Origin of the sequence: Streptomyces sp. NPDC048277 (genome assembly GCF_040652235.1) — a bacterium.
Taxonomy (GTDB): domain Bacteria; phylum Actinomycetota; class Actinomycetes; order Streptomycetales; family Streptomycetaceae; genus Streptomyces.
Map to the genome: position 1 here is coordinate 1 of NZ_JBEZLQ010000007.1, position 56709 is coordinate 56709.

Consider the following 56709-nt stretch of genomic DNA (forward strand, 5'->3'; position numbering starts at 1 on the left):
GTCTGCTCGCGGTCGTCCGCGCGGACGACCGCGAGCAGACGACGCAGGACCCGCTCGCCCCGCAGCCCGGCCTGGCCGACCTCGACGCCCTGCTGGAGCGGGTCCGGGCGGCCGGTCCCACCGTCACCCTGCACACCGAGGGCGACCTGGGCGGCCTCGGCCAGGGCGTCCAGCTCGCCGTCTACCGCATCGTCCAGGAAGCCCTGACCAACACCCTCAAGTACGCGGCCGCCGACACCGCCGTCAGCGTCCTCGTCGCCGTCGAGCCGGGCGCCGTACCCGCCGTACGCATCGGCGTCGAGGACAGCGGACCGGCCCTCGCCCCGCCGCCCGGCGCCGACCGGGAGGGCGGCGGTCACGGCCTGGTCGGCATGCGCGAACGAGCCGCCCTGTACGGCGGACAGGTCAGCTCCGGTCCCAACTCCCGGGGCGGCTGGACCGTCCGCGCCCGGCTCCTGCCACCCCCGACCCATCCCCCCGCTCACACGGAGAACCCACCGGCATGACCACCGTTCTCATCGTCGACGACCAGGCCCTGCAGCGCCTCGGCTTCAGCATGCTCCTGGAACAGCAGCCCGACCTCAGCGTGGTCGGCGAGGCCGGCCACGGCGCCGAAGCGGTCCGCAAGGCCGCCGAACTCCGCCCCGACGTCGTCCTCATGGACATCCGCATGCCCGGCATGGACGGCATCGAGGCCACCCGCCGCATCGTCCAGTCCGGCGGCCGCTCCCACGTCCTGGTCCTGACCACCTTCGACCTCGACGAGCACGCGTACGCCGCCCTGCGCGCCGGTGCCAGCGGGTTCCTCCTCAAGGACGCGCTGCCCGACGAACTCGTCGCCGGCATCCGCGCGGTGGCCGCCGGAGACGCGGTCATCGCGCCCGGCCTGACCCGCAAGCTCATCGACGCGTTCTCCGACCGTCTCCCCGGCCGCAGCCCCGAACAGGAGAAGACGCTCTCCGCGCTCACCGAGCGCGAGCGCGAGGTGCTCACCGGCATCGCCACCGGCTGGAGCAACGCCGAGATCGGCGAACGCCTCAGCCTCGCCGAATCCACCGTCAAGACCCACGTCAGCCGCATCCTCGCCAAGATCGGCGCCCGCGACCGCGTCCAGGCCGTGATCTTCGCCTACGACACCGGACTGGTCAGGCCGGCATGACCGGCACCGGAACCCGCCGGTCTCGCAGGTTTCTCTCAGAACCCCTCAGAGGAACCTCGGAAGTGACGGCCAGGCTCCCCGCCCATGAGCCATCACACCGCGCCGACGTCGGGCACCGCCCGACCAGACACCCTGCCACCGCGTCCCACCCGTCCGTCACGGGGCTCCCGTACCCCGGCGGCCCCCGGTCCGGCCGTCACAGGTCTGCAGAACCTGATCGCCGGGTCCGGTGCGGCCGTCGCCGCGTTCGCCGCGATGCTCGCGGTGGCCCTGCTGGGCCTGACCCTCGCGGGCGCGTCCTCGGCCACCTCGGTCCTGCCCGCCGCCGTGACGCTGGTCTGCCTGGCCGTCGGCGGCTCGGCGGACTTCTCGGGCGGCTCCGGCGGCGGCCTGCTGTCGATGGGCATGGACGGCGGACTGCGCGGCATGCCGCTGGGGGTGACCCTGGCCGGTGCCGTCGCCCTGCTGCCGGTGTTCTTCCGTGGGCTGCGCGGCCGCAAGGTCACGGCCGAGACGGTGTTCGCCAGAGTGGTCACCGCGCTGGTGACCTGGCTGGTGCTCCTTATGGTCTTCTCGCCCCTCGCCAAGGGCAGCCTGGAACTGCCCAAGTCCATGACGGCGAAGCTGAAGCCCGGCTCGGGCGGGGGCCTGGGCGGCCGCCTCGGCGGTCTGCTCGGTGGGTCCGGCGGGTCGTCGAGTCTGTCCACCGTGGACTTCAAGGCGGGCGTGGCGATGACCGTGTTCGCCGGGCTGGCCTGGCTGCTCGTCGTCCTGCTGCTGGGCATGGTGGCGACCCGGCGGCCCCGCTTCCCGATCCCCTTCGCCACGGGCAGGCTGCGTACGATCGTGGGCCCGGCGCTCTCCGCGACCGGCACCGTCGTGCTGACGGTGACGCTCACCCTCACCGCGGTCGGTGCCCTCGCCGCCTGTTTCCTGGCGGGCGACAACGGCGGCAGGGCGGCCGGGGCCATCCTCCTCGCGGCGCCGAACGCGGTGTTCGCCGTCCTGTCGACCGGCATCGGCGCCTCGTGGACGATGTCCTTCCAGGGCGTGCTGGACACGAGCAGCCCGCTCGGCAGCCTGCTCGGCGGACTGTCGGGCGGCGGCCTGCTCAGCGGCCTCACCGGCAGTTCGGGCGGCGGCGGCTTCACCCCGCCGCACCGCACCATGAGCCTCGCGGACGCCATGGACAGCCCCGTCGTACGCCTCGGGCTGCTGCTGGCCGTCATGGCGGTGCTGTTCGCCTGCGGGATCCTGACCGCCGCCCGTACGCCCCTGCCCCTGGGGCGCGACGGCCGGCCGCAGCAGACCCGGGCGACGCGCGCCGCGCTGACCGCCGTACAGACCGGCCTGGTGTGGGCGGTCCTGTTCCTGGTGGCCGACCTGGTCGGCGGACCCGCCATGACCGCCACCATGTCGGTCATGGACAGCCCGCTGATGAACCTGACGGCCGGGGGCGGGGCGGACAGCGTGCTCACCTCCGTCCTGCTCGGCCTGTTCGCAGCCGGTGCGGCGGGGTTCGCCGGGGGCCTGGTCCAGGACGCGTACCGGGTGCGCCGCGCGCAGCGCACCGGATGACCACCCCTCTCATGACCCGAACGCAGGCCCGGAGGAGGCCGGAATGAAGCAGCCCGATCCCACCACGGTCACCCGGGAACCGTCCCGTGCGGCCGGATCGCTCCTGGTGGTCGACGACGAACCCATCGTCCTCGAACTGCTGCCCACGGCCCTGCGCCACGCGGGGTTCACCGTGACGACCGCTGCCACCGGCGAACAGGCCCTCGCCGCCGCCTACGAGAACCCCCCCGGACCTCGTCGTGCTCGACGTCATGCTGCCCGACACGAACGGCTTCTCGGTGATCCGCCGGCTGCGCGAGATACCGGACAACGCCACCGGCGAGACCGGCCGCCGCCGGATGCCGGTGCTGTTCCTGACCGCCATGGACACCACCGAGGACATCCTCAACGGCCTGCGCCTGGGCGGCGACGACTACGTCACCAAACCCTTCGACCTCCAGGTGCTCATCGCCCGTATCCAGGCCATCCTGCGCCGCACCGCGGGTCCGGCCAGCCCCCTGATGGCCGTCGGGGACCTGGCGCTGGATCCCGACGGCCGCCAGGTCACACGGGCCGGGCAGCCGGTGCGGCTGTCGCCGACCGAGTTCCGGCTGCTGCACTTCCTGATGCTCAACACCGGCCGGGTGGTCTCCAAGGCGCAGATCCTCGACAACGTCTGGCACTACGACTTCGCCGGCGAGACCGGCATCGTCGACACCTACGTCAGCTACCTGCGCCGCAAGCTCGACCCGGGCGGCGACGCGCCCCGGCTCCTGCACACCGTCTACGGCCAGGGGTACGTGCTGCGCGGGCCCACGCCGTGAGACCGGTCCCGTCCCGGCTGCGCGGGGGCGCCCACCGGCTCTCCCTGCGCAGCCGGCTGCTGCTCCTGACCGTCGGCCTGCTGACGGTGGGCCTGCTGGCCTCGACGGTCTTCGTCAACCATCTGCTGCGCGGCTATCTGCAGGGCCGCGCGGACGGCCAACTGCGGCCCGCGGCAACCCTGTTCGCCCACATCCCGCCGGTACTCGCCCCGGACTCGACGACCTCGCTGCGCCCCCTCCCGCGGGCCGCCGCCACCCGCCTGTCCGCCCTGAACCTCTTCGACATGCCCGTCGTCGTCTACCTGGACGCCGAGGGCCGTACCGTCGGCGAGCTGGACCTGGGGTCGAGCGCCGGCACCGGTCCCGAACTGACCGCCCTCGACCGGACCGCGGTCGCCGCGCACGGCAGCCGCCCCTTCACCGTGACCGGCCGGCACGACGGACCGCGCTGGCGGGTGACGGTCCGCCCGCTCGCCGACCGGTCCTCCCCGCTCGCCCGGACCACCGACAGGCGGGCCGTGTCGGTGGTCGTGGCCACCTCCATGGGCAGGGCGGACGCGACCGCCGACCGGCTGTGGACCATCTCGCTCGGCGTCGCCGCCGCCCTGCTGGCAGCGCTCGCCGTGGTCGGCTGGTTCGCCGTGCGCTCGGGCTTCCGGCCCCTGACCCGGATCGAGGAGACCGCGACCGCGATCGCCGCCGGGGATCTGTCCCACCGCGTCCCCGAGCTGGCCGGCCCCCGCACCGAGGTCGGCCGGCTGGCCGGTGTCATCAACGACATGCTCGGCCAGATCGAGACCGCCTTCGCCGCCCGTTCCCGTTCCGAGGCGAGGATGCGGCGCTTCGTCGCCGACGCCAGCCACGAACTGCGCACCCCGCTGGTGGGCATCAAGGGCTCCACCGACCTGTACCGGATGGGCGCCCTCTCGGGGCCCGGGGACATCGACCGCACGATGACCCGTATCGCCGGGGAGGCGGAGCGGCTGGCCCGCCTGGTCGAGGACCTGCTGAGACTCGCCCGGCTCGACGAGTCGCAGGCCGGCCACCCCACCGGCACCGTGCTGCGGCTCGCCCCGACCGACCTGCGCACCCTCGCCGTCGACGCCCTGCACGACGTACGGGCCCTGGACCCCACCCGCCCGGTCGACCTCACCGGCCCCGGCGGCGGCCCCCCCGGCCTCGGCCGCGGCCCTGGCCGACGAGGCCGCCCTGCGGCAGGTCGTCTCCAACCTGGTCGGCAACGCCGTCACCCACACCCCCGAGGGCAGCCCCATCCGTATCGGCGTCGGCACGGCCGACGGCCACGCCGTCCTGGAAGTCGCCGACCGGGGGCCCGGAATGACCGAGGAACAGGCCGAGCGGGCCTTCGAACGCTTCTACCGCGCCGACGGCTCCCGCTCCCGCTCCTCCGGCGCCGGCGCCGGACTCGGTCTGTCCATAGTCCGGTCCCTGGTCACCGCCCACCACGGCCGCGTGGAACTGACGACCAGCCCGGGACAGGGCGCGACATTCCGCGTCCTACTGCCGACACAGAGGCGGGCGCCTTACACTTAAGCCTCGTGACTTAGATGGCGGGAGCCGCCGGCCGAGAAGTCCTGGACCCGGCCCCGCCCGAGGCCCCCACGGCCTGAGTACCTCAGGCCTCGGCCAGCGTTGCGGCGAGTCCTCCGTCGACCAGGAGGTCCGTGCCCGAGATGAACGACGCCCGCTCCGAGGCCAGGAACTCCACCGCGTCCGCGATCTCCAGCATCGTGCCCTGGCGGGCGAGCGGGGTCCGCGTGAGAAGACCCCGCTTGGTCGGGCTGTGCTCGAACTCGACGGCACCCATGGGCGTGGCGATCAGCCCCGGGGAGAGCGAGACGATACGAGCCCCTCGCTCACCCCACGCGCGGGCCTCGCGCCGCACGAGGGACAACAGCCCGCACTTGGAGATCTGGTAGGCCAGAGCGCCCGAACGGTTCTCCTCGGGCGTCTCCGCCGCGACCCGCTCCGCCATGCGGGGGTCGTGCGGTTCCCGCAGCAGCGCCTCGACCCCCGGCGCCGGAGTGAAACCGTGGCCCGCCAGCGAGGAGACCAGAACCGCCGCGGCACCCGGGCCCGCGAGCGGCAGCAGCGCCCGCGCCACGAGCGCGGGGCCGGTGAGATTGACCCGGAGGATCAGGCCGAAGTCCTCGGCGACGGGGGACAGCCCGGCCACATGCGCGAGGACCCGGAAGCCGCCCCTCTCCCGCACCACGCCGGCGAGAGCATCCACCGAATCGGGCCGTGTCACATCACACGCCACCGACTCGACATCACCGCCCTCCTCGGTCAGTTGCCCGGCGAGGGACTCCGCCCGCTTCGCGTCGATGTCCGCGACGAGCACCCGGTGACCATGACTCAGCCGCCGGGCCACGGCCGCACCCATACCCCCCGCGCCGATCACCACGGCGAGCTGCCGGTCCGGCCGCTTGCTCCCGTACGTTCCGTCCACGGCGTTCCTCATTTCTCCTGGGTCGTGCGCCGCTGCCGATGTCAACATGGATCACCGGATAAGTCAACTGTCTTAGAAGTGAGACGGCGGCAGTTCAATCGCGGCTCAGGTGGTGGGTACGGCGTCCGCGCGGGCGGTCCGCAGCAATGCGCGTGCCGCGTCCTTGGCGTGGCGGGCGGGCTCCGCGGACCCGGAGACCGCCGCCGTGGTCATCGCGCCCTCGGCGAGGAGGGCGAGCTGGTCGGCCAGCCGGGCGGGCGCGTCCGCCGCGGCCACGAGATCGGCCAGATAGCTCCGGAACGTGTTCTTGTGGGCCTTCGCGATGCCGGCCACGGCCGGGGAGGTCGCGCCCAGCTCCCCGAAGGAGTTGACGAAACCGCAGCCGCGGAAGCCGGGCTCCTCGAACCAGCGGAACAGCCAGTCGAAGACCGCCAGGATCCGCTGCTCGGGTGTGCCCTGGGTCTCCACGTACTGGGCCAGATCACGGTTCCAGCGCGCGTCCCGCCGCCGCAGATAGGCCTCTACCAGGGAGTTCTTGGAGGGGAAGATCTGGTACAGGCGCTTGAGGGGGACCCCGGAGGCGGCGCGGATCGCGTCCATCCCGACCGACTGGATGCCCTGGCCGTAGAACAGCTCCTCGGCGGCGTCGAGAATCCGCTCCTCGGCCGCTTGCTCGGCCGTCCGTCCGGTCGCCGGGCCGGCCATTTCGCGTTCCACGGTCAGAGCCCCAGGTCGCTCAGGCCGGGGTGGTCGTCGGGGCGGCGGCCGAGCGGCCAGTGGTACTTGCGCTCCGACTCCTTGATGGGGAGGTCGTTGATGGAGGCGTGGCGCCGTCGCATCAGGCCGTTGTCGTCGAACTCCCAGTTCTCGTTGCCGTAGGAGCGGAACCAGTTGCGCGAGTCGTCGTGCCACTCGTAGGCGAAGCGCACGGCGATGCGGTTGCCGTCGAAGGCCCACAGCTCCTTGATGAGCCGGTAGTCGAGCTCCCGGTCCCACTTGCGGGTCAGGAACGCGACGATCTCGTCGCGGCCGGTGGCGAACTCCGCGCGGTTCCTCCAGCGCGAGTCCACGGTGTACGCCAGGGCGACCTTCCGCGGGTCACGGGTGTTCCAGCCGTCCTCCGCCAGGCGGACCTTCTCGACGGCGGTCTCCCGGGTGAACGGCGGGAGCGGAGGGCGTGGTTGCTCGTCGGTCATGTCGGTTCCTCGGTCGGCCGTCAGTGAGAACGGTCGTTCTCACCGTCTCTCCGACTCTAGGAGAACGTTGGTTCTCGCGCAACGGGGCGCCGGCAGCGGCCACCGGGGGAGAGGGCATGAGCGAGGGCCGCCACCCGTCAGGACACGGGAACGGCGGTGAACCGGGACGCGAGCCGCAGGTCGTTCTGGACGTGGTCGGCGGTGGTGCGCAGTTCGGGGAGGACGTCCGTCACCAGCTCCGTCAGGCTGCGGCGGGCCGCGTGGGCGGCCACGTTCAGCGCGGCGACCGGGCGGCCCGTGCGGTCGCGCACCGGCACCGCGATCGAGCGCAGGCCGGACTCCAGTTCCTCGTCGGCCAGGGTGTACCCCCGGTCCGTGCCGAGTGCCAGCAGCACCCGGCCCAGGGCGGTGCGGCGGGCCGGCAGCCGGGTGCCCACGGTGATGTCCACCGTCAGGACCCGGCTCGCCGCGGCCACCGCCAGGTACTGGATCTCCGCCGGGTCGGTCCCCGGCACGAGCACCGCCAGCGCCGTCGGCTCGTGCACCCGGTCCGCGAGGGCGCGGAGGTGGGGTGCCGCCAGGCGGGCGAGGGTGGTGCGGGACAGCGGCGGGTAGCCCAGGGACAGGACCCGGGGGGTGAGCGTGAAGTCGCGGCCGTGTGCCGTCACCAGGCCCAGGTGCTCGTAGGTGATCAGGGCCCGGCGGGCCGTCGCCCTCGCCAGGCCCGTCGCCTTCGCCACGTCCGTCAGGGTCAGCGCCGGGCGGCCCTCGCCGAAGGCCGTGAGGACGGTCAGCCCCCGGGCCAGCGACTCCACGAAGTCACGGCCCAGTTCGTGCTTGGAGGCCGTGGTCCAGCCGGCCAGGTCCGAGGGGTGCGGGGCGGGGTGCGGGGGGCGCGCCTCGCGCAGTTCCCGCTCCATCGCCGCCACGGCCGTACGCAGCCGGGGGAGGAGCGTGTCGCGCAGGTCGGCCGCCGTGTGGCGGCTGGTGTGGCTCACGACGTTCGCCACGCACGCCAGCCGCCCGGTGGACGGGTCGCGTACCGGGACGGACACCGCGACCAGGCCCGGTTCGATCAGCTGGTCGTCCAGGGCCCAGCCGTCCCGCCGGGCCCGGTCCGCCCGCGCCGCGAAGTCGTCGTGGCCGTCGGAACCCCTCGGCGGTACGGCAGGGAAGCCCGCGTCCGTCGGGTCCGCCGCGCGCCGCGCCCGCCAGGCCGCCCACTCCGCCTCCGTCCACTCGGCGGCGAACAGCGGGCCGGGGGCGGTGCGTTCGGCCGGCAGCAGGTCGCCGATGCGGAAGCTGACGGACATCGCGCGGCGGCGGGTCGCCTGGTGGATGAACCGGATGCCGTCCCGGTCGGCGACCGCGAGGGAGACCGACTCGTCCAGCTCGTCGGCGAGGGCGTCCGCCTGCCCGTCCAGCAGCGTGGGCAGGCGCAGGGCGGCCAGATAGGCGTTGCCCAGCTCCATCACCCGGGGGGCGAGCACCGCGTCCCGGCCGTCCATACGGACGTATCCCATCCGGGCGAGGGTCGCGGTGATCCGGTCGACGGTGGAACGGGCCAGGCCCGTACGCCGTTCCAGCGCGCTCGCGCTCAGCGTCCCGCCCGCCTCGGTCAGCGCCGTCAGCACCGCCACCCCCCGCACCAGCGGCGCGACCGCCTCGGCGGGCGGCTCGCCCAGGGCGGCGGCGGTGGCGGAGGAGGAGGGGGACAGGGGGGCGGTCATCGGCTCTCCGGTAGGGCGATCGGGGCACGCTTACCGTAAACCGTGGCCGACCTGGTCAGCGCCGGGTCCGGCAACCCGCGCCACCCGCTACCCCCGCGTCACCCGCACCCGGTAGTCCCCCTCCGCGTCCACCGACACCACCTGTACGTCGATCCCGTGCTTCGGGTCCTTGAAGCTCTCGCCCGGGCCGAACGGGGCGTCGGAGAGCTCCGCCTGGACGTTGGGGCTGCGGGTGCAGCCGCCGCTGTTGCGGTGGGCGTCGTACACCTTGATCGGTCCCCGGCCGGTGTCGACGTTCGCGTCGACCTTGTAGATGAGGACGCCGGGACGGCAGACCTCCTCGTCGTTGCCGCCCTTGGTCCGCACCTCCAGGGCGTAGCCGGTGCGGCCGTCGACGGGGACGAAGACCAGTTTGCGGCCGCCCGCGCGGGACAGCGGGGTCAGCGTGTACTCGGCGGTGCCGTGGCCCGCCGCGCAGCTGACCTGGTCCGCGTCCAGCCAGCCCAGCTTCCACTTGTGCCAGGCGAGGAGGTCGTTGTCGGCCCCCCAGTCCTCGCTCATGATGTCCCAGTGCCCGACCGCGCCCCCGCCCTCCTGGGTGTAGAGGTCGGGCAGGCCGAAGACATGGCCGTTCTCGTGGGGGAGGACCCGGTAGCCGGTGCGGGCGTAGGAGCCGGAGCCGTCGTCCTGGCGGGAGTAGACGAAGGAGGCGTTGGCGACCGGGACGCCGTCGGCGACCGGGGCGTCGCCGTTGCCCGCGAAGGTCACGGACAGCACGGTGTCCAGGGCGGAGGGGCCGGCGTTCGGGGTGACCAGCACGTTCAGCAGGTCGTACGAGCGGAAGTCCAGGTCCGGGTCGGCGGCGGCCACGATGTCCTGGACCAGCTGCCGGTAGCCGGGGTCGAAGGGGGCGCCGCGCTCTATGCCGTACTCCTGGAACGGCTTGGGCATCCGCAGCCAGTGGTCGATCGGGGCGGCGGGCTGGTAGTCGAGCTTGCCGTAGGAGGCGGTGCGGAACCATTCCTGGGTCTGCGGGAAGAACTCGTGGTAGCGGTCGAGGGCGCTGCCCTGGCCGGGCGCGTCGGGGAAGTCGACCATCAGGGTCAGGGCGTGCACGGTGCCGGTGGAGCGGGAGTACCCGCCCGGGGTGGGGACGCCCTCGGTCATCTGGATCTCGTGGCCGCCGCTGATCAGACAGGGGCCGTAGACGGAGGAGCGGGCCAGCGCGATCGGGCCCGCGCCGGCCGGCGCGGGGGCCGCCGTGAGCCGCCCGGTGCCCGCCGAGGTGCCGACCGCGAGGACCAGCGCGGCCACGGCGGCGAGGCAGACCGCACGGCGGGGGCGTATCCGCCGGCGGTCGCCACGTATACGGGCCGGTGGCGTACGGCGGCCCAGGGTCCTGCGGGGGCTGCGGCGGCTCGCGGGCGGTCGGCGGCTGGGCTGCGGCTGCATGCATGGACCTTTCGCTCCACGGCAGCCGCCGGTGTCCGGCTGCACCCTTTTGATCACCCTGTGTCGGCGGGGCGGCGGGCGCGCGCTGGAGCGGCCGATCGTGGGACAACCCTCTTGAAAGAAGATGTGACTCAGGTCACATGAAAACCCGGGAGGGGGCGGAAATAACCGGGGAGCCCTTCCCCGTTTAGACCCGTGTACGAGCGAAACGGGGAGCAGATCCCCGGATCGTGGAAGCCCAGACCGTCAGACCGTCCGACAGACCAGGAGTGCGCCGTGCAGACCGCGACCGCCACCCCCACCGTGCGCAAGGCACCCCGGCCCCGCGCCGACGCCCTGCGCAACCGGGAGCGGATCGTCGGCGCCGCCCGCGAGATGTTCACCGAGTACGGCCCCGACGTGCCGCTCGACGAGATCGCCCGCCGGGCCGGCGTCGGCAATGCCACGGTGTACCGCAACTTCCCCGACCGCGACGCACTCGTCCGCGAGGTCGTCTGCTCCGTCATGGACCGGACGTCGGAAGCGGCCGAGCTGGCGCTCGCGGAGACCGGGGACGCCTTCGAGGCGCTGGAGCGCTTCGTGCACGCCTCCGCCGACGAGCGGGTCAGCGCGCTGTGCCCGATGGCCTCCAACGCCTTCGACAAGAACCACCCCGACCTGGAAGCGGCGCGCAAGCGGTGCGAGCAGCTCATCGAGCAGCTCATGGACCGCGCCAAGGTGGCCGGACAGCTCCGTCCGGACGTGGGCGTCGGCGATGTGATGATCGCCGTGGCCCAGCTCAGCCGGCCCCCGGCCGGCACCGGCTGCCTGATCAGCGACCGCTTCGTCCACCGTTATCTGCAGCTGTTCCTGGACGGACTGCGGGCCCCGGCCCGCTCCGCCCTGCAGGGCACGGCCGTGACCATGGAGGACCTGCGCCAGGCCTGAACCAGCCTCGAACCGCCGATCAGTTCGGGACCGCCGACCGGTCCTACCTCTCACGTACGACATCACCCGTACGGCGCTGACACCGCACGTCATCGCCTCTACGGCACCGACCCGTTTCCGCACCTCACCCATCACTTTTTCCGTCACGAACTCCCGACTTTCCGTCACGAAGTCACGAAGTGGGTACCCCCATGTCTGAAACAGCCGTCAAGGCTCCCGGCGCACCGGCACCGTCCGGTGACGCCAACCGCTGGAAAGCGCTGGTCTTCATCGCGCTCGCCCAGCTGATGGTCGTCCTCGACGCCACCATCGTGAACATCGCGCTGCCCTCCGCCCAGACCGACCTGGGCATCTCCGACGGCAACCGGCAGTGGGTCGTCACGGCCTACGCCCTCGCCTTCGGCGGTCTCCTGCTCTTCGGCGGCCGGATCGCCGACCTGTGGGGCCGCAAGCGCGCCTTCGTCATAGGCCTGACCGGCTTCGCCGCCGCCTCCGCCCTCGGCGGTGCGGCGACCAGCGGCGCGATGATGTTCGGCGCCCGCGCCCTCCAGGGCGTCTTCGGCGCCATGCTCGCCCCGGCCGCGCTCTCCCTGCTCGCCGTGATGTTCACGGACGCCAAGGAGCGTGCCAAGGCGTTCGGCATCTACGGCGCGATCGCCGGTGGCGGCGGCGCCGTCGGCTTCATCCTCGGCGGTGTGCTCACCGAGTACCTGGACTGGCGCTGGACGTTCTTCGTGAACATCCCGTTCGCCGTCGTCGCCGCGCTCGGCGCGTACTTCGTCATCCGTGAGCCGGAGGGCGGCCGCAACCGCAACGCGCTCGACATCCCCGGCGTGCTGCTGTCCACCCTCGGCCTGGTCTCGCTGGTCTACGGCTTCACCCGCGCCGAGTCCGACGGCTGGGGCGACGCCACCACCGTCGGCCTGTTCGTCGCCTCCGCGGTCCTGCTGATCGCCTTCGTCGTCACCGAGATGCGGGTCAAGGCCCCGCTGCTGCCGCTGCGCGTGGTCCTCGACCGCAACCGCGGCGGTATCTACCTCTCCCTCGGCATCGCGATCATCGCGATGTTCGGCACCTTCCTCTTCCTGACCTACTACCTCCAGGTCATCAAGGGCTTCTCGCCGATCAAGACCGGCTTCGCCTTCCTGCCCATGATCGCGGGCATGATGATCGGCTCCACCCAGATCGGCACCCGGCTGATGACCCGGGTCCCGGCCCGGGCGCTGATGGGCCCCGGCTTCCTGGTCGCCGCGGCCGGCATGCTGGTCATGACCCAGATCGAGATCGGCTCCTCGTACGCCTCGACGATCCTGCCGGCGATGGTGCTGCTCGGTCTCGGCATGGGTACGGCGTTCATGCCGGCCATGTCCCTGGCCACGTACGGCGTCGAGCCCCGGGACGCCGGTGTCGCCTCCGCGATGGTCAACACCTCGCAGCAGGTGGGCGGCGCCATCGGTACGGCCCTGCTGAACACGATCGCCGCGTCCGCCACGACGTCGTACATCAAGGACCACATCGCGACCGCGACCTCCAAGTCCCGGCAGCAGCTGGTCCAGATGGAGGGCGCGGTGCACGGTTACGCCAGCGCGATCTGGGTCGCCGTCGGCATGCTGGTGCTGGCCGCGGTCGTCGTGGTGGCCCTCGTCAACGCCGGCAAGCCGGAAGCCACCGCCGTGTCCTCCGGGGACGGCGTGGAGGACGAGGTGGCGGTCCCGGTGGTCGCCCACTGAGCCTCTGAGCGACCGACCACAGGGGTACCCGCACGCGGGCCTGTCCCCGGCTCCTCAGCGGAGCCAGGGCAGGTCCGCGCCCGCATCGCTCGGCTGCAGGCCCTCGGCGACGATCTGCATGATCTCGCCGAGGGCCTGCTGCTGTTCCGGGGTCAGCCGTTCGAACAGCGCCTGCCGTACGGCGGCCACATGGCCCGGCGCGGTGCGCCGCAGCACCTCGGCGCCCTCGTCGGTCAGCACGGCGAACTGGCCCCGCTTGTCGGAGGGGCAGTCCTCCCGGCGCACCCAGCCGTTCTTCTCCAGGCGGGCGATGGCGTGCGAGAGCCGGGACCGGGTGATCTTCGCGTTCATGGCCAGCTCGGTCATCCGCAGCCGCCGCTCCGGCTCCTCGGCGAGCTTGACGAGCAGTCCGTAGTAGATGTGCGGCATGCCCGCGTCCCGCTGGAGCTGACGGTCCAGATGATCCTCCAGCAGGGTCGTGGCGTGCAGATACGAGCGCCAGACGTGCTGTTCGTCCTCGGTGAGCCAGCGGTTCTGCGTGGGAGCGGATTCGGATGCCGTATTCATGTATCCCACTGTACGAGGCCTCTCCTTGAAGGTTAAACAAGTAAGGCGTAAGGTATTGACAGGAAAGCTTGAGATTTAAAACAACGGGTCGAGCAGAGGCCCGGAGGGAGTCGCCGCCATGTCCGCCGCCACCAAGGAGCGCATGCCCGCCCTCTACCTGAGTCATGGCGCGCCGCCGCTCGCCGACGACCCGGTCTGGCCCGGCGAACTCGCCGCCTGGAGCGCCGGACTGCCCCGCCCCAAGGCGATCCTGATGGTCTCCGCCCACTGGGAGGAGGCCCCCCTCGCGCTCGGTGCCGTACAGCCCGTCCCCCTCGTCTACGACTTCTGGGGCTTCCCCGAGCACTACTACAAGGTCCGGTACGCGGCCCCCGGCGCCCCCGAGCTCGCCGAGTCCGTGCGCAAGCTGCTGCGCGCCCCCGGCATCCCCGTGCAGGACATCCCGGACCGCGGTCTCGACCACGGCGCCTATGTGCCCCTCGTGGAGATGTTCCCGGCCGCCGACATCCCCGTGCTGCAGATCTCCATGCCCACCCTCGATCCGGTCCGCCTGATGGAGACAGGCCGCAAGCTGGCCCCGCTGCGCGACGAGGGCGTGCTGATCGTCGGCTCCGGCTTCTTCACCCACAACCTGGCCGCCCTGCGGTACGCGGGCAACGGTGTGCCGACCTGGTCCTCCGAGTTCGACGACTGGGGCCACCGGGCGCTGGAGAACCGCGACTGGGACGCCCTGCTCGACTTCCTCGACAAGGCCCCGGCCGGCCGCTACGCCCACCCGCGCACCGAGCACTTCGCCCCGCTCTTCGTCACCATGGGCGCGGCGGAGGCCGGCGGCGAGCTGGACGCGCAGCGGTCGGTGATCGACGGGTTCTGGATGGGGATGGCGAAGCGGTCGGTGCAGTTCGGCTGAGCCTTTCGCTTCGCTAGAGCGGGCGCTCGTACCAGGCCACGTCCCAGTAGCGGCCGAACTTGCGGCCCACCTCGTGGTACGTGCCGACGTGCCGGAACCCGAAGCGCTCGTGCAGCCGGGCGGACGCCTCGTTCGGCTGCGCGATGCCCGCGTAGGCGCGGTGCAGGTCCTCGCCCGCGAGCGCCTCGAAGAGCGCCTTGTACAGGAGCGTGCCGACACCGCGCCGGCCGGCGCCCGCGGCGACGTACACCGTCGTCTCGACCGAGGTCTCGTAGGCCGGTTTCGATCGGTAGGGGCTGGATGTGGCGTACCCGAGAATCTGCTGTGAGTCCGCCGATACGGCAACCTTCAGGCGGTACGGGCCGTCTTCCGGGTGGGAGAGCAGCCAAGGACGACGCTCTTCCGGCGTGAAGACCACCGTGTCGAATGTGATGGGCGTCTCACGAACGTAGTGGTTGTAGAGCTCCGTGAGGGCTTCGAGGTCCGCCTCGACTCCCGGCCTGACCTGCACCTCTGTACGTTCCGTCGACACCCGGCCTCCTCGCGTGGTCGCACAGGGTACTGCATGATCAGAAAATTCGGGGGGCGGCATGGGAATTCTGTCCGGATTCCAGTCGTTGTTTCCATCGGATGCAGGGAGCTCGGTGAGAGTCCCGGGGAGTTCCACGAGTGGAGTTCCGTAGGGCGTCGAGCAGAGAACCCGGCAGCTGAAGCACTGACAGGACCACCCGCCCGCCCACCATCGCAAGGGAGCACGCATGGCAACCCGTGCCGTCGCCCGTCGTAGGACCGCCACTGGCGAGGCGGTCGACTCGGCAAGCAGTGTTCGCGCCCGAGCCGTTCGCAGCCATGGCGGCGAGATCGCCGACCGCGATCTGGTCGGTATGTACCTCGACGAGATCGCGCGCACACCGCTGCTCGACGCCGCCAAGGAAGTCGAGCTGTCCCAGACCATAGAGGCGGGTGTGTTCGCGCGGCAGGTCCTCGACGGCGAGGAGGAGTCCGCGTCGGACGCCAGCCGCGAGGAGCTGGAGGCGCTCGTCGCCGCCGGCGAGCGGGCGAAGGACGTCTTCATCCGCTCCAACCTCCGCCTGGTCGTGGCCGTCGCGCGGCGCTACCCGCGCAGCGGTCTGCCCCTCCTCGACCTGATCCAGGAGGGCAACGCCGGTCTGGTGCGTGCCGTCGAGAAGTTCGACTACCGCAAGGGCTTCAAGTTCTCCACGTACGCCACCTGGTGGATCCGGCAGGCGATCACCCGTTCCATCGCCGACCAGTCCCGGACCATCCGGCTCCCCGTCCACCTGGTGGAGGAGCTCGGCCGGATCCGGCGCGTGCAGCGCGAGTTCAACCGCGAGCACGGCCGCGAGCCGGAGCCCGCCGAGATCGCGACCGAGCTCGGCTCCACGCCGGAGCGCGTCGTCGACGTCCTCGACTGGGCCCGCGACCCGGTCTCGCTGAACATGTCGGTGGACGACGACGGCGACACCCAGTTCGGCGACCTCCTGGAGGACACCTCGGCGGTCAGCCCCGAGCAGTCCGTCCTCACCCTGCTGCGCAGCGAGGAACTGGACGACCTGATCGGCCGCCTGGACCAGCGCACGGCCTCCATCATCAAGATGCGGTACGGCATCGAGGACGGCCGCGAGCGCACGCTGACCGAGGTCGGCAAGGAGCACGGGCTGACCCGTGAGCGCATCCGCCAGATCGAGAAGCACGCGCTGCTGGAGCTGAAGAAGCTCGCCCGCTCCACCGGGTTCGAGCCGGCGGCATAAGGGGGTTGTGAGGGGATCGCGAGGGGGCTTCGCACGGATGGGGCTCGCGCGTCGGAGGGCGCGCGAGGCTCTGTCCACGCCGACCGCGTGCGCGGGGTGGCGGAAGACGGCGCAAACATGGCGCGGTACCGCCGCTTCAGTGCTGCGCGTGTAGGGAACAACCATGCAGGGCCGGGGAGTTGAGGGCCTCGGCCGTGACGGCCGGTTTCCGTGATCCGTGATCCTCTTGACGATCCCTCAGTGAGCCACGTCCCGACGCACCATCCCCCCGGCGCCGGGACTTTCCCAGAGCCGGGCTTCGGCGCCCAACCCCCCCCGGGTGCCGAAGCCCGGCTCCACACTCCGCGCTCCGGTGGTTCACCCCGTACCTGAACCACGGGGTGAACCACCGGAGGGCAGATTCTGTCACAGCGGCACGGCGTCTCCGCCCGGCCCAGCGGTCCGGGCGCCGGCCCGGCTCAACCGGCCCCCCAACTCCCGCACGCACTCCACCAGTTCCGCGGGCTCACGCACCACGAACTCGCAGCGCACCATCACCAACCGCACCGCCAGCCACTCCATCGGATCCCCGGTGGCCCCCCGGACGACACACCGGCCACCGTCCCCCTCCGCCACCGGCGTCCCCAGCCACTCCGGCAGCCGGGCCCCCACCTCCTCGACCGTCCCGGCGAAGGCGACCTCGAACTCGTATGTCTCCTGCTGCCGTTGAATCGACCGCCGCAGATATTCCGCCGCGCTCCCCGTCGGCAGCTCCCGCGGAGCGAACCGCGCCCCGGTGGCGAACGGCTCGCTCACCCGGTCCACCCGGAACGTCCGCCAGTCCTCGCGGTCGAGGTCGTACGCCACGAGGTACCACCGCCGCCCGGTCGACACCAGCCGGTACGGCTCGGCCTGCCGCCGTGTCCCGCTCCCGTCCGCCGCCCGGTAGGCGAACCGCAACCGCTCCCGCCCCGCGACCGCCGACGCCATCACGGTCAGCGTCTCGGGCGCGATACTCGCCCCGTCCCCACTGGTCAGCGGTGTGGTCGCGGCCTGCAGCGTGGTCACCCGGTGCCGCAGCCGGGCCGGCAGCACCTGCTCCAGCTTCGCCAGCGCCCGCACGGACGCCTCGTCCACGCCCTCCAGGGCATGTCCCGCTCCCGCCCGCAGCCCGACCGCGATGGCGACGGCCTCCTCGTCGTCGAGGAGCAGCGGCGGCATCGCCTTCCCGGCGACCAGCCGGTACCCCCCGTCGGCCCCCTTGCTGGCCTCCACGGGATACCCCAGCTCCCGCAACCGGTCGACATCGCGCCGCACCGTACGCCGCGACACCCCGAGCCGATCGGCAAGCTCACCACCGGGCCACTCACGGGGCGTCTGGAGAAGAGACAGCAGCTGAAGAAGTCGAGCCGGAGTGTCTGTCGTCATACACACGAGCATGCCGCACGACTAGGACGGGATCTGTCCTAATGGGTTCCTAGAGTGGCGTCATGACCTCCAGCAAGATGAGCGCCCCAAAGGGGCGCGGGGCGGAATCGATCAGCGGCTCCGCCGCGGGGCGCGACCAGCCACAGGCGACCGACACCCGGCACACCACATCCACCCCCACAACGCTCTCCGAGTCCCCACCCGACCGAACCCGCTGGCTGGCTCTCGCGATCGTCATGACCGCCGCCTTCATGGACCTCGTCGACGTCACGATCGTCAACATCGCGATCCCCTCCATCCAGCGGGACGCCGGCGCCTCCTTCAGTCAGATCCAGTGGATAACCGCCGGCTACGCCCTCGCCTTCGCCGCCGGGCTCATCACCGGTGGCCGCCTGGGCGACATTCACGGCCGCAAGCGGCTGTTCCTGATCGGCGTCGCCGGCTTCACCCTCGCCTCCGCCCTGTGCGGCTTCGCCGCGAACCCGGAGATGCTGGTCGCCTCCCGCATCCTGCAGGGTGGCATGGCCGCGATGATGGTCCCGCAGGTCCTCTCGATCGTGCACGCCACCTTCCCGGCGCACGAGCGCGGCAAGGTCTTCGGCCTGTTCGGCGCGATCGTCGGCCTGGGCGCGGTCTCCGGCCCGCTGCTCGGCGCCCTCCTCACCGAGTGGAACCTCTTCGGCCTCGAATGGCGCCCGATCTTCCTGATCAACCTCCCGGTGGGGATCGCGGCCCTCCTCCTCGGCCGCCGTTACATCAGCGAATCCAAGGCCCCGCGCGCGCTGAAACTGGACCTGGTCGGCGTCGCCCTGGTGACCCTCGGCCTGCTGATGCTGCTCTACCCGCTGACCCGCGGCCGCGAGCTGGGCTGGCCGCTGTGGGGGTACCTGTCGATGGCCGGCGCGCTCGTGGTCTTCGCCGTACTCGTCGCATACGAACGCCGCAAGGCCGCCCGCGACGGCTCCCCCCTCATCGAACCCTCCCTCTTCAAGGTGAAGAGCTTCGCCGCCGGCATCGCCGTCCAGACCGTCTTCGGTGTCGGGCTCGGCGTGTTCTTCCTGGTCTGGACGCTCTACATGCAGATCGGCCTCGGCTGGACCCCGCTGCACGCCGGCCTCACCGGGGTGCCGTTCTCCATCGCCGTCTCCGTCGCGGCCGGCATGTCCGTGCAGAAACTGGTCCCGCGCTTCGGCCGCAAGGTGCTCCAGGCCGGCGCCCTGGTGATGGGCCTCGGCGTCCTGCTCTACATCTGGGAGTCCGATCGCTACGGCCTCGCCATCGCCTCCTGGCAGATGGCCCTGCCGCTGGTCGTGATGGGTGCGGGCATGGGCCTGATCGTCGCCCCGCTGACGGACGCGGTGCTCTCGGAGGTGCCGCGCGAGCACGCCGGGTCCGCGTCCGGCCTGATCAACACCGTGCAGCAGATGGGCAACGCGCTTGGCCTCGGCCTGGTCTCGGTCGTCTTCTTCGGCGTCATCGGCGACCGGCTCACCCCCGCCCAGGTCGGCCCGGCCTTCGCGCACGCCTTCCGGCACGCGCTGCTCTGGGTCGCCGTCGTCATGGCCGTGATGTTCCTGCTGATGTCCGCCCTGCCGAAGCGCCCGGCGCAGCACCTGGAAGGCGGCGGTGAGGACGAGCCGCTCCCGGCGTCCGGGGCGGCACGCGAACTCGTCCACTGACCGCCTGACCAGCGGCGAAGAGCCCGGTACCGGAAGGTGCCGGGCCCTTTCGTGTGCGCCTCCCTATGTGCCGGGAAGTCCGATCATGCCCGGTTGAGGTCCGAACCTGTTTACTTTCTGGAAATCCGGGCGTAGCCTCCCAGCGAAACCACAAGTTCGGGCATGAGTCGGGCGCAGTCGGACATCGGCCGGACATCAGTCGGACGTATCGTGAAGCGGAGGCGCAGGGGCATGTACGCACCGGAGCGGCAGCAGGAGATCCTCCGGCTCGCCCGTGACGGCGGCCGGGTGGACGTCGTGTCGCTCGCCGAGGAGTTCCAGGTCACGCAGGAGACGATCCGCCGCGACCTGAAGGCCCTCGACCGTGCCGGCCTCGTCCGCCGGGTGCACGGCGGTGCCATCCCGGCCGGACGCCTCGACTTCGAGCCGGACCTCGCCGAACGCGAGTCCACCTCGGCCGACGAGAAGGACCGCATCGCCAAGGCCGCCGTCCCGGAACTGCCGACCGAGGGCACCCTGATCCTCGACGCCGGTTCGACGGTCGCCCGCCTCGCCGCGGCGATCCCGCTGGAGGCGGAGCTCACCGTCGTCACCCACAGCCTGCCCATCGCGGCCCGTCTCGCCGACCACCCGGGCATCCAGCTCCACCTGGTCGGAGGGCGCGTACGGCACCGTACGCGCGCCGCCGTGGACGCCTGGGCGCTCCGCGCCTACGGCGAGATCCGCGCGGACGTCCTGTTCGTCGCCGCCAACGGCTTCTCCGCCGAGCAGGGCCTCACCACCCCCGACCTCGCCGAGGCCGCGGTCAAGCGGGCGGCCGTCGCCGCGGCCCGCCGGGTGGTCCTGCTCGCGGACTCGGCCAAGCACGGCCAGGAGCACTTCGCCCGCTTCGGCGACATGGGCGACGTGGACCTGCTGATCACCGACAGCGGACTGAGCCCCGAGGACGCCGCCGCCATCGAGCGCGGCGGCACGGAAGTAGTACGAGCATGAGCACCACGAACAGCGCGAGCACCACGAGCGGTACGGCCATGATCCTCACCGTCACCCCCAACCCCTCCCTCGACCGCACCTACGAGGTCCCCGCCCTGGAGCGCGGCGAGGTCATCCGCGCCACCGGCGAACGCATGGACCCCGGCGGCAAGGGCGTGAACGTCTCCCGTGCCGTCGCCGCCGCCGGCCGGCGCACGGTCGCCGTGCTGCCCCTGGGCGGTGCGCCGGGCGCGCTCATCGCCGACCTGCTCGACGCGCAGGGCATCGAGGTCGCGCCGGTCCCGGTCGCCGGTGCCACCCGCTCCAACATCGCGCTCGCGGAGTCCGACGGGGTGCTCACCAAGATCAACGCGCCGGGTCCGGAGCTGTCCGCGGCGGAGCAGGAGCTCCTTCTCGACACGGTCCGCGAGCAGTCGCGCGACGCCGACTGGATCGCGTGCTGCGGCAGCCTGCCGCGCGGACTCGCACCCTCCTGGTACGCCGATGTCGTCGCACGGGCGCACGCCGGTGGCGCGCGCATCGCGCTGGACACCTCGGGGCGTGCGCTGCTCGAAGCGCTGCGCGAGTGCCCGGACGTGGTGAAGCCGAACGCCGAGGAGCTCGCGGAAGCCGTGGGCCGCCCCCTGGCGACGGTGGGCGACGCGCTGAAGGCCGCCGAGGAACTGCGCGGCATGGGCGCACGCGCCGTGCTCGCCAGCCTGGGCGCCGACGGCCAGCTCCTCGTCGAGGACACGGGCGCCTGGTTCGCGAGCGCCCGCGTGGACGCCGTCCGCAGCAACGTCGGCGCCGGCGACTCCTCCCTCGCCGGCTTCCTCATCGCCGGCGGCAGCGGCCCGGGGGCCCTCGCCTCCGCCGTCGCCCACGGCGCGGCCGCCGTCCAGCTGCCCGGCAGCGTGATGCCCACCCCGGCCGACCTGGACCCGGCGGCGGTCACCGTCACCGACGTCGTCCCCGTCGACCGCGAACTGACGGAGCCGGTGTCATGAACGCCCAGACCGTGGATACGACCACCCGCGCGGCCGCGCTCCTCCCCGGCGCCGCCCGCCGACAACCGGCCCAGGAGCGGCGAGGCGTCTCGTTACTCGCCGCACCGACGGGCCGGCGGGGCACCCTGAGCCGTCCCGCCGTCCCCGGGGGGCGGGGCTTCCCCGGCCCCGCCTCCCACCCCGCCCCCACAGCACCTCCGTCCCCTCCCGCCCACCCCACACCCCGGGCGATACGCGTGCATAGGAGCCCGCGATGAGCGACATGATCACCGCGGACCTGGTCGATCTCGACCTGTCCGCCGATACCAAGGAAGCGGCGGCGCGCGCCCTCGCCGAGCGCATGGTCGCCCTGGGCCGGGTGACCGACCTGGAGGGCTTCCTCGCCGACGTGGCCGCCCGCGAGGCCCAGATGCCGACCGGCCTCGACGGCGGCATCGGCATCCCGCACTGCCGCAGCGCCCATGTCACCGAGCCGACGCTCGGCTTCGGGCGCAGCGCCGCCGGCATCGACTTCGGTGCGGCGGACGGCCCCGCCGACCTCATCTTCCTGATCGCGGCCCCCGCCGGCGCCGACGACGCCCACCTCACGATCCTCTCCTCACTGGCCCGGCAGCTGATGAACACCGAGTTCACGGACGCGCTGCGGTCGGCGGGCGACGCGGAGACGGCGGCTGCGCTGATCCGCGGCGACGAGACGCCGGCTGCGGTCGGCGCCGAGGACGCGAGCCCTGCGACCGGCGCGGCCGGTGCCGCGGGTGCCGCCGACGCGGGCGCCTCCCGGAACACCGCTGCGGCGCCGGCGGCGGCCTCCGCCGGCACCGCGGCGGCCAACTCGACCACGGCCGCGGGCTCGGCCGAGGGCGGGCGTCCCTTCCGGATCGTCGCCGTCACCTCCTGCCCCACCGGTATCGCCCACACCTACATGGCGGCCGAGTCGCTGGAGAACGCGGGCCGCGAGGCGGGTGTGGAACTCGTCGTCGAGACGCAGGGCTCGGCCGGCTTCACCCGGCTCGACCCCGAGGTCATCGCGGCGGCGGACGGCGTGATCTTCGCCCATGACGTCCCCGTGCGCGACAAGGACCGCTTCGCCGGCAAGCCCACCGTCGACGTCGGCGTGAAGGCGGGCATCAACCGCCCCGCCGAGCTGATCGGCGAGGTCCGCGAGCGGGCGGCCCGCGGCGAGGTCACCTCCGGCTCCGCGCCGGCCACGCCGGTCGAACGCGCCGGTGACGCAGGCGAGGGCTACGGCACCAAGCTGCGCAAGTGGCTGATGTCCGGCGTGAGCTACATGGTCCCGTTCGTCGCGGCCGGCGGTCTGCTGATCGCCCTCGGCTTCGCGATCGGCGGCTACGAGATCAAGTCGGCGCCGTCGGTGCTCAACCACTTCGTGTGGACGCAGTCCGACAGCTGGGCCGCCCTGATGTTCCAGATCGGCGCCGTGGCCTTCGGCTTCCTGGTCCCGGTCCTGGCGGGCTACATCGCCTACGGCATGGCCGACCGGCCCGGTCTGGTCCCCGGCTTCGTGGGCGGCATGATCGCGTCCACCATCAACGCGGGCTTCCTCGGCGGCCTGGTCGCCGGTCTGCTGGCCGGTGGCGTGGTGATGGCGATCCAGAAGATCAACATCCCGGCGGTGCTGCGCGGCATCATGCCGGTGGTGGTGATCCCGCTGATCTCCTCGGCGATCGTCGGATTCCTGATGTTCGTCGTGGTCGGCAAGCCCATCGCCTCCGCCCAGAAGGGCATGACCGACTGGCTGAACGGCCTCTCCGGCTCCAACGCCATCCTGCTCGGCGCCCTGCTCGGCCTGATGATGTGCTTCGACCTCGGCGGCCCGGTCAACAAGGTCGCGTACACCTTCGCCACCGCCGGTATCGCGGTCTCCAACCCCAGTGACTCCGCGATGAAGATCATGGCGGCGGTCATGGCGGCCGGCATGGTCCCGCCGCTGGCGATGGCCCTGGCCACCACCGTGCGCGGCAAGCTCTTCACCGAGACCGAGCGCGAGAACGGCAAGGCCGCCTGGGTGCTGGGCGCCTCCTTCATCTCCGAGGGCGCGATCCCGTTCGCGGCCGCCGACCCGCTGCGCGTCATTCCGTCCTCGATGGTCGGCGGCGCGATCACCGGCGCCCTGTCGATGGCCTTCGGCGCCACCCTGCGCGCCCCGCACGGCGGCATCTTCGTGGTCCCGCTGATCGGCAACCCGTTCCTCTACCTGATCGCCATCGCCGTCGGCGTCTGCGTCAGCACGGCCCTGGTCGTCATCCTGAAGGGCATGCGCAAGCCGGCCCCGCAGACCTCGGCGGGCGGCTCCGCGTCCGGCGCGGCCGCCACCGCGAAGGAGGACAGGCAGCCGGTCGCGGCCTGACGCCGGCGCCCCTCTTGTCCCTTTGATTCGCTGTGAGTTGTTCACGGCACCTGCGAGATACGTCACGGTCCGGGACCAAAGTCCCGGACCGTGGTGTGTACTGGGGCGTATGTCTGAGCACGCCTCGACCCTCCAGCTGATCGGCATGGTCGCACTCACTCTGGCGACCGTCGCCTGGGCGGTCGTCGTGACGCGCCTGCTGCGCCGCAACCGCAACGCGGCCGTCGCCTGGCACGCCGCGCGCGCTCTGCCCGCCTTCCCGCACCCGCACCAGGCGGGCCCCGCGCGGGAGTCCGTGGAGCTGACCCCGGCCGAACAGGATGCCTTCGCGGGCCTGGTGCGCCGTCTCGGCGGCCGCTGAGGACCCTCGCGCCGCCCGCGCCGCCCGGGGGTCAGGCCCGCCGCGCCGCCCGCCGCTCCATCGCGTCCCTGGCCGCGTCCTCCGTCGGATACACCTCGCACATGTGCCGGCCGTCCGGGGTCGCCGTGTGCTCGACCTCCCACAGGGACAGCTCCCGGCCGTCACGCAGCAGGAACGCGTGCTCGTAGAGCGAGAACCCCGGGCCCGCCCGGCCCGCCCGGGCCGGCCGCCCGAACGCCTGCGTGATCTGGTGCGCGAACGCCGCCGTCAGCACCTCCGCCGTGTCCGCCCCCGGCCGGTCCGTGTTCTCCGCGCGGCGCAGCAGCCGGCGCGCGTGGTCCGCCGAGTCGTCCGGCACATACACGTGCCGGGGTTCGGGGACCGGCGCCGTCGTCACCAGCACCGGCAGCTCGAAGTCCGGGGTGTCCGGGGGTAATGGCAGCCGCGCGGTCGCGGCCCGCAGCTCCTCCTCGTCGACGTACACCTCGTGCTGCGGCTCGCTGCCCGGCGCCGTGTTGTGCACGAGCTCCCACAGGGTGACCGCCGAGCCGTCGGCGAGCAGCCAGGTGTGCCGGTACGTCTCCCGGTGCAGCCCCGCGCTGTGGTGCGCGGAGTGCAGCGAACTGTCCTGCGCCAGCGCGCAGTCCAGCTGCCTTATGGCCTCGTCCGGCAGCTCGAAGGAGTTCAGGGCACGACCGAGGAGCCGCGCGAGATGCTCCTCCGGAGACTCGGGCGACTCGGCTGGTTCGTACGCTGCCGTCTCGTACGGAACGCTCAAGGTTTCTCCCGGCGTTGCTGCATGTCACCTTGTGGGTGCATACCGTAGCCTCTCGGTCGGACATCATGTCCGGGAACCGAGAAAACATACGCCGGGATAACTCACGGGCCGCGCGAAAAGTTCCCGCGCGGCCCGACGATCCGTCAGAACCCGTCGGTCAGACCGCGCTTCCGGCGGTCCACGCGCTCCACGACAGGTTCCAGCCGTTGAGCCCGTTGTCCGGCTGCACCGTCTTGTCGGGCGAGTTCTTCACGATCACGACGTCCCCGACGAGCGAGTTGTCGTAGAACCACTTGGCCGTGGTGTCGCCCTGCGCGCCCTGCACGTCCGCGAGCCCCACACAGCCGTGGCTGGTGCCCTGGCGCCCGAACGGCGGGTTGGACCTGCTGTACCAGTAGTTGCCGTGGATGAACGTCCCCGACGTCGTCAGCCGCATCGCGTGCGGCACGTCCGGGATGTCGTACTCCCCGCCCAGACCCACCGTCTGGCTGTTCATCCGGGTCTGGGTGAACTTCTCGGAGATCACCATCTGCCCGTTGTACGTCGTGTGCTCCGGGCTGCCCGTCGACACCGGCACCGACTTGAGGAGCTTGCCGTCCCGCATCACGGTCATGGTCTGCGTGTTCGCGTCCACCGTGGACACCTGCGAACGTCCGACGGTGAACGTCACCGTCTTCTTCTGCACCCCGTAGACGCCGTTCGCGCCCTCGACCCCGTCCAGGTCGATCTTCATGGTGACCTTGGAGCCGGCCTTCCAGTAGTCCTGCGGCCGGAAGTCCAGCCGCTGCGACCCGAACCAGTGCCCCACCACCTGCTGGCCGCTGCTCGACGTGACCGTGATGTGCGACTGCACGGCCTTCTGGTCGGCGATGGCCTTGTCGAAGGTGAACGACACCGGCATCCCCACACCGACCGTCGTCCCGTTGTCCGGCGTGTACGTGCCTATGTAGCTGTTCGCCGAGTTGACGGTGGTGAAGATCGAGTTGGCCGCCGCCGTGAGCCCCTTGGAGTCCTTCGCGGTCGCCGATATCTCGTACTTCGTGCCGCGCTCCAGCTGGTCCTTCGGCTTCCAGGTGCTGCCGTCCGCGGAGACGGTGCCGGTCACGGTCTGCCCCGACCCCGCCACGGTCATCTTCACGTCCGTCAGCCTGCCGTCGCTGACCTGCACGCCGGTCGTGTTGATGGACGCGCCGGTCGAACCGTCCTTCGCCGAGATCACGATCTTCGCCGTGGACGTCCTGGCGGCGCTGTCCTGCCCGCCCGTGCTGCTCTTGCCGTCGTTCGTCCTGGCGTCGGCGTTGCCGCCGCAGGCGGTGAGGGTGAGGGCGCCGACCATCAGGGCGGCACAGGCCCCCAGTGCGCGCCGCGCTGCAATGTCCGGCGTTGTCACGGGCTGCTCCAGGTTCTTGTGATGTTCGTGATCCGTTCCAGTGCGTGGAGAAGGAGGCCTCGGGCCCCCGCCGGGGTTCCCTCCGGCGCCCTCGAACGCCATCACGTGACAGAACCAGGACAATCGACAGGTACTCGCAAGGTTCCGGGCGCGCCCCCCCGGCGCCGTCATCGCGTCCCGTACAACTCCCCGTACGACGGCCACACTCCGCCCGGCCCGTCCACCGGCTCGGCGGCCCGTACGGCCCGCACGATCGCGCGCGTCACCAGGTCCGCGCCGGCCGCGAGGATCTCGTTGAGCGCGAGGGGGCTCGCATCGAGCGGCCGCGCGCCCGTCGCCAGCGTGAACACCGTGTCCCCGTCGTGCAGCAGATGCACCGGCCGGACGGCGCGGGCGATCCCGTCGTGCGCGGTCCCGGCCAGCTTCTGCGCCTGCGCCTTGGACAGTTCGGCGTCGGTCGCGACCACCGCGAGCGTGGTGTTGAGCGGAGGGAGACCGTTCCTGGAGGCGGCCTCGGCGAGCCGCCGGCGCGCGGCCTCGTGCACACGCTCCTCGGGGTACTCCACCCGCCCCTGGAACAACTCCCCGTACAGCACCCCCGTTTCCGGATCCAGCACCTCGCCGGCGGCGTTGGCCACCACCAGCGCGGCCACCGTGATCCCCGAGCCCAGCACGGCGCTCGCGCTGCCCACCCCGCCCTTCAGCCCCCCGGCCACGGCGCCCGTACCGGCCCCCACGCACCCCTCCGGCACCGGCGCCCCCGACGCGCTCGCCGCGGCCTCCTCGACCGCGGCACGCCCCGTGGCCGCGTCCGGCCGGGCCCGGAAGTTCCCGCCCCGCCCCAGGTCGAAGACGCAGGCGGCGGGCACCACCGGCACGACATGCGACGGATCCGGCCCCACCCGCACCCCGCGCCGCTGCTCCTCCAGCCAGGCCATGACCCCGGACGCCGCGTCGAGTCCGTACGCGCTGCCGCCCGTGAGCACGATCGCCTCCGCCCGCTGCACCAGGTTGCGCGGATCGAGCGCGTCCGTCTCCTTGGTGCCCGGACCGCCGCCGCGCACGTCCACGGCGGCGACCGCGCCGCCCTCGGGAGCGAGGACGACCGTGGTGCCGGTGAGCCAGCCGTCGCCGCCGCGGGTGGCGTGTCCCACCCGCAGCCCGGCCACGTCCGTCAATGCGTCAACTGTCATGACGGCCAGTCTGGCCCAGCCCGGCACGGTTCCGAAGCGGTCAGGAGGAGGCCGCGGCGGCGTTCGCCGGGCGCCCGCGGGCGGCCGCGCGCGCCGTCAGGGTCGTCCCGGTCGTCACCGCCAGCGCCGACACGACGCCCGCCGCCGGCACCGCCCAGTCGCCCAGGAAGGTGCAGCAGATCACCAGCAGCGCCGTGACCGGCAGCACCAGCTGCTGGGCGAGGCCGACCTTGAAGTGCCGCGAGTGCAGCACCCACACGGTCAGCAGATACAGCGCGGTCGGCAGCGTCACGGCCGCCGAGGCGGCCTGCGTCGAGAGGTGCGCCTTGCCGACCGCCTCCTCGACGGCCACCTCCAGGCCCGCGCCGATCGAGGCCGCCGACGCGAAGATGAAGTAGTGGCCGTAACCCCACAGGAACGACTGCCTGTTGGAGCGCAGATGGCCGTGGATCGGCACCACGAAGTAGATCCACCACGCCGAGAAGACGATCAGCAGGCCGCCCGCCGCGATCGGCAGCAGCTCGCCCACGGCGTCGTGCTCGGCCACCGCCGACTTCACGGCGACCGTCGCCGCCGCGATCGTCTCGCCCAGCACGATGATCGTGAACAGCCCGAAACGCTCGGCGATGTGGTGCGGGTGCCAGGAGGTGCTGTGGTCCTTCTCCGCGTACACGGGCACGCACAACTCGGCGATCGCCATCACCAGGAACACCCAGGGGCGCGCGTGCTCCGGCAGCACCACCAGCCCGACCCAGCCGACCTGGCACAGCAGCACACCGCCCGCGTACCGGAGCGCCATGGTCCGCTCCGGGCCCCCGGCCCCCCGCGCGGCTCTCAGCCACTGCGAGGCCAGCGCCATCCGCATGATCACGTAGCCGATCAGGACCAGCGCGTAGTCGTGGTTCGCGAAGGCCCGCGAGACTCCGGCCGCCAGCACCAGCACCCCGGCGATCTGGACCAGGGTGACGACCCGGTAGAGCACGTCGTCGTTGTCGTACGCCGAGGCGAACCAGGTGAAGTTCATCCACGCCCACCAGATGGCGAAGAAGATCATCGCGTAGTTCAGGACGCCCTCGCCCGCGTGGCCCGCCGCGACGGCGTGCACCAGCTCCGCGCCCGCCTGGGCGATGGCCACCACGAAACACAGGTCGAAGAAGAGCTCCAGCGGCGAGGACACCCGGTGGCCCTCGTCGCGCCCGCGCGCGGTCAGCCTGCGCAGGGGCCGCAGGGGCTGGGGTGTGTGCTGAGGGGCGGGAGCCGGGGGAGAACTCGACGTCATGCGTCCAGCACAGCAGAAAAGGGCACCGGCTCGCGAACGGAGCCGAAGGCGGGCAGCCGGCCCGGCGGGCGGCGGGACCGCGGCCGGGACTCCGGCCGGGGCCGCCGGGCGGCCCGGGTGGACCGCACGGCCCGGGTGGCCCGGGCGGACCCGAGCCGTGCGCGCCGTAGTCTTGGGACATGACCACCGCCCCCGAGCCCGCGCCGCGCGACCCGAAGCCCGCGCTGATCTTCGACGACCCGCTGGACCGGCAGTCCTCGGACGACACGGACCGCGGCTGGGGCGACCGCCCGGAGGGCGACTCCGTGGCCGACCTCAAGCGCTTCCTCGACGAGAAGCCGCCCCACCACCTCTGAATCCGCCCCGGCGAGGCCCTGGTCAGCGCCCGTCGCGGCCCGGCGCACTCCGCTGCGCGACCAGCTCGTCGCGGATCTGCTTGAGCACCTCCAGCTCGGTCACCTCGATGACCTCGTGCGTACCCTCGCGCGCCCTGCGGCGGGCCTCCATCCGCGACAGGTACTTGGCCATCGGCAGGACCATCAGGAAGTACACGACCGCCGCGGTGATCACGAAGGAGAGCGTGGCGCCCAGGACCTCGCCCCACATGATCGGAATGCCGGACTTCACCGTGCCGTCCGCGTTCAGCGTGCACGGGGCCTTCAGGCACGAGCTGTAGCTGTCCAGGTTCTTGGTGCCGATCGCCCCGACGACGGGGTTGATGATCCCCTTCACCACCGAGTTGACGATGTTGGTGAAGGCGGCGCCGATGACCACCGCGACCGCCAGATCGACGACGTTGCCGCGCATCAGGAAGGTCTTGAAGCCCTGCCAGATACTCGGGTCCTTCTTCGCGCTCACCTCGGGGACTCTCCTTGTGTGCACAGGGTGTGGAACAAAGTGCTCCGCAACCTACGTCACCGTGCCGCCATTGCGCCCAATCCCGTGGCACGAATGAGGGACTTGACAGGAAACGTCCGAGAAATCGCCCCAGGTTGTTCAGCACAAGGTCACCGCCAGCCGTGTCGTGGCGCTCGCGCCGACCAGCCGTGCCGCCGTGGCCCGCGGCACCGAGAGCACGACCAGCGCCCCGCTCTCGGACGCCCCGTCGACCGGCTCCGGCAGCTGTGTCACGCGGACCCCGCGCGCGATCACCCGGGCGTCCCCGTCCGACGCGGGGCCCCCGGCGGCGATGACGTCCACCCGGTCACCGGGGCGCAGCAGCCGGACGGTGGCCGCGTCGGCGATCCGCACCGGAGCCGTCACCATGTCCACGGGCGGGGCGTGCCGTCGTACCGGCTGGGTGGCCGGATGCCCCCGGGGCCGCTCGGCGTGGAGGGGATCCGTGGCGGCACCCGGCCCGGCCGCCACGAGCGCCGCCGCCGTCACCGCCAGACCGGCCGCGAGGGCCCGCCGGCGGTGGCGCAGCAGCCGTTGCAGCTGATACCGCGCGCCGCGTACGCGCACCGGGTCGAAGTACGGGACTTCGCAGGTGGCGGGGGCGTCCGTGGCCGGCGGACACGGGGCGCGCAGGGCGGGCGGAAGGGTCGGGGACGGGGACAGGGCGGGGGACGGAGAGGGGGACGGGGGAACGGGCATGTGGATCACCACCGGCGACGAGGAATCGGCTTGCAAGGCCACGATGCGGCCTTGCGCCGAATCCCGTCGGAGCCGGTGGGCTACCGACCGGTTGTGGACAACTCGGCCACCCGAAGGGGGAGTTCCGCCGGAGTCCCGCCCGTTGTCCACAGGAGTTGGGAGGGGGCGGGGAAACGTCCCGCCCTCCGCGTCACGGCAGCTCGAAGCCCGGATCCATGCCGCCGAGCGCGTTCGTGCACAGGCAGTCCCGTGCCGTGTTCTCCGGCAGTGCCGCCACCGCGTCGAACAGCACGCCCCGCAGCCGGTCCACGTTCGCCGCGAACACCTGGAGCACCTCGTCGTGCGAGACGCCCTCGCCGGTCTCGGCGCCCGCGTCCAGATCGGTGACCAGCGTCAGCGACGCGTAGCAGAGTTCCAGTTCACGGGCGAGCGCCGCCTCGGGATGGCCGGTCATGCCCACCACGGACCAGCCCTGCGCCTGGTGCCACAGCGATTCGGCGCGGGTCGAGAAGCGCGGCCCCTCGATCACGACCAGCGTGCCGCCGTCCACCGGCTCCCAGTCCCGGCCGCGGGCCGCCTTCAGCGCCGCCGCCCGCCCGGTGGGGCAGTAGGGGTCGGCCAGGGACACGTGCACCACGTTCGGCACGGTGCCGTCGGGCAACGGGAGTCCGTCGAAGTACGACTGCGCCCGGGACTTCGTACGGTCCACCAGCTGGTCCGGCACGAGCAGCGTGCCCGGACCGTACTCGGGGCGCAGACCGCCCACCGCGCACGGGCCGAGCACCTGGCGGACGCCCACGGAGCGCAGCGCCCAGAGGTTGGCCCGGTAGTTGATGCGGTGCGGCGGCAGATGGTGGCCGCGACCGTGGCGGGGCAGGAACGCCACCCGGCGGCCGGCGATCTCGCCGAGGAAGAGGGAGTCGCTGGGCGGCCCGTAAGGGGTGTCGACCTGGATCTCGCTCACGTCGTCGAGGAAGGAGTAGAAACCCGAGCCGCCGATTACGCCGATCTCTGCGTTCACCATGCCCCGCACACTAGCGGCCCGCCGGAGCGGGCAGGGACCGGTGCCCGGGAACGCCTCGGACCCCGCCGTCGTGCGTCGGCAGGGTCCGGGAGGAGGAGTCTCAGGCGGCGGAGCTGCTGGCGGAGCCAGACGACGAGGACGACGAGGACGACGACGTCGACGACTTGGAGTCGGACGACGTGGAGCTCGACGACTTCGAGTCGGACGAGGCGGAGCCGGACGGCTTCGACGCGGGGCTGCTGCTCGACGAGGAGCCGCGGCTGTCGTTGCGGTAGAAGCCAGAGCCCTTGAAGACGATGCCGACCGCGGAGAACACCTTCTTCAGGCGGCCACCGCAGTTGGGGCACTCGGTCAGGGCGTCGTCGGTGAACTTCTGCACCGCCTCGAGGCCCTCGCCGCACTCGGTGCACTGGTACTGGTAGGTCGGCACTGTCTTCCTCCTGGCACTCTCACTCGATGAGTGCTAACGATCGTCCATACTAACCCGTGCAGCCAGCGAATGGAGTAACGTACGTCACCTGCTCACGGGCAGCGGTCAGGGCTTGGCCGTCATGAGGGCCTCGTGCCCGAGTGAGAAGCCGCTTGTCGGCGGAGTCACAGTGACGTATTCCCGGGTTGTCGACACGTCACATCTCACCGATCGCGACAGGTTCGCGATGGGCCGCGCCGCGCGTGACCACCTTGGTCACGCGTGGCGGCACCAGCCGCGAACGCAGCGCCAGCAGGGTCACCAGGGCGAGCAGCGTGCCGGCCATCGGCACCAGGAACCCGGCGCCGCCCCACAGCCGGTCCTCCAGCTGTCCGGCGACCGTCACCGCGGCCGCCTGGCCGAGTGCCACCGCGCCGGTCAGCCAGGTGAACGCCTCCGTGCGGGCGCCGGCCGGGACCAGGTCCTCGACCAGCGTGTAGCCGGTGATCAGCGCGGGCGCGATGCACATGCCGACCAGCAGGCCGAGGCCGGCCAGGGCGAGCACCGAGTGGGACGTCCACAGCGCGGACGCGGTGAGCGCGAGCGCCGCGTAGCCGGTGACCAGGCGCCGGTGCGGGGCGGCCTTCCAGGCGATCGCGCCGCAGACGATGCCCGAGAGCATGTTGCCCGCGGCGAAGGTGCCGTACAGGACGCCGTTCAGGCCGGGCTCGCCGATCGACTCGGTGAACGCCGCGAGGGAGACCTGCATGCCGCCGAAGACGGACCCGATGCCCAGGAAGGCCGCGACCAGCACGCGCACGCCGGGGACGCGGAGTGCGGAGGCGTGCCGCACGCGCGCGTGGCCGGTGCCGGACACCTGCGGCTGGGTGCTCTTCCGCGCGGCGAACAGGAGGCCGCCGAGCAGTGTCAGCGCGGCCTCCGCGACCAGGCCGGCGGCCGGTGTCACGGTGGTGCACAGGGCGGTCGCGAGCAGCGGGCCGAACACGAAGGTGAGCTCGTCCGTGACGGACTCGAAGGCGGCCGCGGTGGACATCAGGGGCGAGTCCTGGAGCTTCGCGCCCCAGCGGGCGCGCACCATGGGGCCGATCTGCGGCACCGAGGCACCGGTCGGCACGGCCGCCGCGAACAGCGCCCACAGGGGTGCGTGCGCCAGTGCGAGCGCCGTCAGGCCGAGCCCCGACAGCGTGTGCACGAGGACTCCGGGAATCAGCACCGCGCGCTGTCCGTAGCGGTCGGCGAGGCGGCCGCCGTAGGGGGCGCACAGGGCCATGGAGACGCCGGTGACCGCCGCGGCGGCGCCCGCGGCGCCGTACGAGCCGGTGGTGTGCTGGACGAGCAGCACGATGGAGATGGTGAGCATGGCGAACGGCTGGCGCGCCGCGAAACCGGGGAGCAGGAACGTCCAGGCGCCGCGGGTGCGCAGCAGCTGTCCGTATCCCGGGCGGGGCGGCGCCGCCGGGTTCTCCGACGGCTCGGTGGTGACCGTGGATGCCACGGCCCGTGCCTTTCTGCCGCCTGGTAGCGCGCCCGTGCGGGGGCGCCGAGAGCTGTCCTCTTGCGCGGAACTGCGGTAGATACCGGTGCCCGCTGGGAAAAGCGTTCCGGCCGCCATACGGTCGCGCCAGCTCTGCGTCAGGCAGAGTTGGTCCGATCAGGGTGGCTTCATCGTACAGGGGGCGACGTCTCGTAGACCTGTGAAAACGAGCACCACAGGGGTCGTTCACCTGGGATTGGCGGGGGTGTGAACCGTCCGAAACACGCCCTTAACGCATGCCGCCCGTGCCCGCCGTGCCGTTCGCGCCCAGCCAGCCCGCCAGCTTGCCCCCGTGCCCGACCGCGCGCAGCCGTCGCTCCGCGGCGTCCCGCACCGGGTCGGTGGCGACCACGAGGAGTTCGTCGCCGCGCCGCAGCACCGTCGAGGGCAACGGAACAAACGATTTTCCTTCGCGGACGATCAGGGTGACGGCGGCTCCGGCGGGCAGCCGCAGCTCGTTGACCTCGACGCCGTGCATCCGCGAGCCCTCGGGGATCGCGACGGACAGCAGATGCCCGCGCAGCCGCTCCAGGGGTGCGGACTCGATGCCGAGGTCGGCGGCCTCCGGGCCCTCGCCGAGCCGCAGCTTGTGCGCCAGCCAGGGCAGCGTCGGTCCCTGGACGAGGGTGTAGACGCAGACCAGGACGAAGACGACGTTGAAGATGCGGTGGCTGGCGTCGACGCCGTTCACCATGGGGATCGTCGCCAGGATGATGGGGACGGCGCCGCGCAGCCCCGCCCAGGACATCAGGGTCTGCTCCCGCCAGGGCACCCGGAACGGCACGAGGCTGACGATCACGCTCAGCGGCCGCGCCACCATGGTGAGCACCAGCCCGATGACCAGGGCGGGCCAGACGTCGTCGCCGAGCTCGTGCGGGGTGACCAGCAGGCCGAGCAGGACGAACATGCCGATCTGGGCGATCCAGCCGAGTCCCTCGGCGAAGCCGCGCGTGGCGGGCCAGTGCGGCAGCTTGGCGTTGCCCAGCATCATGGAGGCGAGGTAGACGGCGAGGAAGCCGCTGCCGTGAGCCAGCGCGCCGGCGGCGTACGCCGTGACCGCGATGGCCATCACCGCGATCGGATAGAGGCCGGAGGCGGGCAGGGCCACGTGCCGCAGGCCCCAGGCGCCGAGCCAGCCGACCGCGAGGCCTATGGCCGCGCCGATGGCCAGCTCCGTGGCTATCTCGCCCAGCAGGACGTACCAGTGCGCGACCGGTCCCGCGGTGGAGAAGGCGACGACCAGGATGACCACCGGGGCGTCGTTGAAGCCGGACTCCGCCTCCAGCGTGCCCGTCACGCGCGCGGGCAGCGGGATGCGCCGGAGCACCGAGAACACCGCCGCCGCGTCCGTCGAGGACACCACCGCCCCGATGATGAGCGCCTGCCGCCATTCCAGCCCGACCAGATAGTGCGCGCCCGCCGCGGTGACGCCGACGCTCACCCCGACCCCGACGAGGGCCAGCATGGAGGCGGACGCCAGGACGGGTTCGACCTCCTTCCACTTCGTGCCGAGACCGCCCTCGGCCAGGATCACGACCAGGGCCGCGTATCCGATGACCTGGGTCAGTTCGGCATTGCTGAAGTGGATGTTCCCGATGCCGTCCTGGCCCATGAGGACGCCGATCCCCAGGTACACGAGCAGGCTGGGGAGCCCGCTGCGCGAGGAGATCCGGACGGCCGCGACGGCGACGAGCAGGACCAGGGAGCAGACGAGCAGGAGCTGGTTGAGGTGGTGGACAGTCAGCGGCGCTTCCCTTCCTTGGCCCCGCGCGGGCGACGCGGAAGCTCACGTACACAAGACCCGAGGACGCGGCACTCCGCACCCCAGTTACTTCGTTACCTTACCTAACTCTTGACGCTTTCTTGACGCTTCCCCCGGCAAGATCGAACGTCCGTGCGCGCCGGTACCCGACTCCGCGTCAAGTGGCTCGGGGCCCTGCGCCTATGGTTGCTCCAGCGCTCAGTCAAATGCACAAGCCCGCCTGCCGCTCGCGTTAGGACAGCAAGGACAGCGATGCCCCCCAACACCACCGCCACAACGGGTGACAAGCCTGGCAAGTCCGGCAGGAAGAAGGGGCGCAAAGCCCGAATCGTCGTGCTGGTGCTCGTCCTGGCCGTCATCGGAGGCATCGCCTTTGGGGCCTACTGGTCGATCAGCACGGTCCGCGCGTCCTTCCCGCAGACCAAGGGCTCGATCACGCTCCAGGGACTCTCCGGGCCCGTGACCGTGAAGCGCGACGGCTACGGGATCCCGCAGATCTACGCCTCGACCGACGCGGACCTGTTCATGGCGCAGGGTTACGTCCAGGCGCAGGACCGGTTCTACGAGATGGACGTGCGCCGCCACATGACCTCCGGGCGCCTGTCCGAGATGTTCGGCAAGGGCCAGGTGAAGAACGACGAGTTCCTGCGCACCCTGGGCTGGGACCGGGTGGCGAAGGAGGAGTACGACACCAAGCTGTCGGACTCCACCAAGAAGTACCTCCAGGCATACGCCAAGGGAGTCAACGCCTACCTGGCCGGCAAGGACGGCAAGGACATCTCCCTGGAGTACGCGGCCCTCGGGTTCACCAACGACTACAAGCCCGAGCAGTGGACCCCCGTCGACTCGGTGTCCTGGCTGAAGGCGATGGCCTGGGACCTGCGCGGCAACATGCAGGACGAGATCGACCGCGCCCTGATGACCAGCCGCCTCGGCCCGCAGCAGATCAAGGACCTCTACCCGGACTACCCGTACAGCCGCAACAAGGCGATCGTCCAGGAGGGCCAGTACGACGAGCTCACCAAGACGTTCGAACAGAGCGGCTCCACGAGCGGCTCCGGGACCTCCACGGCCACGAGCGGCACCACGACCTCGTCGTCCACCGGTTCGGCGCTCACAAGCCAGCTGGCGGGCCTCTACAACGTCCTCGACAACGTCCCCACGGCCGTCGGCGTGAACGGCCAGGGCATCGGCTCCAACTCCTGGGTCGTCGGGGGCGCGCACACCATCACCGGCAAGCCGCTGCTCGCCAACGACCCGCACCTGTCGGCCTCGCTGCCGTCCGTCTGGTACCAGATGGGCCTGCACTGCACCACGGTCTCCAGCAAGTGCCAGTACGACGTCACCGGCTACACCTTCGCGGGCATGCCCGGCGTGATAATCGGCCACAACGCGGACATCGCCTGGGGCATGACCAACTCCGGCGTCGACGTCACCGACCTCTACCTGGAGAAGCTCTCCGGCGACGGCTACCTGTACGACGGCAAGGTCAAGCCCTTCACGACCCGTGAGGAGACCATCAAGGTCGCCGGCGGCGCGTCCAAGAAGATCGTCGTGCGCCAGACCGCCGACGGGATGCCCCTGCTGTCCGACCGCGACGACGAACTCGTCCAGGTCGGCAAGAAGGCCACCGTCGACACCGCCGCACCCGACCGCGGCGACGGCTACGGGATCGCCCTGCGCTGGACCGCCCTCGACCCCGGCACCACCATGGACGCCGTCTTCGCCATCGACAAGGCGGCCGACTGGAGCGAATTCCGCGACGCGGCCGCCCAGTTCGACGTGCCCTCGCAGAATTTGATCTACGCCGACACCAAGAACCACATCGGCTACACCCTGCCGGGCAAGATCCCCACGCGCTCCTCGGGCGACGACGGTTCCATCCCGGCACCGGGCTGGGACTCCAAGTACAAGTGGACCGGCTACATCAAGCAGGCCGAACTGCCCTACGAGTACGACCCCAAGCGCGGCTACATCGTCACCGCCAACCAGGCCGTGGTCGACAAGGACAAGTACCCCTACACGCTCACCACGGACTGGGGCTACGGCACCCGCAGCCAGCGCATCACCGACCTGATCGAGTCGAAGATCAAGGACGGCGGCAAGATCTCCACCGACGACATGCGCCAGATGCAGATGGACAACAGCAGCGAGATCGCCAAGCTGCTCGTGCCCAAGCTGCTGAAGATCAACCTGGACGACAAGAACGTCCGCGAGGCGCAGAAACTCCTGGAGGGCTGGGACTACACCCAGGACTCCGACTCCGCGGCGGCCGCCTACTTCAACGCGGTCTGGCGCAACATCCTCAAGCTCGCCTTCGGCAACAAGCTGCCCAAGGAGCTGCGGGTCAAGGGCCAGTGCCTGTGGGTCGACAAGATCGACAGCACCGGCCCGGTCGACGACGACACCAAGGTGCGCGAGTGCGGCGAGCGCGACGCCGACCAGGCACAGCCGGACGGCGGCGACCGCTGGTTCGAGGTGGTCCGCACCCTCATGAACCAGCCGAACAGCGACTGGTGGAAGACGCCGGCCGGAGTGGGCGACCGCATCAAGGCCACCAACATGAACCAGCTGTTCGAGCGCGCCATGATCGACGCCCGCTGGGAGCTGACCGCCAAGCTCGGCAAGGACATCGACACCTGGAGCTGGGGCCGGCTGCACCGCCTGTTCCTGAAGAACCAGACCCTCGGCACCGACGGCCCGAGCATCCTGCAGTACGTCCTCAACCGCGGCCCCTGGAAGCTCAGCGGCGGCGAGGCCACGGTCAACGCGACCGGCTGGAACGCGGCCGGCGGCTACGGCGTCGTCTGGGTCCCCTCCATGCGGATGGTCGTCAACCTCGACGACCTCGACAAGTCCAAGTGGATCAACCTCACCGGAGCCTCCGGCCACGCCTTCAACGCCCACTACACCGACCAGACGGGCAAGTGGGCCGACGGCGAACTGCTCCCGTGGTCGTTCACGGACAAGGCGGTCGACAAGAGCACCAGCGACACGCTCGTCCTCAAGCCCTGACCCCGCCGACCGCACACCGTTGAAACGGCCCTCCACGCACGCACGCGTGGAGGGCCGTTTCGCACAGGTCCGCGTGAGGCACCGGCCCGCACGAGAGCGGCTCAGGGGCTTGCGAACCGGCGCGTGCCCGACGGCGTCACCACCGCGTGGACCGGCCGGTCGTGCGCCTCGGCGGGCACCCGCTCGACGACCTCCGTGTCGTACAGCAGCACCACGAGCGCGGGGCGTGCGCCCGCGCGCTCCAGACGGGCCAGCACGCGGTCGTACGACCCCCCGCCGCGCCCCAGGCGCATCCCGCGCGCGTCCACCGCGAGCCCCGGCAGCAGCACGACGTCGGCCGAGAGCACGGCGTCCGTCCCCAGCCGTTCACCGGAGGGCTCGAACAGCGCCATCCTCCCGCCGTGTTGGACGCGCGCGAGGGATCCCTCCCCGGCGTACGCGCCCCAGTCCAGGTCGTTGTCCGGCAGCAGCGCGGGCAGCAGGACCCGCACACCCCGTACGAGCAGCGCATCCAGCAGCGTGAGCGTGCCGGGCTCGCTGCCGACGGAGACGTACGCCGCCACCGTGCGCGCACGCGCCAGCTCGGGAAGCTCCAGCGCGTGCCCCGCCAGCGCGTCGGCCGCCTCCCTGACGACATCCGTCGTCAACCTGTTCCTCACTCCGGCGAATTCTCGCCGCAACGTTCGCTTGTCACTCTCGGCCTCGGATCCACCGTGCTGCACAGGTCGTTCCCGCACCCTTCTCAATCCGCTCATATGAGTGCCTATTAACCGGAGCCTCAGATTCTTCACAAAGGCACCGGATAAGGTTGCGGACATGACTCAGTCGCACCCCAGGATCAGCAAGGCTGTCATTCCCGCGGCCGGCCTCGGCACCCGGTTCCTGCCGGCCACCAAGGCCACTCCCAAGGAGATGCTGCCGGTCGTCGACAAGCCGGCGATCCAGTACGTGGTCGAGGAGGCCGTGTCGGCGGGGCTCGACGACGTCCTCATGATCACCGGACGCAACAAGCGTCCCCTCGAAGACCACTTCGACCGCAACTACGAGCTGGAATCGGCGCTCCAGAAGAAGGGCGACGCCGGCCGGCTCGCCAAGGTCCAGGAGTCCAGCGACCTGGCCACGATGCACTACGTGCGCCAGGGCGACCCCAAGGGCCTCGGCCACGCCGTGCTGTGCGCGGCCCCGCACGTGGGCCACGAGCCCTTCGCCGTCCTGCTCGGCGACGACCTGATCGACCCGCGCGACCCGCTGCTCCAGCGCATGATCGAGGTCCAGGAGCAGTACGGCGGCAGTGTGATCGCGCTCATGGAGGTCGCCCCCGAGCAGATCCACCTCTACGGCTGCGCGGCCGTGGAGACCACCCCCGACGGCGATGTCGTCAAGGTGACCGGCCTGGTCGAGAAGCCGGACGCGGTGGACGCCCCGTCCCACTACGCGGTCATCGGCCGCTATGTCCTCGACCCGCACGTCTTCGACATACTGCGGCGCACCGAGCCCGGCCGCGGCGGCGAGATCCAGCTCACCGACGCGCTCCAGCAGCTCGCTCAGGACGAGAAAGTCGGCGGCCCCGTGCACGGCGTCGTCTTCAAGGGCCGCCGCTATGACACCGGCGACCGCGGCGACTATCTGCGTGCCATTGTCAGGCTCGCGTGCGAACGTGAAGACCTGGGCCCGGACTTCCGGACCTGGCTTCGCAGTTACGTAGCCGAGGAGATGCAGCAGAGTTGAGCAACGCCGTGACCCGCCCCGTCGGCCCGGACCACCTGTGGTCGGTCGACGAGCACCTGCAGGACATCCTCACCACCGTCCGCCCCCTGGACCCCATCGAGCTGCAACTCCTCGACGCCCAGGGCTGCGTCCTGGTCGACGACGTCACGGTGCCGGTCTCACTGCCGCCGTTCGACAACAGCTCCATGGACGGGTACGCGGTGCGGGTCACGGATGTCGCGGGCGCGAGCGAGGAGTTCCCGGCCGTCCTGGAGGTCGTCGGGGACGTCGCGGCGGGCGCGGCGGAGCTCACCACGGTCGGCCCCGGCCAGGCCGCCCGGATCATGACCGGCGCCCCGCTGCCGCCCGGCGCCGAGGCCGTCGTCCCCGTGGAGTGGACCGACGGCGGACTCGGCGGGGGACCGGTCGGCGGGATGCGGGCGCGCAGCCTCGCGCCCGAGGGCGCCGAGGGGCACGTGCGCGTGCACCGGCCGGCCGAGGAACGCGCGCACGTGCGCGCGAGGGGCAGCGACGTGAAGGCGGGCGACCTCGCGCTGGAGGCCGGCACCGTCCTCGGGCCGCCGCAGATCGCGCTGCTCGCCGCGATCGGCCGCGGCACGGTGCGCGTACGGCCGCGCCCGCGCGTGGTCGTCCTGTCCACCGGCAGCGAACTCGTCCAGCCCGACGAGCAGCTGGGCGACGGCCAGATCTACGACTCCAACAGCTTCGCCCTCACCGCCGCCGCCCGGGACGCGGGCGCCATCGCCTACCGGGTGGGCGCGGTCGTCGACGACGCCGACACCCTCCGTTCCACCATCGAGGACCAGCTCGTCCGCGCCGACCTGCTGGTCACCACCGGCGGGGTGAGCGTGGGGGCGTACGACGTCGTCAAGGAGGCGCTGTCGCACGTCGGCGACGAGGACGAGGCGGGCGGCGGCATCGACTTCCGCACGCTCGCCATGCAGCCCGGCAAGCCCCAGGGCTTCGGCTCCATCGGCCCCGACCACACACCGCTGCTGGCCCTGCCCGGCAACCCCGTGTCGTCGTACGTCTCCTTCGAACTGTTCGTCCGCCCGGTCATCCGCGCCCTGATGGGCCTCGACGACGTCCACCGGCCCCGCACCACGGCCACCCTCAGGGCGGCATCGGCGCTGAGCTCCCCGAAGGGGCGCAGGCAGTTCCTGCGCGGGGCGTACGCCGACGGCGAGGTGACCGCCGTGGGCGGCGCCGGTTCCCATCTGATCGCGGCCCTGGCACGCGCCGACGCCCTGATCGTCGTACCCGAGGACGTGGAGTCCGTCGACCCCGGCACCGAGGTCGAGGTCGTCCTGCTGGCCTGACCGGCACGGGCGTACCCGTCTGCCGGGCGGTCCTGCCCGGTGGTGCGCGCCGGCTTGCCGGTACCGTGTCGCGCACAGCAGGCCCGAGCGCCGCACCGCCACGGGCCCGGACCGGGAGCGCCACACAGCATGACTGAGCCCTTCCGGGGGGAGACCCCCGGACCCTCTGTGCCAGACCGACTGACGCACATCGACGACGCGGGCGCCGCCCGCATGGTCGACGTGTCCGGCAAGGACGTGACCGCGCGCACCGCCCGCGCCAGCGGACGCGTCCTCGTCTCGCCGCGGGTGGTCGAACTGCTCCGCGGCGAGGGTGTCCCCAAGGGCGACGCCCTCGCCACCGCACGTATCGCGGGCATCATGGGTGCCAAACGCACCCCGGATCTGATCCCGCTGTGTCACCCCTTGGCGATCTCCGGTGTGAAACTGGATCTGTCGGTCGCGGACGACGCCGTGGAGATCCTGGCCACCGTGAAGACGACGGACCGCACGGGTGTCGAGATGGAGGCGCTCACGGCGGTCACCGTCGCCGCGCTCACCGTGATCGACATGGTCAAGGCGGTCGACAAGGGAGCGGTCATCACGGACGTACGCGTGGAGGAGAAGACGGGCGGCAAGTCGGGCGACTGGAGCCGGGCGTGAACGCCGGGCCGTCCGCCGGCGGCGCGCCGCGCGCGCCGTATCGCGCGCTGGTCGTGACCGCCTCCAACCGCGCCGCCGCCGGTGTCTACGAGGACAGAGGCGGCCCGCTGGTCGCGGCGGGCCTGGAGGGCTTCGGATTCGCCGTGGACGGACCGCGGGTCGTGCCCGACGGCGATCCCGTGGCGGCCGCGCTGCGCGCGGGTGTCGAGGCCGGGTACGACGTGGTCGTCACCACCGGCGGCACCGGCCTCTCGCCCACCGACCGCACGCCCGAGGCGACCCGCGCGGTGATCGACTACGAGGTGCCGGGCATCGCCGAGGCCGTCCGCGCGTTCGGACGGGAGAAGGTGCCCACCGCCGCGCTCTCCCGGGGACTGGCCGGGGTGGCGGGCCGGACACTGATCGTCAACCTTCCGGGGTCCACCGGCGGGGTACGGGACGGCCTGGCCGTCCTGGAACCGCTGCTGGCGCACGCCGTCGACCAGATCCGCGGCGGCGACCACCCGAGACCGAGCAGTGGGGGTGCGAGCTGAACAGCCCGTCCTGGCCTGTCGTGCTGGTGGACGGCGATGTCGTCCTCCGGCCCATAAGGCTGCGCGACCAGCGGGCCTGGCGCGAGGTCAACCGGCGCAACCGCGACTGGCTGCGCCCGTGGGAGGCGACCATCCCGCCGCCCACGCCCAGCGGGCCGATAACGCACCGGCCGACCTACCGGCAGATGGTCCGGCATCTGCGGTCCGAGGCGAACTCCGGCCGCATGCTGCCGTTCGTCATCGAGTACCAGGGGCGGCTGGTCGGGCAGTTGACGGTCGCCGGGATCACCTGGGGGTCGATGTGCTCGGGACACGTCGGCTACTGGGTGGACCAGTCGGTGGCCGGCCGCGGGGTGATGCCGACGGCCGTCGCGCTCGTCGTGGACCACTGTTTCCGCGCCGTCGGTCTGCACCGCATCGAGGTCTGCATTCGCCCCGAGAACCGGCCCAGCCGCCGGGTCGTGGAGAAACTCGGATTCCGCGAGGAGGGGCTGCGGCCGCGTTATCTGCACATCGACGGCGCCTGGCGCGACCACCTCGTCTTCGCCCTCACCGCTGAAGAGGTGCCCGAGGGGTTGCTCGGCCGCTGGCAGCGGGCACGCTCCCAGAGCGGGTCGGGTAATCCCGCCTAGCCGAGGAAAATGGAATACGTGTTCGAAATTGATCGTTCGATGACCATCTCAGGGCATTGAATTCGCGGCTCCGGCGGTCTGCTGATCGCATCGGTCACAAAAAAAGCTCGAAATATCAGCCGGATCGTGCGACACACCGACGCAATTGGCAGATGGCCCCACGCAAACCCCTCTACCGTGTGAGGCGTGAGCAGCAGCGGCCTCATCTACGCAGTCATTGTCGGGGCCTGGGCCGCCTACTTGGTGCCGATGTGGCTCCGTAGGCAGGACGAGCTGAACGAGGCCCGTCCGACGGAACGCTTCAGCACCGCCATCCGGCTGCTGTCCGGACGGGCGGGGATGGAGCGCCGGTACGCCAGGGACCTGCGGGCGCGCTCCGCCTCTGAGGGGGAGCAGGACGCCGGTGATCCGGACGCCGTCACCGACTCGGTGGACGTCCGGGCCTTCGCCATGCCTCCGACCCGCCGTCAGGTCCGGGCGGACGTCCGCGAGGACGTCCGGGCGGAACGGGAGCCGGAGGCGCCCGGGCGGCAGGAACCGGCGCGTGACCAGGCGTCCGCGCAGGCGGCCAAGTCCCCGTCCGCACCGGCACGTCAACCGGGCGGCGCGTCCACCTCGGCGTCCGCGTCCGCCTCCGTACCCGAACCCAAACCGGGCTCCGCGCCCGCGCGCAAGCAGGTTCCGGTGGCACGGCGCGCGCCCTCCGCACAGGCGGCCGCGGCGCGCGCCCGGCGCTCGAAGGTGCTCGCGCGCCGTCGGCGTACCACCGTGTTGCTCTTCGTGGCGTTCACGCTGGGCGCGATCGTCGCCGCCGTCGGCGGGCTCGCCTTCCTGTGGGCGCCGGGCGTGCCCGCGGTCATGCTCAGCGGGTACATCGCCTACCTGCGCACGCAGGAGCGCCGGCGCTTCGCCTACCAGATGGACCGGCGGCAGGCCGAGGCCGCCGCACAGCGGCTGCGGGAGCGCCAGCCCCGGCGCCGCGCCCCCCTCGACCCGGGTGCCGTCGCCGACGAACCGGACGAGGGACCAGAGACCGGGACCGACCCCGGCCTGTCCGCGCTCGCCGCGGACCGGCGCGCCCTCGTCGAGCAGACCGACCACGCCGAGTGGGTCGACCAGCAGCGCGAGCGGCAGCGGCGGCCCGGGCACGGGGACAGCTGGGACCCGGTGCCGGTGCCCCTGCCGACGTACGTGACCGCGCCGGTCGCGCCGCGCGCCACCTCCGACGTGGACCTGGAGGCGCCCGACGCGTGGAGTTCGGCGCGGTCCAGTTCCGTCACGCCGGAGCAGGAGGCCAAGCCGGTCGCACCGGAGGCCGAGGCGGAGGAGGCGGCGCCCGCCGCCGACGACGACAAGCCCGCGGACGGCCGGAGCGACGCGCGCCGCGCGGCCTCCGCACGCCGGGCGCGCGAGCGCGGCCGCACGCCCCTGTTCGACCAGTACGAGGACGGCGACCGCCCGCGCGCGGCCAACGAGTGACCCCCGGACGGCGCGGCACGCCTCCCGGCACCCGGGTCCTGACCAGTCAGGGAACGGATTTCCAAGCACCCCGACGGGGATGCTAGAGTTTCACTCGTTGCAAGGGCCTGTGGCGCAGTCCGGTAGCGCACCTCGTTCGCATCGAGGGGGCCAGGGGTTCAAATCCCCTCAGGTCCACTGCAAACCGTTCCCGGCTTCGGTCGGGAACGGATCACGAGATCCCGTCCAGCTCATCGAGTTGGACGGGATCTCGTCGTTTTGGGGCTCGTCCGCCTCCAGGGCCGCCGGATGCCACAGCGCCTGACCCGCATCCGTCACCACAGGCACCGCTGCCGGAGTACTGGCGCGGGGTGCTCTGTCGTATCCCTGTGACCCCAAGATCTTTGCGGAATCCGTTCCGTTGAGCGGACGCACCGCGTCTGCCTGCTTCTGGCCGTCACCATGCTGGGCTGCCATTGCGCCACGAAGCCACCTGTGCCCTTCCAGAGAAGAGAGACGCATGGTGCTGAACGCCGCGAGACGCCTCCTGCACAGCCTCACCGTCCTCCTGCTGGTGACCATGGGGTCGGTGGCCCTCCTCAGCCTGGCACCCGGTTCGGTCGCGTCCGTCATTCTGGGAGAGAACGCGACACCTGGGTCGATCGCCCGTCTGAACGCGCAGTTGGGGATGGACCGGCCGCTGTGGAGGCAGTACGTCGGCTGGCTGGGGCACGCGGTCACGGGCGACCTCGGGACCTCGCCGGTGACCAACCAGTCCGTGGTCCAGGCGGTCCTGACCCGGCTGCCCGTCACCCTGGAACTGGCGGCTCTCGCCCTGGTCATCTCCCTGACGGCCGCCGTCGCGCTGGCCGTCCTGTCGGCGGCCCGGGAGGACACGGCCACGGACCGGGTGACCACCGCCTTCTCGTCGGTGCTGCTGTCGGTCCCGGCCTTCATCGCCGGTCCCCTGCTCATCTACGTCTTCTCCCTCCGCCTGGGCTGGTTCCCGGTGAGCGGGTGGTCCCACATGGGCGACAGCGGGCTCGCCGCCAACCTGCGCGGCGCCCTGCTCCCCGCCGTGGCCGTCTCGCTGACCGAGATCGCCTCCTTCCAACGGGCGTTGCGGTCCGATCTGGTCGCCACCCTGCGCGAGGACTTCATCGGTGCCGCGCACGCGAAGGGGCTGAGCCGGGGCTACGTCATGTTCCGGCACGCCCTGCGTCCGTCGTCGTTCTCGCTGATCACGCTCGCCGGCATCAACCTCGGCCGGCTGATCGGCGGCACGGTGGTCGTGGAGACCCTGTTCTCACTGCCGGGACTCGGCCAGCTCGTCGTCAGCTCGATCATCTCCCGCGACCTCGTACGGTGCAGGGGATCGTCGTCTTCGTCGTCGTGGTGTACGTGGTCGTCAACACGCTGGTCGACCTGAGCTACCACTGGCTGGACCCGCGCGTGAGGAAGGTGACCGCGGCATGACCAGCACCGAGCGGACAGCCGAGCAGGTGCCCGGACACGGCCCCGGTCCCGAAGGCGTGAACGACCGGGCGGCGGAACCCTCGGTGGCGGCGCCGCGTCGCAGCGGCTCGGTCCTCGTCCTCCTCGCCTACGCCTGGCTCCTCTTCATCGTCCTCGCCGCCGCCCTCGCCGACGTACTCCCACTGGCGCCGTACGGCACCCCCATCGGCGCGCCCCGGCAGACACCCACGCCGGGCTCGCTGGACCTGTTCCTGGGCACCGACCAGCTGGGCCGTTCGCTGCTGTCCCGCTGCGTCCACGGCGCCCGGGTCTCCCTCCTGGTCGGAGCCGGCGCGGGATTGCTCGGGGCGACCGTCGGCGCGGGCCTCGGCCTGCTCGCGGGGTACTTCGGGGGCAAGCTGGACGCGCTGATACAGCTGCTCGCCGACGTCATGCTGGCGTTTCCGCCGCTGATCCTGCTCCTCGCCCTGTCCTCGGTCCTGACCCCCAGCACGCCGACCATCCTCATCGGCCTCACCGTGCTCGTCGTCCCCACCTTCATCCGTCTGGCGAGGGCGAACACCATGTCCTGGGTCTCGCGGGAGTTCATCACCGCCGCCCGCACCCTGGGCGCGAGCCACCGACGGATCCTGGGGCGGGAGCTCGTGCCCAACCTGCTGCCCGCGCTCGGCGCCTATCTGCCGGTCGTGATGGCGGCGCTGATCGTGGCGGAGGGCTCGCTGAGCTTCCTCGGCATGGGAATCCCCCCGCCCACGCCGAGCTGGGGCGGCATGATCGCCGACGGGAAGGACTCGATCGGCGACTACCCGCACATGGTCTTCGTGCCCACCGCGTTCATCTTCCTGACGGTGTTCGCCCTGAACCAGGCCGGGGACCACCTGCGCCACCGGTTCGACCGGGGGCTGCGCGAATGACGCGCGGCCCCGGTTCCTCCTCCCTCGTGCCCGTTGAGCCGATCCATCCCTGACGCGCTTCCGACGAGAGGTCCACGATGATCCGTGCGAGAGGTTTCACGACCACAGCGGCCGCCGCGTCCCTGGCAGCCCTTCTGCTGGCCGCCTGCGGAGGCGGAAGCGGCGGCAAGTCCACATCCGGGTCGGGAGGCGGGGCATCGGGCAAGCCTGTCGCCGGCGGTTCCGCGAACGTCCTCACGCTCAGCGAATGGCGCACGCTCGACCCCGCCCTGAACGGCAACAACTTCGCGAGCGGCGCGATCGTCGGCAACGCCCTCTACGGGACCCTGCTGACCGACGACCCCCGGTCCGGCAGGATCCAGCCTTCGCTGGCCACCTCGTTCAACAGCGCTGACGGGGGCAGGACCTATGAGCTGAAACTGCGCGACGGGCTGAAGTTCACCGACGGCACGCCTCTCGACGCCGCGGCCGTCAAGACCAACTGGGACCGTATGCGCGCCCCCAGGACCGGGTCCCCGTACCTGGCCGACGCGTCGCTGGTCGCCTCCACCAAGGCACTGGACGCGAGGACGCTCCAGGTCAGGATGGCCGAGCCCGAGTCCCACTTCGCGGAGTCGGTCGTCACCACCTCGCTCAACTGGATCGCCTCGCCGACCGCGCTCGCCAAAGGCGCGAAGTCCTTCGACGCGCATCCGGTGGGCGCCGGCCCCTTCACCCTCAAGGAGTGGCGGCGCCAGGACGCCATGGTGCTGGCGAAGAACCCGGGGTACTGGGACGCTCCCAAGCCGTACCTGGACACCCTCACCCTGCGGGTCGCCCTCGACGCGACGCAGCGCCTCAACACGGTGACCAGCGGCGGCGCCGACCTCGCCGTCGAATCGAACTGGCAGAACCTCAAGAAGGCGCAGGACGCGGGGCTTTCGACGAACACCATGCCCCTGAGCGGTGGCACCTACCTGGCGTTGAACACCCGGCGGGCGCCCTTCGACGATCCCAGGGCGCGTGCCGCGGTCGCGGCGGCGGTCGACTTCGACGCGGTCAACACGTCGGTCTTCAACGGTGCCGGACAGATGGTGGACACCCTGTTCGACAAGTCCTCGGCCTACTATGCCGACATTCCGGTGAGCAAACCGGATCCGGCCACCGCGCAGAAGCTGTTCGACCAGGTCGCGGCGGACGGCAAAGCCGTCTCGTTCACGATCACCACCACGGCGTCCACGGAGAGCAAGGCGACGGCCGAGGCGATCCAGGCGCAGCTGAGCAGGTTCAAGAACGTCACCGTGAAGATCAAGGTCGTGGAGTTCGCCGAGTTCCTGACCCTGCAGACCTCGCACGACTTCGACGTCACCACGAGTTCCGCCGCCTTCCTCGACCCCGAGCCGAGGCTGTCGACCGCTTTCGCGAGTACCTCTCCGACCAACATGAGCGGGATATCCGACAAGCAGCTCGACGCGGCTCTGAACAAGGGGCGCACGGAGACCGGCGTGGACAAGCGCAGGGCGGCCTACGAGGAGGCCCAGAAGCGCCTGGTGGAACTCCACCCGGTGCTCTGGGTCAACCGGACGGCCGCCGGGGTCATCGCGGTCAGGGCCGTGGGCGGCATCGCGCAGTACGGCTTCGGCTCTCTTCGTCCCGAGCAGCTCTGGATCGGGCATTAGCGATTCCCGTACCGACTCCGCCGCCGTCCGGACGAAAGGTCGTGATGAGGTCATGCAGGGCACGACGAACGATCCGATTCTGGAAGTGCGCAATCTGCGTGCCTACATCGGGACGCCACGCGGAGTCGTCCGAGCGGTCGACGACGTCTCCCTGACGATCGGCGAGGGGCAGTCCCTCGGCGTCGTGGGAGAGTCGGGGTCCGGCAAGTCCGTGACGGCGAAAGCGATCATGGGCATGCTGCCGCGGAACTCCGGTTGCTCCGGCCGGATCCTCTTCCGGGGACGCGACCTGCTGGCCCTGCCCGCCAGGGAGCTCAGAAAGATCTGGGGGGCACGGATCGCCATGGTGCTCCAGGACCCGGGCCGGTCGCTCAACCCGGTCGTCCGGGTGGAGCGGCAGCTGACCGAGGGGATGCGACGGCATCTGGGTGTCGGGCGAACCGAGGCGAGGACCCGAGCCCTGGCGCTCCTCGACGAGGTGGGGGTACCCGATGCGGAACGGCGGCTGCGGAACTACCCGCACGAGCTGTCCGGGGGCATGCGGCAGCGAGTGATGATCGCGACGGCGCTGGCGTGCGAACCGTCGTTGCTCATCGCCGACGAGCCGACGACGGCGCTGGACATGACCGTCCAGCGCCAGATCCTCGATCTGCTGCGCCGCATCCAGCGCGACCGGGGCATGGCCCTGATGCTGATCAGCCACGACCTGGCCGTCGTGGCCGGGCGCACGGACCGTACCGCAGTGATGTACGCGGGCAGACTCGCCGAGGTCGGTACGACCCGCACGGTGTTCGCGGCACCGCGCCACCGGTACACCCACGCTCTGCTGGAGGCGGTACCCACCATCGACCACCCGCGGCACACTCCGCTGCGGCTCATCCCCGGAACCCTGCCGGATCCCGTCGACCCGCCGCCGGGCTGCCGGTTCGGTCCGCGGTGTACGGCGGCGGCCGCCGAGTGCCGTGCCCCCGGGCCCGTCATGACCTCGCTGGGCGACGACCATCGGGTGGCCTGCTGCGTTCCGGTCCCCTCCCCGGCCGCTCAGGGGCCTGGAGGTGAGTCCGTTGGCAGGTAGCGGGGACGCCCATCTGCGCGGTGGCGAGGCACTGCTGTCGGTCCGGGACCTGGTGGTCGAGTACGCCGGCGACGCCGGGGTCGTCCAGGCGGTGTCCGGCATCAGCTTTGATGTCCTGCCGGGTGACACCCTCGGAATCGTCGGCGAGTCGGGATGCGGCAAGTCCACCACGGGACGCGCCGTGCTGCGGCTGAACGAGCCGTCCCGGGGCACCATCGAGTTCCGTGGCGAACGGATCGACCGGGCGGGACCGGCCCGGCTGCGTGCCCTCCGGCGGGAGATGCAGATGGTCTTCCAGGATCCGGTGGCCTCCCTGAACCCGCGCCGTACGGTCAAGAACATCGTGGAGGAGGGGCTGGTCATCGGCGGGATGGCGGCCCAGGAGCGGGCGGCGCGGTCGGCCGCCGTCCTCGCGCAGGTCGGCCTCGACCAGGAGCGGTTCGCCGCGACGCTGCCCCGCCAGCTGTCGGGCGGCCAGGCGCAGCGGGTGGCCATCGCCCGTGCCCTGGCACTGGAACCCAGGCTGCTGGTCTGCGACGAGCCCGTGTCGGCGCTCGATGTCTCCGTACAGGCGAAGACGCTCAACCTGATCGAGGAGCTCAAGACCGCGTACGAGCTCACCGTGGTGTTCATCGCCCACGACCTGGGCGTGGTGCGCGCGGTCAGCGACGACGTGATGGTCATGTACCTGGGCAAGATGTGCGAGTTCGGTGACGCCGACCTCGTCTACGACCGCCCGGCCCACCCGTACACGCGGGCCCTGCTCGACTCGGTCCCGCTGCTCGACACCGAGCACGGTTTCGGCGGGCCGGCGCTGGAGGGCGACATCCCGTCGCCGCTCGCGCCACCGTCGGGCTGCCGGTTCCGGACGCGCTGCCCGTTCGCCGCGGAGCGGTGCGCCGTCAGCGAGCCGGAGGTGCGCCGGGTCCGCGAGGACCAGTACGTCGCGTGTCACTTCCCTCTGGACACGTGAGGGCCGGCCGCCCCGAGGACCTGCTCGGCCAGCTTCACATGGGCGGCGTCCACCAGCTGGCCGTCGACGCTCGTGGCACCGAGACCGTCCGCCTCCGCCGCGCGATAGGCGGCGAGGTTGCGCCGGGCACGCTCGATCTCGGCGTCCGTCGGCCGGAACACCCGGTTGGCCGTCTCGATCTGGGAGGGGTGGATCGCCCACTTCCCGTTGAACCCTAGGCTGGCCGCGGCGCGGGCGTCCTGCTCGTAGCCCTCCGGATCCCGGAAGTCCGGGTACGGAGCGTCGATCGCCGCTATTCCGGCGATCCGCGCGGCGGTCAGGACCCGCATCCGCGCGTAGTACCAGAAGTCGCCCGGATACGGCTCGCGCGGCCGGAAGTTGGTGTCCACCCGGGCGCCCTGGGACACCGACAGGTCTCCCGCGCCGAAGATCACGGCGTCCAGCCGGTCGCTGGCGGTGGCGATCTCCTCGGCGTGGGCGACGCCCGCCACGTCCTCGATCAGCACCTCCAGACGGATCCGCTTCCCGAGACCGATCCGCTCCTCGATCTGGGTGAGCAGGACGTCGACCCACCACACGTCCCGCGCGGCCGTGGCCTTGGGAACGATGAGGGTGTCGAGGTTCTCCCGGGCCCCCTCGACCACCTCGATGATGTCCCCGTACGCCCACTCGGTGTGGATCGAGTTGATCCGCACCGCGCGTGTCGTCGTGCCCCAGTCGAAGTCGTTGAGGGCCCGGACCGCCTTGCCGCGGGCCTCCTCGCGAAGGGCGGGGGCCACGGCGTCCTCCAGGTCGAGGAAGACCAGGTCGGCGTCGGAGGCGGCCGCCTTGGCGAACATGCGCTCGTTGGTCGCGGGCGTGGCCAGCTCGGACCGGCGCAGGGGCGGGGTGGACATCGGTTCTCCTGACATCGGATGCCGGGCCTCAGAGGGCCGGTGCCTGCGGGGTCCGCGCGAACACGTTCGCCGGCCTGTCGAGGCCCAGGTTCTCGCGCAGGGTCTTCCCCGTGTACTCCGTGCGGACCAGACCACGCGCGCGCAGTTCGGGTACGACCAGCCGGACGAAGTCCTCGAAGGCGCCGGGGAAGTGGGTGGCCGCGATGACGAACCCGTCGCAGGAGCGGGAGGTGAACCACTGCTCCATCTGCTCGGCGATCTGGGGGCCCGTACCGACGAACCGCGGTCCCTGGAGCAGGGTGGCGCGGTGGTTGGCCAGCATGCGCAGGGTGAGTGTGCGGTCTCCCAGATGCTTGCGGATGCCCTGTACGAGGCCGCGGATGCCGGAGACCGAGTCGATGAGCTCGTCGGTCACCACGTCGTCGAGGGAGTGCCCGGAGAAGTCGTGGTTGGTCACCTCGGACAGCAGCGTCAGGGACGCCATGGGGTGCACGAGATCATGCAGGAAGACGGACTCCTTCTCCCGGGCGATGGCCTCCGTCTCGCCGGCGATCGTGTAGACCATGGGCAGCAGGCGTACGGCGTCGGCGTCCCGCCCCGCCTCGGCGATCAGCTCCTTCTGCTGCTGGTAGTGCTCGCGCGCCAGCTCCTGGCTCGGGTCGCCGGTGAAGATCAGATCCGCCCACGCGGCCGCGAACCGACGGCCCCGGCCCGACTGGCCGGCCTGGATGATCACCGGCCGCCCCTGCGGGGTGCGCGGCACGGTCAGTGGCCCCCGCACGTCGAAGTACTCGCCGTGGTGGGCGATTTCGTGGACCCGCTCGGGGTCGGCGAAGACGCCGTTGACACGGTCGGCGACGATGGCGTCGTCCTCCCACGAGTCCCAGAGCCGGGTGACGACGTCGATGAACTCCTCGGCCCGGTCGTAGCGGGAGTCGTGCGCGATGTGCTCTTTCACGCCGAAGTTCTGCGCCTCGGCGTCGTTCACCGAGGTGACCACGTTCCAGGCGGCCCGTCCGCCGCTGAGGTGGTCCAGTGTGGCGAAGACCCGTGCCACGTGGAAGGGCTGGTAGTACGTCGTGGAGTAGGTCGCCCCGAGTCCGATGTGCTCGGTGGCGCCCGCGACGGCTCCGAGGACCGTGCTCAGGTCGAGCTTGACGGGGCGGGCGCCGTAGCGGACGGCGTCGGCGGGGGAGTCGCCGTGGATGGCGGGCATCGCCAGCCGGTCGTCGAAGAACAGGAGGTCGAAGGTGCCCTCCTCCAGGACCCGTGCGATCCGCTGGTAGTAGCGCACGTCCAGGAAGTCGCCTGCCGCACTGGGATATCGCCAGGAGCCCGAGTACACCGACACGTTGGAGGCCTGGAGGAAGGCGACCAGGGTCAGCTGGTCACGGCGGGGTATTGGCATCGGAGCCTCTCGTGACGTGACGGAAAGAGTGAACTCATCTACCAAATAACACCTGATGGATTCATGGAAGGGGGCGTGCTGTCAAGCGAGTGCTGTGGTAGCGTCGCGATCACGTTGTGAATTGTATAGATGATTTATCTATAGGTGTGCGGGGGTGCTCGTGGGTGAGGGACCGCTGACAGGTCTCCGTGTCATCGACGCCGCCACACTCGCCGCAGGCCCGCTGATGGCCACCTGGATGGGCGAGCACGGCGCCGACGTGATCAAGGTGGAGCAGCCCGAGGGCGGGGACCCGCTGCGCCAGTGGGGGGCGCAGAAGAACGGCGTCGGTCTGATGTGGAAGAGCGTCGGCCGGAACAAGAAGAGCGTGACCCTGAACCTGCGGCACGAAGCGGGGCGGGACCTGCTGCGCGAACTGTGCGGGCGGGCGGACGTGGTGGTGCTGAACCTGCGTCCGTCCACGTTGCGGAGGTGGGGGCTGGACTACCCGAACCTCGCGGCCGGCCATCCCGGGCTGGTCATGGTGCACGTCACCGGATTCGGCGCGGGCGGCCCCAAGTCGGACCGTCCCGGCTTCGGCACCCTCGGCGAGGCGATGAGCGGGTTCGCCCATCTCACCGGCACCCCCGACGGTCCGCCGACCCTGCCGTCCTTCATGCTCGCCGACGGGGTCGCGGGGCTGACCGCGACCTACGCGGTGATGATGGCGCTCTACCACCGTGACGTCCACGGTGCCGACGGCCAGCTCATCGACGTCAACCTGATCGAACCGCTGGCCCGCCTGCTGGAGCAGTCGGTGCTCACCCACGACCAACTGGGCACGGTCCCGGGCCGGACGGGCAACCGCTGGGACATCAGCGCGCCGCGCAACGTGTACCTGACCAAGGACGGCCACTGGCTGGCGATGTCCGGGAGCGCGCCCACGATCGCGAAGCGGGCCCTGGTGGCCGTGGGGCGCCCCGAGCTGACCACCGATCCCCGGTTCGCCGAGGCCCAGCAGCGGCTGCGGAACGCCGCCGAGATCGACGCGATCATGGCCGGGTGGATCCGGGAGCACACCCTGGACGAGGCGATGACCGTCTTCGAGGAGGCCGATGTCGCCGCCGCCCCGGTCTACGACGCCGAACAGCTCGTGGCCGACCCCCAGTTGACGGCACGGAACGTCTACCCGCGGATCCCGGACGGGGACCTCGGCTCCCTGCGCGTACAGGCCCCGGTACCCAGGTTCTCCGCGACGCCGGGCCGTGTCGACCACCTCGGCCCGGCCCTCGGCGAGCACAACGAGGAGATCTACGGCGGCCTGCTCGGGCTGGACGCCGGACGGCGCCGGGAACTGCGCGCACAGGGCGTGATCTGACCACCGGCCCGCACCACCATCCGGACCGTGTCGGACGGACCGTTCCGGCACGCGGCACCAGGAGGCACGGCATGAGTCAGCCAGGCGAGGCCGCGGGCGAGTCCCGGCAGGTGACCGAGTGCTTCATCGACGGCACCCCGGTGGCCGCCGGAGAGACCTACGACAACGTCGACCCCTCCACGGGACGCTCCCTCGGCGAGGTGTCGAGGGCCGGCCGGGAGCTGGTCGACCAGGCGGTCACCGCCGCCCGTGCGGCCCACCGGACCTGGCGTACGACCGCACCGGAGCAGCGCGCCGAACTGCTGTGCCGCCTGGCCGACGTCATCGCGGACCACGCGGACACGCTCGCCCGGCTCGACAGCGAGGACACCGGAAAACCGCTCTCCCAGGCACTCAACGACGCCCGGGTGTGCGCCCGTTACTTCCGCTTCTACGGCCACGCCATCGACTCCTACTACGGCCTGAGCATCCCGCTCCGTCCGGACCTGCACGCGTACACCCGCCGTGAACCGTACGGCGTCACCGGCCACATCCTGGCCTGGAACTACCCGCTGCAGCTCTTCGCACGGCAGGTCGCCCCGGCCGTGGCGACGGGCAACTGCGCGGTGGTCAAGCCCGCCGACGAGACACCCCGCTCGGCCGTCGCGCTGGCCCGGCTGGCCCGCGAGGCCGGCGTCCCGCGGGGCGTGATCAACGTCGTGACGGGGCTCGGTGCCGAGGCCGGCGCCGCACTGGCGGACCACCCCGGCGTCGACCACCTGGGCTTCGTGGGCTCGACCCGGGTGGGCTCCCTCGTCGCCGCCGCCGGTGCCGAGCGGGTGGCCCCCGTGACCCTCGAACTCGGCGGCAAGTCCGCTCACCTCGTGTTCGCCGACGCGGACGTGGAGAAGGCCGCACGGGTGGCCGCGAGCGCCATCCTGCAGAATGCGGGGCAGACCTGCTCCGCGGGATCGCGGGTGCTGGTCCACGAGAGCGTGCACGCGGAACTGGTGGAGCGCGTCGTGAGCCACTTCGCCGGTGTGTCGATCGGCCGCGGCCTCGACGACCCCGACCTCGGCCCGCTCGTCTCCCGCAAGCAGCAGGACCGCGTGCGCGGCTACGTCGAGGCGGCCGGCGCGGGCGAGATCCTGTTCGGCGGCACGATCGCCGAGCCGGACGGCATCACCGAGGGTGCCTACTTCAACCCCACCCTGATCGACGGAGTCGACCCGGCGTCCCCGATCGCCCAGGAAGAGGTGTTCGGCCCGGTACTCACCACCATGAGCTTCGCCACCGAGGAAGAGGCCGTAGCGCTCGCCAACGGCACCGACTACGCGCTGCTCGGCGCCGTGTGGACCGGCGACCTGAGCAGGGCGCACCGAGTGGCCGCGGACGTGGCCGCCGGGCAGGTGTACGTGAACACCTACGGCGCGGGCGGCGGTGTGGAACTTCCCTTCGGCGGCTTCCGCAGGTCGGGCTACGGCCGTGAGAAGGGCGTGGAGGCGCTGGACGCGTACACCGCGACGAAGACAGTCGTCGTACAGCTCTGACCGTACGGCCCGGGGAGCGTGCTCCCCGGGCCGCGGACACTTTTCGGAAGCGCCCCGCCGACTCCCCGGAAGTCGTCGTCGACCCGGCTACTTCAACACGATCGGAGTGACCGGGGAGCCCGCGGAGCCGGTCACCTTCAGGCCGGGCGCGCAGAACAGGCCCTCCCACACGCCGTCCTCCTCGCAGTCCGCCGCCAGGTCCTCGAAGTTGAACATCTCGCCGAGGGTGAGGCCCATGTCGCGGATCACGACCTGGTGGAAGGGGATCGTCGCGCCCTCGACCGGGCTGGGCCACACCTCGCCGGAGTGGTTGTCGATCGCCAGCGCGGCGACCTCGCGCTCGTACAGCCAGCGGCAGGTGTCCAGGCACGGGCCGGGCGCGTTGCCCAGGAAACGCTCCCGGTCGCCCTCCAGGAACCACTGGTAGGAGCCGGTGCGCAGCAGCACGATGTCGCCCGACTCGACCCGGACGCCCTGACGTTCCTCCGCGGCCAGCAGGTCGGCCTCGGTGATCTCGTAGGAGTCCGCCAGCCGGTCGACACCCTTCAGCCGGGCGATGTCCAGCAGGACACCGCGGGAGATCAGGCGGTCGACGGCATGGTGGAAGGAGTTGCGGCTGGCGCCCTGGAAGTTGTTGACCGCGGCGGCCGGCACGTTGTTGTAGAAGCGTCCGCCGTAGCCCGCGTGGGCCAGGCCGTCCCATTGGGTGGCCGCCTGCAGACCGGTGACGATCATGTCGTCGGCCGAGATCAGGCCGTCCGGCGAGAAGGCCGTGTCCGACGGCAGCAGCGTCATGACGTGGATGGGGTTGTTGCGGAAACCGCCGTTCTTGAAGGGGCCGTTCTGGTCGAAGGGCATGCCCAGGTCGAACGACTTGCCGGTGCGCACGAGCTGAGCGGCGGCGACCCGCTTCTGCGGAGTGACGAAGTTCAGCGTGCCGATCTGGTCGTCGTCACCCCAACGGCCCCAGTTGCTGAGCTTCTTGCCGAGCTCGTGGTGGGGCCAGACCTTGTCTTCAC

General features: G+C 71.5%; 52 protein-coding genes, 1 tRNA gene and 1 pseudogene (1 of these 54 only partly in view). 31 read left to right on the forward strand and 23 right to left on the reverse strand.

Annotated features, from left to right (window positions below; translation table 11 throughout):
• From AB0D85_RS17170 to AB0D85_RS17195, 6 genes and pseudogenes are all read left to right on the forward strand, one after another.
• Nucleotides 1–506, forward strand: a 506-nt coding sequence (locus AB0D85_RS17170; protein ID WP_362320403.1) for an ATP-binding protein, incomplete at its 5' end; no start/stop codon positions are given.
• On the forward strand, nt 503–1159 hold the full coding sequence (locus AB0D85_RS17175) for a response regulator transcription factor (RefSeq protein ID WP_362320406.1): 657 nt from the start codon (nt 503–505) through the stop codon (nt 1157–1159). The genes AB0D85_RS17170 and AB0D85_RS17175, both read left to right, overlap by 4 nt.
• A gap of 84 nt (nt 1160–1243) precedes the next feature.
• Nucleotides 1244–2737: a streptophobe family protein gene (locus AB0D85_RS17180; protein WP_362320409.1), complete on the forward strand. Its 1494-nt coding sequence runs from the start codon at nt 1244–1246 to the stop codon at nt 2735–2737.
• Nucleotides 2738–2976: 239 nt separating this feature from the next.
• Complete coding sequence (locus tag AB0D85_RS17185) at nt 2977–3540, forward strand: response regulator transcription factor (RefSeq protein WP_362320412.1); 564 nt, start codon at nt 2977–2979, stop codon at nt 3538–3540.
• A gap of 542 nt (nt 3541–4082) precedes the next feature.
• Nucleotides 4083–4511, forward strand: a pseudogene (locus tag AB0D85_RS17190) (HAMP domain-containing protein); the annotation flags it as partial.
• Between the two features lie 259 nt (nt 4512–4770).
• Entirely contained in the window at nt 4771–5094 is a 324-nt protein-coding gene (locus AB0D85_RS17195) for a sensor histidine kinase (protein ID WP_362321332.1), read from the forward strand.
• 82 nt (nt 5095–5176) lie between these two features.
• On the opposite strand, the gene AB0D85_RS17200 is transcribed toward AB0D85_RS17195, so the two are convergent.
• The 5 genes from AB0D85_RS17200 to AB0D85_RS17220 form a co-directional block, all read right to left on the reverse strand.
• Nucleotides 5177–6013: an SDR family oxidoreductase gene (locus tag AB0D85_RS17200; RefSeq protein ID WP_362320415.1), complete on the reverse strand. Its 837-nt coding sequence runs from the start codon at nt 6011–6013 to the stop codon at nt 5177–5179.
• 105 nt (nt 6014–6118) lie between these two features.
• Nucleotides 6119–6718, reverse strand: coding sequence for a TetR/AcrR family transcriptional regulator (locus AB0D85_RS17205; RefSeq protein ID WP_362320418.1), 600 nt, complete (start codon nt 6716–6718; stop codon nt 6119–6121).
• 14 nt (nt 6719–6732) lie between these two features.
• Nucleotides 6733–7209 carry a nuclear transport factor 2 family protein gene (locus tag AB0D85_RS17210; RefSeq protein WP_362320420.1) on the reverse strand — a complete coding sequence of 159 codons (477 nt, stop codon included), beginning with the start codon at nt 7207–7209 and terminating at the stop codon, nt 6733–6735.
• Nucleotides 7210–7346: 137 nt separating this feature from the next.
• Nucleotides 7347–8939, reverse strand: a complete 1593-nt coding sequence (locus tag AB0D85_RS17215) for an IclR family transcriptional regulator C-terminal domain-containing protein (protein WP_362320424.1) — start codon at nt 8937–8939, stop codon at nt 7347–7349.
• A gap of 87 nt (nt 8940–9026) precedes the next feature.
• Nucleotides 9027–10391 (reverse strand): M6 family metalloprotease domain-containing protein, encoded by a 1365-nt coding sequence (locus AB0D85_RS17220; RefSeq protein WP_362320427.1) that lies wholly within the window; start codon nt 10389–10391, stop codon nt 9027–9029.
• Nucleotides 10392–10667: 276 nt separating this feature from the next.
• Between AB0D85_RS17220 and AB0D85_RS17225 the strand changes: the two genes are divergently transcribed.
• Nucleotides 10668–11318 (forward strand): TetR/AcrR family transcriptional regulator, encoded by a 651-nt coding sequence (locus AB0D85_RS17225; RefSeq protein WP_362320430.1) that lies wholly within the window; start codon nt 10668–10670, stop codon nt 11316–11318.
• Nucleotides 11319–11509: 191 nt separating this feature from the next.
• The gene (locus AB0D85_RS17230; RefSeq protein ID WP_362320432.1) at nt 11510–13048 is read left to right on the forward strand and encodes an MFS transporter; all 1539 of its coding nucleotides are present in this window, start codon (nt 11510–11512) and stop codon (nt 13046–13048) included.
• A gap of 54 nt (nt 13049–13102) precedes the next feature.
• Here the strand turns inward: AB0D85_RS17230 and AB0D85_RS17235 are convergent, their stop codons facing one another.
• Nucleotides 13103–13615: a MarR family transcriptional regulator gene (locus AB0D85_RS17235; RefSeq protein WP_362320435.1), complete on the reverse strand. Its 513-nt coding sequence runs from the start codon at nt 13613–13615 to the stop codon at nt 13103–13105.
• 118 nt (nt 13616–13733) lie between these two features.
• Here AB0D85_RS17235 and AB0D85_RS17240 point away from each other — a divergent pair, with 118 nt between their 5' ends.
• On the forward strand, nt 13734–14525 hold the full coding sequence (locus AB0D85_RS17240; RefSeq protein ID WP_362320438.1) for a class III extradiol ring-cleavage dioxygenase: 792 nt from the start codon (nt 13734–13736) through the stop codon (nt 14523–14525).
• A gap of 13 nt (nt 14526–14538) precedes the next feature.
• Here the strand turns inward: AB0D85_RS17240 and AB0D85_RS17245 are convergent, their stop codons facing one another.
• Nucleotides 14539–15057 (reverse strand): N-acetyltransferase family protein, encoded by a 519-nt coding sequence (locus AB0D85_RS17245; RefSeq protein ID WP_362320441.1) that lies wholly within the window; start codon nt 15055–15057, stop codon nt 14539–14541.
• Nucleotides 15058–15283: 226 nt separating this feature from the next.
• On the opposite strand from AB0D85_RS17245, the gene AB0D85_RS17250 reads away from it, so the two are divergent.
• The gene (locus tag AB0D85_RS17250; protein ID WP_362320444.1) at nt 15284–16297 is read left to right on the forward strand and encodes a sigma-70 family RNA polymerase sigma factor; all 1014 of its coding nucleotides are present in this window, start codon (nt 15284–15286) and stop codon (nt 16295–16297) included.
• Nucleotides 16298–16702: 405 nt separating this feature from the next.
• Here AB0D85_RS17250 and AB0D85_RS17255 read toward each other — a convergent pair whose 3' ends face one another.
• A complete protein-coding gene (locus AB0D85_RS17255; RefSeq protein WP_362320447.1) occupies nt 16703–17704 on the reverse strand; it encodes a WYL domain-containing protein in 1002 nt (333 codons plus the stop codon).
• 236 nt (nt 17705–17940) lie between these two features.
• On the opposite strand from AB0D85_RS17255, the gene AB0D85_RS17260 reads away from it, so the two are divergent.
• From AB0D85_RS17260 to AB0D85_RS17280, 5 genes are all read left to right on the forward strand, one after another.
• On the forward strand, nt 17941–19383 hold the full coding sequence (locus tag AB0D85_RS17260) for an MFS transporter (RefSeq protein ID WP_362321335.1): 1443 nt from the start codon (nt 17941–17943) through the stop codon (nt 19381–19383).
• A gap of 231 nt (nt 19384–19614) precedes the next feature.
• Nucleotides 19615–20376 (forward strand): DeoR/GlpR family DNA-binding transcription regulator, encoded by a 762-nt coding sequence (locus tag AB0D85_RS17265; RefSeq protein ID WP_362320450.1) that lies wholly within the window; start codon nt 19615–19617, stop codon nt 20374–20376.
• Nucleotides 20377–20414: 38 nt separating this feature from the next.
• Nucleotides 20415–21362 carry a 1-phosphofructokinase gene (gene pfkB, locus AB0D85_RS17270; RefSeq protein ID WP_362321337.1) on the forward strand — a complete coding sequence of 316 codons (948 nt, stop codon included), beginning with the start codon at nt 20415–20417 and terminating at the stop codon, nt 21360–21362.
• Between the two features lie 253 nt (nt 21363–21615).
• On the forward strand, nt 21616–23730 hold the full coding sequence (locus AB0D85_RS17275; RefSeq protein ID WP_362320453.1) for a fructose-specific PTS transporter subunit EIIC: 2115 nt from the start codon (nt 21616–21618) through the stop codon (nt 23728–23730).
• Between the two features lie 109 nt (nt 23731–23839).
• A complete protein-coding gene (locus AB0D85_RS17280; protein ID WP_362320456.1) occupies nt 23840–24091 on the forward strand; it encodes a hypothetical protein in 252 nt (83 codons plus the stop codon).
• A gap of 31 nt (nt 24092–24122) precedes the next feature.
• Here the strand turns inward: AB0D85_RS17280 and AB0D85_RS17285 are convergent, their stop codons facing one another.
• The 4 genes from AB0D85_RS17285 to AB0D85_RS17300 form a co-directional block, all read right to left on the reverse strand.
• Entirely contained in the window at nt 24123–24869 is a 747-nt protein-coding gene (locus AB0D85_RS17285) for a DUF6227 family protein (protein WP_362320459.1), read from the reverse strand.
• A gap of 157 nt (nt 24870–25026) precedes the next feature.
• Complete coding sequence (locus tag AB0D85_RS17290) at nt 25027–26259, reverse strand: Ig-like domain-containing protein (RefSeq protein WP_362320462.1); 1233 nt, start codon at nt 26257–26259, stop codon at nt 25027–25029.
• 167 nt (nt 26260–26426) lie between these two features.
• Entirely contained in the window at nt 26427–27452 is a 1026-nt protein-coding gene (locus AB0D85_RS17295; RefSeq protein WP_362320466.1) for a P1 family peptidase, read from the reverse strand.
• Nucleotides 27453–27492: 40 nt separating this feature from the next.
• A complete protein-coding gene (locus AB0D85_RS17300; protein ID WP_362320469.1) occupies nt 27493–28731 on the reverse strand; it encodes a low temperature requirement protein A in 1239 nt (412 codons plus the stop codon).
• A 179-nt stretch (nt 28732–28910) separates the two neighbouring features.
• Between AB0D85_RS17300 and AB0D85_RS17305 the strand changes: the two genes are divergently transcribed.
• Complete coding sequence (locus AB0D85_RS17305; RefSeq protein WP_362320472.1) at nt 28911–29087, forward strand: hypothetical protein; 177 nt, start codon at nt 28911–28913, stop codon at nt 29085–29087.
• Nucleotides 29088–29109: 22 nt separating this feature from the next.
• Here the strand turns inward: AB0D85_RS17305 and mscL are convergent, their stop codons facing one another.
• The 6 genes from mscL to AB0D85_RS17335 form a co-directional block, all read right to left on the reverse strand.
• The gene (gene mscL, locus AB0D85_RS17310; protein WP_362320476.1) at nt 29110–29589 is read right to left on the reverse strand and encodes a large conductance mechanosensitive channel protein MscL; all 480 of its coding nucleotides are present in this window, start codon (nt 29587–29589) and stop codon (nt 29110–29112) included.
• Between the two features lie 138 nt (nt 29590–29727).
• Nucleotides 29728–30327 carry a hypothetical protein gene (locus AB0D85_RS17315; protein ID WP_362320479.1) on the reverse strand — a complete coding sequence of 200 codons (600 nt, stop codon included), beginning with the start codon at nt 30325–30327 and terminating at the stop codon, nt 29728–29730.
• A 190-nt stretch (nt 30328–30517) separates the two neighbouring features.
• Nucleotides 30518–31351, reverse strand: a complete 834-nt coding sequence (locus AB0D85_RS17320; protein ID WP_362320481.1) for an S-methyl-5'-thioadenosine phosphorylase — start codon at nt 31349–31351, stop codon at nt 30518–30520.
• Nucleotides 31352–31451: 100 nt separating this feature from the next.
• Nucleotides 31452–31781: an FmdB family zinc ribbon protein gene (locus tag AB0D85_RS17325; protein ID WP_362320484.1), complete on the reverse strand. Its 330-nt coding sequence runs from the start codon at nt 31779–31781 to the stop codon at nt 31452–31454.
• 196 nt (nt 31782–31977) lie between these two features.
• Complete coding sequence (locus AB0D85_RS17330; protein ID WP_362320487.1) at nt 31978–33276, reverse strand: MFS transporter; 1299 nt, start codon at nt 33274–33276, stop codon at nt 31978–31980.
• Between the two features lie 268 nt (nt 33277–33544).
• On the reverse strand, nt 33545–35059 hold the full coding sequence (locus AB0D85_RS17335; RefSeq protein WP_362321340.1) for a potassium/proton antiporter: 1515 nt from the start codon (nt 35057–35059) through the stop codon (nt 33545–33547).
• 270 nt (nt 35060–35329) lie between these two features.
• Here AB0D85_RS17335 and AB0D85_RS17340 point away from each other — a divergent pair, with 270 nt between their 5' ends.
• Nucleotides 35330–38092, forward strand: a complete 2763-nt coding sequence (locus tag AB0D85_RS17340) for a penicillin acylase family protein (protein ID WP_362320490.1) — start codon at nt 35330–35332, stop codon at nt 38090–38092.
• Nucleotides 38093–38193: 101 nt separating this feature from the next.
• Here the strand turns inward: AB0D85_RS17340 and AB0D85_RS17345 are convergent, their stop codons facing one another.
• Nucleotides 38194–38847 (reverse strand): 5-formyltetrahydrofolate cyclo-ligase, encoded by a 654-nt coding sequence (locus AB0D85_RS17345; protein ID WP_362320493.1) that lies wholly within the window; start codon nt 38845–38847, stop codon nt 38194–38196.
• 61 nt (nt 38848–38908) lie between these two features.
• On the opposite strand from AB0D85_RS17345, the gene galU reads away from it, so the two are divergent.
• From galU to AB0D85_RS17380, 7 genes are all read left to right on the forward strand, one after another.
• Nucleotides 38909–39820 (forward strand): UTP--glucose-1-phosphate uridylyltransferase GalU, encoded by a 912-nt coding sequence (gene galU, locus AB0D85_RS17350; protein ID WP_362320496.1) that lies wholly within the window; start codon nt 38909–38911, stop codon nt 39818–39820.
• Nucleotides 39817–41139 (forward strand): gephyrin-like molybdotransferase Glp, encoded by a 1323-nt coding sequence (gene glp / locus AB0D85_RS17355; protein WP_362320499.1) that lies wholly within the window; start codon nt 39817–39819, stop codon nt 41137–41139. Before galU ends, glp begins: the two co-directional genes overlap by 4 nt.
• Nucleotides 41140–41268: 129 nt before the next feature.
• Nucleotides 41269–41781, forward strand: a complete 513-nt coding sequence (moaC, locus tag AB0D85_RS17360; protein WP_362320502.1) for a cyclic pyranopterin monophosphate synthase MoaC — start codon at nt 41269–41271, stop codon at nt 41779–41781.
• Complete coding sequence (locus AB0D85_RS17365; protein WP_362320505.1) at nt 41778–42314, forward strand: MogA/MoaB family molybdenum cofactor biosynthesis protein; 537 nt, start codon at nt 41778–41780, stop codon at nt 42312–42314. The genes moaC and AB0D85_RS17365 overlap by 4 nt, the downstream gene beginning before the upstream one ends.
• Nucleotides 42315–42334: 20 nt before the next feature.
• Nucleotides 42335–42946, forward strand: a complete 612-nt coding sequence (locus tag AB0D85_RS17370) for a GNAT family protein (RefSeq protein WP_362320508.1) — start codon at nt 42335–42337, stop codon at nt 42944–42946.
• A gap of 186 nt (nt 42947–43132) precedes the next feature.
• Complete coding sequence (gene glpR / locus AB0D85_RS17375; RefSeq protein ID WP_362320511.1) at nt 43133–44425, forward strand: gephyrin-like molybdotransferase receptor GlpR; 1293 nt, start codon at nt 43133–43135, stop codon at nt 44423–44425.
• A gap of 103 nt (nt 44426–44528) precedes the next feature.
• Nucleotides 44529–44602: transfer RNA gene (locus AB0D85_RS17380), tRNA-Ala, on the forward strand.
• On the opposite strand, the gene AB0D85_RS17385 is transcribed toward AB0D85_RS17380, so the two are convergent.
• The gene (locus AB0D85_RS17385) at nt 44594–44881 is read right to left on the reverse strand and encodes a hypothetical protein (RefSeq protein WP_362320514.1); all 288 of its coding nucleotides are present in this window, start codon (nt 44879–44881) and stop codon (nt 44594–44596) included. The genes AB0D85_RS17380 and AB0D85_RS17385 overlap by 9 nt on opposite strands.
• A 43-nt stretch (nt 44882–44924) precedes the next feature.
• Here AB0D85_RS17385 and AB0D85_RS17390 point away from each other — a divergent pair, with 43 nt between their 5' ends.
• From AB0D85_RS17390 to AB0D85_RS17410, 5 genes are all read left to right on the forward strand, one after another.
• Nucleotides 44925–45833 carry an ABC transporter permease gene (locus tag AB0D85_RS17390; protein ID WP_362320517.1) on the forward strand — a complete coding sequence of 303 codons (909 nt, stop codon included), beginning with the start codon at nt 44925–44927 and terminating at the stop codon, nt 45831–45833.
• Nucleotides 45834–45876: 43 nt separating this feature from the next.
• Nucleotides 45877–46794, forward strand: a complete 918-nt coding sequence (locus AB0D85_RS17395; RefSeq protein WP_362320520.1) for an ABC transporter permease — start codon at nt 45877–45879, stop codon at nt 46792–46794.
• A gap of 77 nt (nt 46795–46871) precedes the next feature.
• Nucleotides 46872–48452, forward strand: a complete 1581-nt coding sequence (locus AB0D85_RS17400) for an ABC transporter substrate-binding protein (RefSeq protein WP_362320523.1) — start codon at nt 46872–46874, stop codon at nt 48450–48452.
• 52 nt (nt 48453–48504) lie between these two features.
• Nucleotides 48505–49527 carry an ABC transporter ATP-binding protein gene (locus AB0D85_RS17405; RefSeq protein ID WP_362320526.1) on the forward strand — a complete coding sequence of 341 codons (1023 nt, stop codon included), beginning with the start codon at nt 48505–48507 and terminating at the stop codon, nt 49525–49527.
• Complete coding sequence (locus AB0D85_RS17410) at nt 49517–50500, forward strand: ABC transporter ATP-binding protein (protein WP_362320529.1); 984 nt, start codon at nt 49517–49519, stop codon at nt 50498–50500. The genes AB0D85_RS17405 and AB0D85_RS17410 overlap by 11 nt, the downstream gene beginning before the upstream one ends.
• On the opposite strand, the gene AB0D85_RS17415 is transcribed toward AB0D85_RS17410, so the two are convergent.
• Both AB0D85_RS17415 and AB0D85_RS17420 read right to left on the reverse strand, forming a co-directional pair.
• Entirely contained in the window at nt 50479–51396 is a 918-nt protein-coding gene (locus tag AB0D85_RS17415) for a CoA ester lyase (RefSeq protein ID WP_362320532.1), read from the reverse strand. The genes AB0D85_RS17410 and AB0D85_RS17415 overlap by 22 nt on opposite strands.
• Before the next feature lie 28 nt (nt 51397–51424).
• Nucleotides 51425–52804, reverse strand: a complete 1380-nt coding sequence (locus AB0D85_RS17420) for an LLM class flavin-dependent oxidoreductase (RefSeq protein ID WP_362320535.1) — start codon at nt 52802–52804, stop codon at nt 51425–51427.
• A 154-nt stretch (nt 52805–52958) separates the two neighbouring features.
• Here AB0D85_RS17420 and AB0D85_RS17425 point away from each other — a divergent pair, with 154 nt between their 5' ends.
• A complete protein-coding gene (locus tag AB0D85_RS17425) occupies nt 52959–54161 on the forward strand; it encodes a CoA transferase (protein ID WP_362320538.1) in 1203 nt (400 codons plus the stop codon).
• Nucleotides 54162–54232: 71 nt separating this feature from the next.
• On the forward strand, nt 54233–55690 hold the full coding sequence (locus AB0D85_RS17430; RefSeq protein ID WP_362320541.1) for an aldehyde dehydrogenase family protein: 1458 nt from the start codon (nt 54233–54235) through the stop codon (nt 55688–55690).
• 87 nt (nt 55691–55777) lie between these two features.
• On the opposite strand, the gene AB0D85_RS17435 is transcribed toward AB0D85_RS17430, so the two are convergent.
• A protein-coding gene (locus tag AB0D85_RS17435) for a cyclase family protein (protein ID WP_362320544.1) crosses the window boundary here: on the reverse strand, nt 55778–56709 show its 3' portion. It continues 4 nt past the right edge of the window; only the last 932 of its 936 coding nucleotides appear in the window; the start codon falls outside the window, past its right edge; it ends in the stop codon at nt 55778–55780.

Excerpts from the sequence above, each read along its gene's own strand:
- AB0D85_RS17175 (WP_362320406.1), top strand. The coding sequence starts at position 503 with ATGACCACCGTTCTCATCGTCGACGACCAGGCCCTGCAGCGCCTCGGC.
- AB0D85_RS17180 (WP_362320409.1), top strand. The coding sequence starts at position 1,244 with ATGAGCCATCACACCGCGCCGACGTCGGGCACCGCCCGACCAGACACC.
- AB0D85_RS17205 (WP_362320418.1), bottom strand. The coding sequence starts at position 6,718 with ATGGCCGGCCCGGCGACCGGACGGACGGCCGAGCAAGCGGCCGAGGAG.
- AB0D85_RS17210 (WP_362320420.1), bottom strand. The coding sequence starts at position 7,209 with ATGACCGACGAGCAACCACGCCCTCCGCTCCCGCCGTTCACCCGGGAG.
- AB0D85_RS17215 (WP_362320424.1), bottom strand. The coding sequence starts at position 8,939 with ATGACCGCCCCCCTGTCCCCCTCCTCCTCCGCCACCGCCGCCGCCCTG.
- AB0D85_RS17220 (WP_362320427.1), bottom strand. The coding sequence starts at position 10,391 with ATGCAGCCGCAGCCCAGCCGCCGACCGCCCGCGAGCCGCCGCAGCCCC.
- AB0D85_RS17230 (WP_362320432.1), top strand. The coding sequence starts at position 11,510 with ATGTCTGAAACAGCCGTCAAGGCTCCCGGCGCACCGGCACCGTCCGGT.
- AB0D85_RS17235 (WP_362320435.1), bottom strand. The coding sequence starts at position 13,615 with ATGAATACGGCATCCGAATCCGCTCCCACGCAGAACCGCTGGCTCACC.
- AB0D85_RS17240 (WP_362320438.1), top strand. The coding sequence starts at position 13,734 with ATGTCCGCCGCCACCAAGGAGCGCATGCCCGCCCTCTACCTGAGTCAT.
- AB0D85_RS17250 (WP_362320444.1), top strand. The coding sequence starts at position 15,284 with ATGGCAACCCGTGCCGTCGCCCGTCGTAGGACCGCCACTGGCGAGGCG.
- AB0D85_RS17255 (WP_362320447.1), bottom strand. The coding sequence starts at position 17,704 with ATGACGACAGACACTCCGGCTCGACTTCTTCAGCTGCTGTCTCTTCTC.
- AB0D85_RS17260 (WP_362321335.1), top strand. The coding sequence starts at position 17,941 with ATGACCGCCGCCTTCATGGACCTCGTCGACGTCACGATCGTCAACATC.
- AB0D85_RS17265 (WP_362320450.1), top strand. The coding sequence starts at position 19,615 with ATGTACGCACCGGAGCGGCAGCAGGAGATCCTCCGGCTCGCCCGTGAC.
- pfkB (WP_362321337.1), top strand. The coding sequence starts at position 20,415 with ATGATCCTCACCGTCACCCCCAACCCCTCCCTCGACCGCACCTACGAG.
- AB0D85_RS17275 (WP_362320453.1), top strand. The coding sequence starts at position 21,616 with ATGAGCGACATGATCACCGCGGACCTGGTCGATCTCGACCTGTCCGCC.
- AB0D85_RS17280 (WP_362320456.1), top strand. The coding sequence starts at position 23,840 with ATGTCTGAGCACGCCTCGACCCTCCAGCTGATCGGCATGGTCGCACTC.
- AB0D85_RS17295 (WP_362320466.1), bottom strand. The coding sequence starts at position 27,452 with ATGACAGTTGACGCATTGACGGACGTGGCCGGGCTGCGGGTGGGACAC.
- AB0D85_RS17300 (WP_362320469.1), bottom strand. The coding sequence starts at position 28,731 with ATGACGTCGAGTTCTCCCCCGGCTCCCGCCCCTCAGCACACACCCCAG.
- AB0D85_RS17305 (WP_362320472.1), top strand. The coding sequence starts at position 28,911 with ATGACCACCGCCCCCGAGCCCGCGCCGCGCGACCCGAAGCCCGCGCTG.
- AB0D85_RS17315 (WP_362320479.1), bottom strand. The coding sequence starts at position 30,327 with ATGCCCGTTCCCCCGTCCCCCTCTCCGTCCCCCGCCCTGTCCCCGTCC.
- AB0D85_RS17320 (WP_362320481.1), bottom strand. The coding sequence starts at position 31,351 with ATGGTGAACGCAGAGATCGGCGTAATCGGCGGCTCGGGTTTCTACTCC.
- AB0D85_RS17340 (WP_362320490.1), top strand. The coding sequence starts at position 35,330 with ATGCCCCCCAACACCACCGCCACAACGGGTGACAAGCCTGGCAAGTCC.
- AB0D85_RS17345 (WP_362320493.1), bottom strand. The coding sequence starts at position 38,847 with ATGAGCGGATTGAGAAGGGTGCGGGAACGACCTGTGCAGCACGGTGGA.
- galU (WP_362320496.1), top strand. The coding sequence starts at position 38,909 with ATGACTCAGTCGCACCCCAGGATCAGCAAGGCTGTCATTCCCGCGGCC.
- moaC (WP_362320502.1), top strand. The coding sequence starts at position 41,269 with ATGACTGAGCCCTTCCGGGGGGAGACCCCCGGACCCTCTGTGCCAGAC.
- AB0D85_RS17385 (WP_362320514.1), bottom strand. The coding sequence starts at position 44,881 with ATGGCAGCCCAGCATGGTGACGGCCAGAAGCAGGCAGACGCGGTGCGT.
- AB0D85_RS17390 (WP_362320517.1), top strand. The coding sequence starts at position 44,925 with ATGGTGCTGAACGCCGCGAGACGCCTCCTGCACAGCCTCACCGTCCTC.
- AB0D85_RS17395 (WP_362320520.1), top strand. The coding sequence starts at position 45,877 with ATGACCAGCACCGAGCGGACAGCCGAGCAGGTGCCCGGACACGGCCCC.
- AB0D85_RS17400 (WP_362320523.1), top strand. The coding sequence starts at position 46,872 with ATGATCCGTGCGAGAGGTTTCACGACCACAGCGGCCGCCGCGTCCCTG.
- AB0D85_RS17405 (WP_362320526.1), top strand. The coding sequence starts at position 48,505 with ATGCAGGGCACGACGAACGATCCGATTCTGGAAGTGCGCAATCTGCGT.
- AB0D85_RS17415 (WP_362320532.1), bottom strand. The coding sequence starts at position 51,396 with ATGTCCACCCCGCCCCTGCGCCGGTCCGAGCTGGCCACGCCCGCGACC.
- AB0D85_RS17420 (WP_362320535.1), bottom strand. The coding sequence starts at position 52,804 with ATGCCAATACCCCGCCGTGACCAGCTGACCCTGGTCGCCTTCCTCCAG.
- AB0D85_RS17430 (WP_362320541.1), top strand. The coding sequence starts at position 54,233 with ATGAGTCAGCCAGGCGAGGCCGCGGGCGAGTCCCGGCAGGTGACCGAG.